General features: G+C 69.4%; 34 protein-coding genes (2 of these 34 only partly in view). 21 read left to right on the top strand and 13 right to left on the bottom strand.

Annotation, left to right across the window (positions count from 1 at the left end; genetic code table 11):
• The 3 genes from ACFXIV_RS10850 to ACFXIV_RS10840 all read left to right on the top strand — a co-directional run.
• Positions 1 to 7,735 carry the final stretch of a non-ribosomal peptide synthase/polyketide synthase gene (locus tag ACFXIV_RS10850; RefSeq protein ID WP_379399463.1) on the top strand. The gene continues 11,138 nt to the left of window position 1, outside the view, so the window shows 7,735 of its 18,873 coding nt (coding positions 11,139–18,873); its start codon lies off the left edge, out of view; it ends in the stop codon at positions 7,733 to 7,735.
• Between the two features lie 13 nt (positions 7,736 to 7,748).
• Complete coding sequence (locus tag ACFXIV_RS10845) at positions 7,749 to 7,967, top strand: MbtH family protein (protein ID WP_354836456.1); 219 nt, start codon at positions 7,749 to 7,751, stop codon at positions 7,965 to 7,967.
• Positions 7,968 to 8,087: 120 nt separating this feature from the next.
• Positions 8,088 to 8,234, top strand: a complete 147-nt coding sequence (locus ACFXIV_RS10840; RefSeq protein WP_157184737.1) for a hypothetical protein — start codon at positions 8,088 to 8,090, stop codon at positions 8,232 to 8,234.
• A 322-nt stretch (positions 8,235 to 8,556) separates the two neighbouring features.
• Here the strand turns inward: ACFXIV_RS10840 and ACFXIV_RS10835 are convergent, their stop codons facing one another.
• Positions 8,557 to 9,039 carry an ester cyclase gene (locus ACFXIV_RS10835; RefSeq protein ID WP_379399462.1) on the bottom strand — a complete coding sequence of 161 codons (483 nt, stop codon included), beginning with the start codon at positions 9,037 to 9,039 and terminating at the stop codon, positions 8,557 to 8,559.
• Between the two features lie 102 nt (positions 9,040 to 9,141).
• On the opposite strand from ACFXIV_RS10835, the gene ACFXIV_RS10830 reads away from it, so the two are divergent.
• Complete coding sequence (locus ACFXIV_RS10830) at positions 9,142 to 9,810, top strand: TetR/AcrR family transcriptional regulator C-terminal domain-containing protein (RefSeq protein WP_379399461.1); 669 nt, start codon at positions 9,142 to 9,144, stop codon at positions 9,808 to 9,810.
• Positions 9,811 to 9,835: 25 nt separating this feature from the next.
• Here the strand turns inward: ACFXIV_RS10830 and ACFXIV_RS10825 are convergent, their stop codons facing one another.
• Positions 9,836 to 10,711 carry an esterase/lipase family protein gene (locus tag ACFXIV_RS10825; RefSeq protein ID WP_379399460.1) on the bottom strand — a complete coding sequence of 292 codons (876 nt, stop codon included), beginning with the start codon at positions 10,709 to 10,711 and terminating at the stop codon, positions 9,836 to 9,838.
• A 195-nt stretch (positions 10,712 to 10,906) separates the two neighbouring features.
• On the opposite strand from ACFXIV_RS10825, the gene ACFXIV_RS10820 reads away from it, so the two are divergent.
• Together ACFXIV_RS10820 and ACFXIV_RS10815 are read left to right on the top strand one after the other, a co-directional pair.
• On the top strand, positions 10,907 to 12,100 hold the full coding sequence (locus ACFXIV_RS10820; protein WP_379399596.1) for a cytochrome P450: 1,194 nt from the start codon (positions 10,907 to 10,909) through the stop codon (positions 12,098 to 12,100).
• Positions 12,101 to 12,545: 445 nt separating this feature from the next.
• Complete coding sequence (locus ACFXIV_RS10815; protein WP_379399459.1) at positions 12,546 to 14,315, top strand: acyl-CoA dehydrogenase; 1,770 nt, start codon at positions 12,546 to 12,548, stop codon at positions 14,313 to 14,315.
• A 105-nt stretch (positions 14,316 to 14,420) separates the two neighbouring features.
• On the opposite strand, the gene ACFXIV_RS10810 is transcribed toward ACFXIV_RS10815, so the two are convergent.
• Positions 14,421 to 14,621 (bottom strand): hypothetical protein, encoded by a 201-nt coding sequence (locus tag ACFXIV_RS10810; RefSeq protein ID WP_379399458.1) that lies wholly within the window; start codon positions 14,619 to 14,621, stop codon positions 14,421 to 14,423.
• Between the two features lie 26 nt (positions 14,622 to 14,647).
• The gene (locus ACFXIV_RS10805) at positions 14,648 to 14,794 is read right to left on the bottom strand and encodes a hypothetical protein (RefSeq protein ID WP_379399457.1); all 147 of its coding nucleotides are present in this window, start codon (positions 14,792 to 14,794) and stop codon (positions 14,648 to 14,650) included.
• Positions 14,795 to 15,189: 395 nt separating this feature from the next.
• Between ACFXIV_RS10805 and ACFXIV_RS10800 the strand changes: the two genes are divergently transcribed.
• The gene (locus tag ACFXIV_RS10800) at positions 15,190 to 15,393 is read left to right on the top strand and encodes a hypothetical protein (protein ID WP_364614165.1); all 204 of its coding nucleotides are present in this window, start codon (positions 15,190 to 15,192) and stop codon (positions 15,391 to 15,393) included.
• A gap of 3 nt (positions 15,394 to 15,396) precedes the next feature.
• On the opposite strand, the gene ACFXIV_RS10795 is transcribed toward ACFXIV_RS10800, so the two are convergent.
• Positions 15,397 to 16,617: a TetR/AcrR family transcriptional regulator gene (locus tag ACFXIV_RS10795; RefSeq protein WP_379399595.1), complete on the bottom strand. Its 1,221-nt coding sequence runs from the start codon at positions 16,615 to 16,617 to the stop codon at positions 15,397 to 15,399.
• A 95-nt stretch (positions 16,618 to 16,712) separates the two neighbouring features.
• Between ACFXIV_RS10795 and ACFXIV_RS10790 the strand changes: the two genes are divergently transcribed.
• Both ACFXIV_RS10790 and ACFXIV_RS10785 read left to right on the top strand, forming a co-directional pair.
• Complete coding sequence (locus ACFXIV_RS10790) at positions 16,713 to 17,156, top strand: SRPBCC family protein (RefSeq protein ID WP_379399456.1); 444 nt, start codon at positions 16,713 to 16,715, stop codon at positions 17,154 to 17,156.
• A gap of 20 nt (positions 17,157 to 17,176) precedes the next feature.
• Positions 17,177 to 17,941 carry an enoyl-CoA hydratase gene (locus ACFXIV_RS10785; RefSeq protein ID WP_379399455.1) on the top strand — a complete coding sequence of 255 codons (765 nt, stop codon included), beginning with the start codon at positions 17,177 to 17,179 and terminating at the stop codon, positions 17,939 to 17,941.
• Positions 17,942 to 18,161: 220 nt separating this feature from the next.
• Here ACFXIV_RS10785 and ACFXIV_RS10780 read toward each other — a convergent pair whose 3' ends face one another.
• Positions 18,162 to 18,752 (bottom strand): TetR/AcrR family transcriptional regulator, encoded by a 591-nt coding sequence (locus ACFXIV_RS10780; RefSeq protein ID WP_379397197.1) that lies wholly within the window; start codon positions 18,750 to 18,752, stop codon positions 18,162 to 18,164.
• Positions 18,753 to 18,864: 112 nt separating this feature from the next.
• Here ACFXIV_RS10780 and ACFXIV_RS10775 point away from each other — a divergent pair, with 112 nt between their 5' ends.
• From ACFXIV_RS10775 to ACFXIV_RS10750, 6 genes are read left to right on the top strand one after another with little or no spacing between them, the layout of a single operon-like run.
• Positions 18,865 to 20,427, top strand: a complete 1,563-nt coding sequence (locus ACFXIV_RS10775; RefSeq protein WP_379397199.1) for a carboxyl transferase domain-containing protein — start codon at positions 18,865 to 18,867, stop codon at positions 20,425 to 20,427.
• Positions 20,428 to 20,435: 8 nt separating this feature from the next.
• Positions 20,436 to 22,463 (top strand): biotin carboxylase N-terminal domain-containing protein, encoded by a 2,028-nt coding sequence (locus ACFXIV_RS10770; RefSeq protein WP_379397201.1) that lies wholly within the window; start codon positions 20,436 to 20,438, stop codon positions 22,461 to 22,463.
• On the top strand, positions 22,460 to 23,620 hold the full coding sequence (locus ACFXIV_RS10765) for an acyl-CoA dehydrogenase family protein (protein ID WP_379397203.1): 1,161 nt from the start codon (positions 22,460 to 22,462) through the stop codon (positions 23,618 to 23,620). The genes ACFXIV_RS10770 and ACFXIV_RS10765 overlap by 4 nt, the downstream gene beginning before the upstream one ends.
• 11 nt (positions 23,621 to 23,631) lie before the next feature.
• Entirely contained in the window at positions 23,632 to 24,141 is a 510-nt protein-coding gene (locus tag ACFXIV_RS10760) for a MaoC family dehydratase (RefSeq protein WP_379397724.1), read from the top strand.
• Positions 24,138 to 24,971 carry an HpcH/HpaI aldolase/citrate lyase family protein gene (locus tag ACFXIV_RS10755; RefSeq protein WP_379397205.1) on the top strand — a complete coding sequence of 278 codons (834 nt, stop codon included), beginning with the start codon at positions 24,138 to 24,140 and terminating at the stop codon, positions 24,969 to 24,971. The genes ACFXIV_RS10760 and ACFXIV_RS10755 overlap by 4 nt, the downstream gene beginning before the upstream one ends.
• A gap of 11 nt (positions 24,972 to 24,982) precedes the next feature.
• Positions 24,983 to 26,917 carry an acetoacetate--CoA ligase gene (locus tag ACFXIV_RS10750; RefSeq protein ID WP_379397207.1) on the top strand — a complete coding sequence of 645 codons (1,935 nt, stop codon included), beginning with the start codon at positions 24,983 to 24,985 and terminating at the stop codon, positions 26,915 to 26,917.
• Positions 26,918 to 26,923: 6 nt separating this feature from the next.
• Here ACFXIV_RS10750 and ACFXIV_RS10745 read toward each other — a convergent pair whose 3' ends face one another.
• The 4 genes from ACFXIV_RS10745 to ACFXIV_RS10730 form a co-directional block, all read right to left on the bottom strand.
• The gene (locus ACFXIV_RS10745) at positions 26,924 to 27,349 is read right to left on the bottom strand and encodes a DUF4254 domain-containing protein (RefSeq protein ID WP_379397209.1); all 426 of its coding nucleotides are present in this window, start codon (positions 27,347 to 27,349) and stop codon (positions 26,924 to 26,926) included.
• Positions 27,350 to 27,485: 136 nt separating this feature from the next.
• Positions 27,486 to 28,247, bottom strand: coding sequence for an SDR family NAD(P)-dependent oxidoreductase (locus ACFXIV_RS10740; RefSeq protein ID WP_379397211.1), 762 nt, complete (start codon positions 28,245 to 28,247; stop codon positions 27,486 to 27,488).
• Positions 28,248 to 28,327: 80 nt separating this feature from the next.
• Positions 28,328 to 28,909 carry a TetR/AcrR family transcriptional regulator gene (locus ACFXIV_RS10735; RefSeq protein ID WP_379397213.1) on the bottom strand — a complete coding sequence of 194 codons (582 nt, stop codon included), beginning with the start codon at positions 28,907 to 28,909 and terminating at the stop codon, positions 28,328 to 28,330.
• A gap of 33 nt (positions 28,910 to 28,942) precedes the next feature.
• Entirely contained in the window at positions 28,943 to 30,097 is a 1,155-nt protein-coding gene (locus ACFXIV_RS10730) for an epoxide hydrolase family protein (RefSeq protein ID WP_379397215.1), read from the bottom strand.
• Positions 30,098 to 30,189: 92 nt separating this feature from the next.
• Between ACFXIV_RS10730 and ACFXIV_RS10725 the strand changes: the two genes are divergently transcribed.
• On the top strand, positions 30,190 to 31,158 hold the full coding sequence (locus ACFXIV_RS10725) for a helix-turn-helix transcriptional regulator (protein ID WP_379397217.1): 969 nt from the start codon (positions 30,190 to 30,192) through the stop codon (positions 31,156 to 31,158).
• Positions 31,159 to 31,305: 147 nt separating this feature from the next.
• Here ACFXIV_RS10725 and ACFXIV_RS10720 read toward each other — a convergent pair whose 3' ends face one another.
• The 3 genes from ACFXIV_RS10720 to ACFXIV_RS10710 form a co-directional block, all read right to left on the bottom strand.
• Complete coding sequence (locus tag ACFXIV_RS10720; RefSeq protein WP_379397218.1) at positions 31,306 to 32,937, bottom strand: DUF222 domain-containing protein; 1,632 nt, start codon at positions 32,935 to 32,937, stop codon at positions 31,306 to 31,308.
• Between the two features lie 63 nt (positions 32,938 to 33,000).
• Positions 33,001 to 33,726, bottom strand: a complete 726-nt coding sequence (locus ACFXIV_RS10715) for an ABC transporter ATP-binding protein (protein ID WP_379397220.1) — start codon at positions 33,724 to 33,726, stop codon at positions 33,001 to 33,003.
• A gap of 35 nt (positions 33,727 to 33,761) precedes the next feature.
• The gene (locus tag ACFXIV_RS10710) at positions 33,762 to 34,811 is read right to left on the bottom strand and encodes an ABC transporter permease (protein ID WP_379397222.1); all 1,050 of its coding nucleotides are present in this window, start codon (positions 34,809 to 34,811) and stop codon (positions 33,762 to 33,764) included.
• 130 nt (positions 34,812 to 34,941) lie between these two features.
• Here ACFXIV_RS10710 and ACFXIV_RS10705 point away from each other — a divergent pair, with 130 nt between their 5' ends.
• The 5 genes from ACFXIV_RS10705 to ACFXIV_RS10685 form a co-directional block, all read left to right on the top strand.
• Positions 34,942 to 36,120, top strand: coding sequence for a sensor histidine kinase (locus ACFXIV_RS10705; protein ID WP_379397224.1), 1,179 nt, complete (start codon positions 34,942 to 34,944; stop codon positions 36,118 to 36,120).
• Positions 36,117 to 36,752 (top strand): response regulator transcription factor, encoded by a 636-nt coding sequence (locus ACFXIV_RS10700; RefSeq protein WP_033090529.1) that lies wholly within the window; start codon positions 36,117 to 36,119, stop codon positions 36,750 to 36,752. The genes ACFXIV_RS10705 and ACFXIV_RS10700 overlap by 4 nt, the downstream gene beginning before the upstream one ends.
• 18 nt (positions 36,753 to 36,770) lie before the next feature.
• Positions 36,771 to 37,196 (top strand): PPOX class F420-dependent oxidoreductase, encoded by a 426-nt coding sequence (locus ACFXIV_RS10695; RefSeq protein ID WP_379397226.1) that lies wholly within the window; start codon positions 36,771 to 36,773, stop codon positions 37,194 to 37,196.
• Positions 37,197 to 37,253: 57 nt separating this feature from the next.
• The gene (cobM, locus tag ACFXIV_RS10690; RefSeq protein WP_379397228.1) at positions 37,254 to 38,012 is read left to right on the top strand and encodes a precorrin-4 C(11)-methyltransferase; all 759 of its coding nucleotides are present in this window, start codon (positions 37,254 to 37,256) and stop codon (positions 38,010 to 38,012) included.
• A gap of 303 nt (positions 38,013 to 38,315) precedes the next feature.
• Positions 38,316 to 57,671, top strand: the beginning of a protein-coding gene (locus tag ACFXIV_RS10685; RefSeq protein ID WP_379397230.1) for a non-ribosomal peptide synthase/polyketide synthase. 24,852 nt of this gene lie beyond the right edge of the window; only the first 19,356 of its 44,208 coding nucleotides appear in the window; its start codon is at positions 38,316 to 38,318; the stop codon falls past the right edge of the window.

Below are 57,671 nucleotides of genomic sequence, written 5' to 3'. Positions count from 1 at the left end.
CGACCCGTTCGGGGTGCCCGGCGCGCGCATGTACCGCACCGGCGATCTGGTGCGCTGGAACCGCACCGGCGACCTGGTGTACGTGGGCCGCAACGACTTCCAGGTGAAGCTGCGCGGCCAGCGCATCGAACTGGGCGAGATCGAGGCGGCCCTGCTGTCCGCGCCCGGCGTCGCGCACGCGGTGGTGCTGCTGGCCCGCGACACCGCCGGGACCGACTGCCTGGTCGGCTACGTGTCCGGCGCCGGAGTCGACGCCGAGACCGTGCTCGAGCACGCCCGCACCCAGCTGCCCGCCTACATGCTGCCCGCCCACCTGGCGGTGCTGGCGGAGATGCCGCTCACCAGCGTCGGCAAGCTGGACCGGAATGCCCTGCCCCCGGTCGAATTCACCGCCGCTACCGTCGCCTACCGCGCGCCCGCGCCGGGCACCGAGGCCACGCTGGCCGCCCTGATCGGGGATCTGCTCGGCGGCGTCACCATCGGCGCCGACGACGACTTCTTCGCGCGCGGCGGCAACTCCCTGCTGGCCATGCGCCTGGTGGCGCGTGCCAATGCCGCCCTGGGCGCGGAGCTGAGCGTGCGTCAGCTGTTCGAGGCGCCGACCGTCGCCGAGCTGGCGGCCCGGATTCGCGGCGGTGGGCAGCGCCTGCCGCTGCGGCGCATGCCGCGACCGGAGCGAATCCCGCTGTCGCTGGCCCAGACCCGGATGTGGCTGCTCAACCGCCTGGACCCGGAATCCGCGGCCTACAACGTGCCCGCGGCCGTCCGCGTCACCGGCGAGATCGACACCGGCGTGCTGAGCGCCGCCTTCGCCGACGTGATCGGCCGCCACGAGACGCTGCGCACCATCTACCCGGCCGACGCGGACGGGGTCGGCTACCAGCTGGTCCTGCCCGCCGACAGCGCGCTCCCGACCCTGGAGATGCGGACCGGCGCCGACGCGGCCGACCTCACCTGGATCGAGAGCTTCGTGGCGCGCGGCTTCGACGTCACCACCACGGTGCCGGTGCGCGCCGCGCTCATTCGCGAATCCGAGCACAGCCACGTGCTGGTGGTGGTGCTGCACCACATCGCCGGCGACGGCCAGTCGGAGGACCCGCTGCTGCGCGACACCATCACCGCCTACCTGTCCCGCGCCGCGGGCCAGGCGCCGGTGTGGACGGAACTGCCGGTGCAGTACGCCGATTACGCGCTCTGGCAGCGGGCTGTCCTGGAGCAGTTCGGCTCCCGCGAGCTGGCGTACTGGACCGAGGCGCTGGCGGATCTGCCCGAGGAGCTGCCGCTGCCGACCGACCGGCCCCGGCCGGCCGTGGCCTCCGGGCGCGGCGCCCGGGTGCAGGCGCGGCTGGACGGTGGCCTGGCCGCCGCGATCAAGCGAATCGCGGAGGCGCACAACGTCACTCCGTTCATGGTGTGGCACGCCGCGCTCGCGGTACTGCTGGCCCGGATGTCGGGATCGGCCGACATCACCATCGGCACCCCGCTCGAGGGCCGCGGCAATGCCGCCCTCGACGACCTGGTCGGCATGTTCGTCAACACCCTGGCGCTGCGCACCCGCCCGGAACCGGGCCTCGGCTTCGACGCGCTGCTGGCGCAGACCCGCGAGGTCGATCTGGCCGCCTTCGACCATGCGACGGTGCCGTTCGACCAGGTGGTCGAGGCCCTCGGCGTGCCCCGCACGCAGGCCCGCAACCCACTGTTCACCGTGGTCCTGAGCTACATGAACCTGGGTGCGCAGACCTACGCGGTGCCCGGCCTGGTGCTGGAGCCGGTCGACTTCGAACACCGGGTGGCCCGGTTCGATCTGCAGTTCACCGTCTCCGACGAACCCGATGTCGACGGCCACCTGGCCGTCGAATTGAACTACGCCACCGACCTTTTCGACGAGGCCACTGCGGCCGGTCTGCTGCGTCGCCTGGGCCGCGTGCTCGGTGCGATCGCCGTCGACGCCACCGTCCCGGTCGGCGAGATCGACCTGATGTCTCCGTCGGAACGCGCGGGACTGCTGGATCGCGGTGCCGTGCTACCGGTTCCGCCGCGCACTCTCGGCTCCTACTTCGCCGAGGCCGCCGCGGCCCACCCGGACGATATCGCGCTGCGCTACCGGGACCGGGAGCTCACCTACCGCGAGCTCGATGCCGAGTCCTCCCGGCTGGCCCGGGTGCTCATCGGCCGCGGCATCGGCGCGGAAGACTATGTCGCCCTGGCGGTTCCGCGTTCGGACCTGACCCTGCTGGCAGTGTGGGCCATCGCCAAGACGGGAGCGGCCTTCGTCCCGGTCGACCCGAACTACCCGGCCGACCGCATCGAGCACATGCTGACCGACTCCGGCGCCACCTTCGGCCTGACCGTCACCGGCAGCCGCGACCGGCTGCCCGGCGCGGCCACCTGGCTGGTGCTCGACGCACCCGAATTCGTCGCGGCCACGGCCGGTCTCGACGCGCAGCCGATCGCGGCGAGCGAGCTGCGCCGTCCGGTGCGGATCGCCAACCCGGCGTGGATGATCTACACCTCCGGTTCCACCGGCCTGCCCAAGGGCGTCGTCGTCTCGCACGGCGGCGTCGCGGGCATCGCGGTCACCCAGCGCGAGCGCTACCGCCTGGGCGCCGACGCCCGGGTGCTGCAGGTGTCCTCGCCGAGCTTCGACGCCTACCCGCTGGAGATCCTCATGGCCACGCCGGTCGGCGCGCGCCTGGTGATCGCCCCGGCCGAGGTGTACGGCGGCGCGGAACTCACCGGCCTGATGGCCGCCGAGGGTGTCACCCACGCCTTCATCACGCCCTCGGTACTGCAGACCCTGGACCCGGAACAGCTGCCGGAACTGCGCGAACTATCCATCGGCGGTGAGGGTTTCGGCCCCGACACCGTGGCCCGCTGGAGTACCGGACGGCGGGCCGCGCACAACGGCTACGGTCCGACCGAGACCACCATCACCTGCAATATCAGCGCGCCCCTGCTGCCCGGCGAGCCGGTCGAGCTGGGCGCCATGACCGCCGGCATGACCGCGGTCGTGCTCGACGCCCGGCTGCGGCCGGTGCCGGTCGGCGTCACCGGTGAGCTGTACGTGAACGGCCCGGGCGTGGCGCGCGGATACCATGCGCGGCCGGGCCTCTCGGCCGAGCGCTTCATGGCCGACCCGTACGGCGTGCCGGGCGAGCGGCTCTATCGCACCGGTGACCTGGTGCGCTGGACGGCCCGGGCAGACGGCCGCCGCGGGCTCGAATACGTCGGCCGCGCCGACCATCAGGTGAAGGTGCGCGGCCTGCGCATCGAGCTCGGCGAGATCGACGCGGCACTGACCGCCCACGAGACGGTCGAATTCGCCGTCACCCTCGGCCACACCGACGCCGCCGGCGCGGTCGCGCTGGTGTCGTACGTGGTGGCCGCGCCCGGACACGCCATCGACCTGGACGAGCTGGCCGCCCACGCGGGCCGCTCGCTGGCCGCGTACATGGTGCCCGCATCGATCATGGTGCTCGACGCCGTCCCGCTCACCCCGGTCGGCAAGCTGGATCGAAAGGCCCTGCCGGAGCCGGTCTTCCGCACTGTCGAATTCCGGGCCCCGCGCACCGACGCCGAGCGCACGGTCGCCGGGGTGGTCGCCGCGGTGCTCGGCACCGTGGAAGCGGAGCGGGTCGGCCTCGCCGACGACTTCTTCGCGCTCGGCGGAAATTCGCTCACCGCGACGCAGCTGGCCGCGCGCCTGAGCGCCGCGTTCGGCGTGCCGGTGCCGGTGCGGGCGGTGTTCGAGCACTCGACCGTGGAGGCGCTGGCCGCCGCGGTGCTCGCGATCGACTCGGACGCCCCCGCCCGCCCGCCGCTGCTGCCCCGGACGGTGACCGGCCCGGTCCCGGTTTCTCTTGCACAGCAGCGCATGTGGTTCCTGAACCGCCTGGATCCGGACTCCACCGCCTACAACATCCCGCTTCCCATCCGCCTGACCGGACCGCTGGACGTGGCGGCGCTGACCACCGCGATCACCGACGTGGTGGTCCGGCACGAGGTGCTGCGCACCGTCTACCCGGAAACCGAGTCGGGTCCGGTGCAGGTGGTGCTGCCCGCCACCGCGGCCACGGATCTGCCTGCGCTGGAGACGATTCCGGTGACCGAGGAAACGGTCATGGCGGCCGTCCTCGAGGTGATCGGCCAGGGCTTCGACGTCACCGCGACCGTGCCGCTGCGGGCGGCGCTGTTCCAGCTGGCCCCGGAGGACCACGTCTTCGTGGTCGTCATGCACCACATCGCGGGTGACGGCAGCTCGCTGGTGCCGCTGGCCCGCGATGTCATGACGGCCTACGCGGCGCGCAAGTCGGGCGTTGCTCCGGCCTGGACGCCGCTGCCGATCCAGTACGCGGATTACGCGGTCTGGCAACGCGAACTGCTCGGCTCCGAGGACGATCCCGCCTCGCTGGTCTCCCGGCAGCTGGGCTTCTGGACCGAGACGCTGGCCGGACTGCCCCCGCTGCTCACCCTCCCCGCCGACCGCCCCCGGCCGGTGGTGCTGGACACCGACGGCCGCCGCGTCGATTTCACCATCGACGCCGAAACCCACACGGCCCTCGCCGAATTGGGCCGATCCAGCGGTGCGACCCTGTTCATGACCGTGCACGCGGCCTTCGCGGCCCTGCTGTCCCGGCTGACCGGCTCGACCGATATCGCGGTGGGCACCCCGGTCGCCGGGCGCGGTGACGCGGCGCTGGACGATCTGGTCGGCATGTTCGTCAATACCCTGGTGCTGCGCACCGAGGTCGCCCCGGCCGCAGGCTTCACCGACCTGCTGCGGCGGGTCCGGGGCCGCGACGTCGCGGCCTTCGACCACGTGGACGTGCCCTTCGAGCGGCTGGTCGAGGTGCTCAACCCGGAGCGTTCGACCGCGCGTCACCCGCTGGTGCAGGTCGGTTTCTCCTTCCACAACCAGGACCGGGCGGCCTTCGATCTGGACGGGCTGCGGGTCGGCGCCATCGAATTCGATACCGACGTCTCGCAGTTCGACCTGCACCTGGTGGTCATGGACCGCTACGACGCCGACGGCGCCCCGGCCGGGATGACCGCGACCATGACCTACGCGACCGCACTGTTCGACGAGGTCACCGTCGCCGGATTCGCCGAACGCCTGGAGCGGCTGCTGGCGGGCGTGATCGCCGACCCGCACGGTCCGATCGGCGACGTGGACATCCTCGGCGAGAGGGAAAGTGAACGCCTGCTGCGGTCCTGGAACGCTGCCGAGAGCGGCTTCCCCGCGCGCGGGCTGCTCGACGAGTTCGACGCTCAGGTGCGACGCACGCCATTCGCCCTCGCGGTCGTCGAGGACGGGCGGGCACTGAGCTACCGCGACTTCGCCGAGCGGGTCGACCGGCTGGCCCGGGTGCTCATCGGCGCGGGCGTCGGCCCGGAAACGCTGGTGGCGCTGGCGCTTCCGCGCAGCATCGAACTGCTGATCGCCATGTACGCCGTGGTGCGGGCGGGCGGGGCCTATGTCCCGCTGGATCCCGCGCACCCGATCGAGCGCACCGCGATGGTCCTCGGGACGGCCGCGCCGGCCGTGGTGCTCACCAGCTCCACCCGGACCATGACGCTGCCGGACGACCTGCCGGACGCCACGACCGTGCTGGACGTCGCGATCGCCGACGATCGGACCCTGCCGGGCACCGCGATTCGCGACGAGGAGCGCCGCGCGCCGTCCTCGCCCGCCGATCCCGCCTACGTGATCTTCACGTCGGGTTCGACCGGCAAGCCCAAGGGCGTGGCCGTGCCGCACGCGGCGGTCGCGCACCAGCTGGACTGGATGCAGTCGGAATACGGTCTCGCCGAGGGCGATTCGGTGCTGTGGATGACCTCCGCGGCCTTCGACCTGTCGGTGTGGGAACTCTGGTGGGCGCTGCGCACCGGATCACGGATCGTGCTGGCTCCCGAAGGCGCACAGCACGACCCGGAGGGACTGCTCGATCAGATCCGCCGGGAGTCCGTCACCACCCTGACCCTGGTGCCCTCGCTGCTGGCCATGCTGGCCGATGTCGCCGGCGCGGACGGTCTGCCGGCGTCACTGCGCCGCCTGCTGGTCATCGGCGAGGCGCTGCCCGCCGAGACGCTCCGGCGCGCCAGGTCCGCGACCGCCGCGCGCATCGACAACCTGTACGGCCCGACCGAGGCGGCGGTGTCGGTCACCCGATTCCGCACCGACACCGACCTGCGCCAGGCCGTGGTGCCGATCGGCACCCCGGAGGCGGGCAACCGGGTGTACGTGCTCGACGACCGGCTGCGACCGGTGCCGGTCGGCGTCCCCGGCGAGCTGTACCTGGGCGGCGCACAGCTGGCCCGCGGTTACCACGACCGCCCGGAGCTGACGGCGGAGCGGTTCGTGGCCGATCCGTTCGGCCCGGCCGGTTCGCGCCTCTACCGCACCGGCGACCTGGTGCGCTGGGTGCGGTCCGCCGATGCCGGCGTGCTGGAATTCGTGGAGCGCCGCGACTTCCAGGTGAAGGTGCGCGGTTACCGCATCGAGCTCGCCGAGATCGAGCACGCCCTGCGTGCCCAGCCCGGCGTGACCGACGCGGTCGTCGTGGTCGACGGCACGGGCGACTCGGCGCGGCTGGTCGGATACTTCAGCCTCGACGCCGGCGCCGACCCCGCGCAGCTGCGCTCGCGGCTGGCCGGACTGCTGCCCAGCTACATGGTGCCCGAGGCGCTCGTGTGCCTGGACGCCGTGCCGCGCAACGCCAATGGCAAGGTCGATCGCGCCGCCCTGCCGGCGCCGGACTTCGCCCCGCGCGAATACCGCGCTCCCGCAACCGAAGTCGAGGCCGCCGTGTGTGCGGTGTTCGCGGAGGTCGTGGGCGTGGACCGGGTCGGCCTGGACGACAACTTCTTCGAACTGGGCGGCAATTCCCTGCTCGCGGTCCGGCTGGCCACGCGGCTCGGTGAGGCGCTGGGCCGGCAGGTTCCCGTCGTGCTGGTCTTCGCCGCGCCGACGCCCGCCGAGATCGCGGGGCCGCTGAGCGCTCCGGGCGGTGTCGACACCGAGGCCGCGTTCGCCGTCCTGCTGCCGCTGCGGCCGTCCGGTACGGGCGCACCGCTGTTCTGCGTGCACCCGGTCGGCGGCATCTCCTGGTCGTTCGCCGGTCTGGCGCCCTACCTGGCGGAGGACCGCCCGATCTACGGTCTGCAGTCGCCGACTCTCGCCGCCGATGTGCCGCTGCCGGATTCGATCGAGGAGTGGGCGGCGCGCTACGTGCGCGAGATCCGCGCCGTGCAGCCCGAAGGGCCGTACCACCTGCTCGGCTGGTCGCTCGGCGGTGTGCTCGCCCACGCCATGGCGGTGCAGCTCCAGGACGAGGGGCAGGAGGTCGCGGTCCTGGCCATGCTGGACAGCTCGCTCGAGAGCGACATCGATCCCGAATCCGCCGTCCCGGTGGCGGAACTGCTCGGCGAGGTGCCGGGACTGGTCGACGCCGAAGCGGAGGTCGGCGCGGACCGGATCGCCCGGATCGTGGACGGCGCGCTCGCGGCCTTCCCGCTCATCGGCGCCTACCGGCCCCGCCGCTTCAAGGGCGACCTGGTGTATTTCCATGCCGCCCTGGACGATCCGAGCGGCAGCTGGGGCATCTCCAGCTGGACCGACGCCATCGACGGCGTGCTGGAGAACCACGCCGTCCCGGCTACTCACTGGCGGATGACCTCACCCGACGCGCTCACCCACATCGCCCGCGTGCTGAACGCCCGCACTCCCCGGACTTAGGAAGGCAACCCGAATGAGCAATCCCTTCGATGACGAAAACGCGCAGTTCTACGTACTTGTCAACGAGGAGGCCCAGCATTCGCTGTGGCCGGTGTTCGCCGCCGTCCCCGGTGGCTGGACCGTGGCGCACGGTCCGGCCCGCCGGCAGAGCTGCCTGGACTATGTCGAAGCGCACTGGACCGATATGCGGCCGGCGTCGCTGGTCCAGGCGATGGCGGCCGATCCCGAATAGCCCTGCGGCACACCAGTTCCGCAGCCAAGACCCGGGGTCATATCGGCCCCGTGCGGCGGTCCCGAGAAGAAACCACAAATCGAGGGGGTCTGTCCGCGTCGTGAAAGAAAGGGAAACACCATGACCACCACTCCTCCCCCCACCGGTGGCGGAACCACCGTCGACATCGGCGCCCTGATGACCCAGGTGCTGCAGTTCCTCGGCGCTGGTTCCACCGCGAGCTACAACCCCAAGGGCCCGAAGGCCAAGCGCCGCAACGCGAAGTAATTCGCGTCGAACACTGAACACTCTGAAAGGATTTCCATGCCTCTCTACACCGGCAGCGGTTTCACCGACCTCCTCCTGGCCTTCGCCCACCTGGTGACCTCGGGCTCGTCGACCTCGGTCGTCCAGGGCTAGGAGGCGCAATGTTCAGCGGCAGTGCAGTGAACAGCCTCTTCGAGATGATGGCCAAGGCGCTGGGCACCGGTTCCTCGTACACCTTCCCGCCGCAGACCACGACTACTGCGTAGCGGTCGGCCAGGTATGAAGGCCGCCAGGACATTCCGGTCCTGGCGGCCCCGGGCCCGCGACGTCCGGCCGTCGGCGCTCAGTCGACGGCCGGCCAGTCCCAGCCCAGCTGAAGAAACATGCCCAGCCGGTCGCTGACCGCGCGGATCTCGCTGATGCGCGAGTCGGTCAGGGTGAAGATCCAGATCTGCTCGACGTCGCAGGTGCGTCCGGTCGGCTCCGGCATACGGGCATGCGTGCCGGTGTGGCGGCCGATCACCCGCAGCCGCGCCACGATCCGATCGTCCTCACCGATCAACTCCTGCACCAGGATTCCGCTCTCCTGCTCGTCGATGGCACTGCCTTGTGGCTTGTCGATGGCACTGAAGGCCGCGAGCTGCTGACGGAAGCCCTCGATGGCGGCGCCCGGTGCGTCCTCCTCCCCGAAGATCACCTTGTTGTGGTCGATCACCTGCGGGGACAGGTAACGGACCCACTCGGTCCCACCCTCGAGGCCGTGGTTGAGCGCGTCGATGAACGCGGTGATGACGGTCTTGTTGTCGGCGACGGTGGTGGTGGTCATGCGGTTTCTCCCTTTCCGATGACTCTTACGTCGTAAGAGATCGTTGCTGTGGACTATGATTCACTTACGACGTAAGAGTTGTCAACACCGGAAGGAAACCCGATGGCCGCCAAGCGCACCCGAGCCGAACGAGCAGGCATTTCCCGCGAGCAGGTGCTCGACGCGGCGCTCGCCTTCGCCGATCGGGACGGCCTGGCCGCGCTGTCCATGCGCAAGCTCGGCGCCGAGCTCGGCGTGGAAGCCATGACCCTGTACCACTACGTCCCGAACAAGGACGCGCTGCTCGACGGCATGGTCGAGCGCGTCATGTCCGAGGCCGACGCCGGATTCACCGACGGCCCTTGGCAATCGGTCCTCGTCGACTACGCCCGCGCCCTGCGGACCGCGCTGCTCGCGCATCCCGGCGCGCTGCCGCTGGTCGCGACCCGGCCCGCGGTCACCCCGAAGACCCTGCACACCGCCGAACGCGGCCTGAAACTATTGGTGGAGGCAGGTTTCGACCTCGGCCCCGCCCTCGACGCCCTGAACGCACTCACCCTGTTCGTGGTGGCCCACGCCAATTCCGAAGCCCGTACGGCCCCCGTCAACGAGGCGGGCGATCCCGGGTCGGTCGACTACCTGAAAACCCTCGAGCCCGAGGAATTCCCGCTGATCCTGCAGGCGGCACACACCGGCGCGGGCACCGATGACCGCACCCGTTTCGAGTTCGCCGTAGCGGCCCTCGTCCACGGCTTCGCCGCCGCGGGACTACCGGCGAATCACCAGGTGTGAGAGCGATACCCGGAATCGCGGCCGGTCAGCGTTGCAGTTGCTGCAGGACCCAGCCCGCGGTTTCGGTGCTGGACCGGATCAGCGAGTGATCCACCGGCTCCGCGCCCGGGAAGAGATCCTCGTACACCGCGTTCACCACACCCGGCTCGTCGAGGGTCGAGCAGGCGGGGGCGGGGGTGGCGAGCTGATCGTTGCGCGTCGCGATCACCGAGTAGGTGACGCCCGGCTGGGTGACCGCGGTGTCGAACAGCGCGCGGTACGTCGGTGAGTCCGGCATCATCTGCATGGCGGTGGCCATATCCGGCGAACTCGCGGCCAGCAGCGACTGCAGCCACGGCGCCGAGGTCAGCAGCTGCACCGGGGTGATCGGCGGATTCTTCAGGCCGAGGACACCCGCCCCATCGCACCCGCGCACCTCCGGCGTGAGGAAGACCGCGTGATTCACCGTCGGCGCGCCGCCGAGCAGCTTCAGGTAGTAGTTCGACACGATGGTCGCCGCCGAGTGCGCCACGATCTCGACCCGGTCGGCCCCGGTCGCCTGGCGCACCTTCGCGATGAAGTCCGCGACCTGCCGTGCCTCGCCGGGCATATCGCCGTTCCACCGCTTGTCGTTCACGATCCCGCCCTGGAACACCAGGGTGCAGTACCCCGCCCCGCGCAGCGCCCCGACCATGGTGTCCCATTGCGCGGCGGTTTGTTCCGGACTGCCGTCCCCGCCGGGCAGCACCACCACCGGATCCGGGTGCGCGGCCGTCGGCGCGCAATCGATGGCCGGCTCGATGGTGTCCCCGGCCGGGAGTGTCCGGCTTCCGGACCCGGTATCCGGCGCAGCCTGCGCCGTTCCCATCGACAGCACCGCAGCCCCCGCGACGACCGCGGCGAACTTCGCCATAATTCTCATGGACACAACGCCTTCCGGCCCGATTCGTGTAACCCGCCCGAAACCTCGTTAACCGGCAGTTTCCGACCTGCGGGCCCTTGGGGGCCGACGCTGCCTTGGGTACTATTCTGCCGCAACCGATTCCAAGGAGACTACGTGTATCCGCAGCACACGCAACAGGGTGCTACCGCCAGCTCGAAGTCGCCGGTCGAGGACATGGGTCCGCGAATCCCGATCTACAGCCAGGAATTCGCCGCCGATCCCCACGGGTACTACCGTCGGATGCGCAGCGACTATGGAGCGCTGGTGCCGGTCGAGATCTGGCCGGGAGTACCCGCGACCCTGGTCGTCAAATATGCGACCGCGGTGCGTATTCTCAACGACTCCACTCATTTTCCGGCCGATCCGAGTGCCTGGCAGCGGTCCGTGCCCGCCGATATCCCGATCATGCCGATGATCGAGTACCGGCCCAACGCGATTCGCACCAGCGGCCCGGTGCACACTCGCTACCGCAGGGCACTGAGCGACGCCCTGGCCGGGATCGACCTGAACTCGGTGCGATCCATGGTGGAGCGCACCGCGATCCCCGTGGTCAACACCTTCTGCGAGGACGGACGGGCCGATGTGCTGAGCCAGTACGCGCTCCCACTGGTCTTCTCGGTCTTCTGTCAGTCACTCGGCTGTCCACCGGAGATCGGTGAGCGCGTCGCGGCGGCCAGTGCCGCGATGTTCGACGGCGTGGATACGGAGACCGTGAACGCGAGCATGGGCGAGGCATTGCTCGATCTCACGGCGCTGAAGCGGGCTCAGCCCGGCGACGACGTCACCACCAGACTGGTCCAGCATCCCGCCGGGCTGTCCGACGAGGAGATGGTGCATCAGCTGGTCCTGCTGTTCGCGGCAGGTGTCGAACCGCCCCTGAATCTCATCGCCAACACCCTGTTGCTCATGATGACCGACAACCGCTTCACCAGTGCCGTACAAGGGATTCCGCTGCCGACGAGCACCGCGATCGGCGAGCGGCTCGCCACCGACCCGCCGATGGCGAACTACTGCATCACCTACCCGCGGCAGCCCACCCTGATCGAGAACGTGTGGCTGCCGGCCGATCAGCCGGTCATCATCAGCATGGCCGCCTGCAACACCGATCCGGAGTTGAACCCCGGCGAATCCCTCGGCAACGCATGGAACCTGGCGTTCAGCTCCGGCGATCACGCCTGCCCCGTACACGCCCAGTCGTACGGGCGTCTGCTCGCGCAGGAGGTCATCGATCAGCTCCTGGACTTCCTCCCGGAAATCCAATTGGCGGTCGCCGCAGACGATCTCGTGTGGCGGCCCGGCCCGTTCCACCGGGCGCTGACCGAGTTGCCCGTGGTGTTCCCGCCTACCAGGCCGTTTCCCGCTGTGTAGGTGTAGCTTCCGGCGCCTCGGACCCATGGTGGCCCCGGTCTGTGATTGTTCACCGTGAGCCGCGACACGATTTGTGTAACAATACAATCCATGACACGGTCGGTCGAAGGTGGTTCTGCGGCAACGGTGTTGCCGCAGTTCGACGCGGCCGCAATGTCGGCTCATCAGCGGGTATGCGCTGCTGCCCAACCGGTACGAACACACCTACCACCCCGGCGACAGGACCAGATCGGGAGACCGTCACCGCGGGGACTTCACGTGAAGGTGTGTGGTGCGTCGAACTTTTGACAGGTGATCGCCCGGCTCCATTCTTCCGGTCCCCGCGGTGTCCGCGTGAGCGTGCGTCAACGGTGGCCCCCGGTGCATCGAAGTTCGGCAGCGATCGTCTCGCATGCCCAGTGGTGGACGAATCGCCGCTGGGATCGTGAATGAGTAGGAGGCGGTTATGGATACGCACGGGCGCAAGGAAGGGACACCGCTGGCCGAGCTGCTTCGGCACGGTGACCTGGCATTCGACCAGCAGCTGCAGAAGGTGCTCAGCAACCCGGACTACTTCGTCACGGAGCAGCAGAGCCAGGCGGAGCGTCGGCAGAACGCCTACGACCAGCTGCGGTATCTGGTCCAGGAGATCGGTAGCACCAGCGATGTCGCTACCCGCCTCCCGCAGCTGTTCGCGGTGTTCGACTGGGCGGCAGTGCTGGCGACGGACCTGATTCCACTGATCTCGGGCCACTACAACCTGGCCTCGGGCAGCCTCGCCACCCTGACCGATTCCGATTCGGCCGCACCGTATCTGGAGGACCTGGACGACGCCTCCGCCATCGGCGTCATGCTGCTGACCGAGTACGGGTGCGGCTCCAACATCCAATTCATGCAGACCAGCGCGACCTGGGACGGCGACGGGTTCGTGATCAACACCCCGAACCCGCGGGCGCGCAAGTTCATGCCCAGCGTCGGCATCCCGGTGTCCCGGGTCTGCGTCGTGGGCGCCCGCTACATCGACTCGGCGGGCGTCGATCAGGGCGTGCATCTGTTCACGGCGCGCCTGCGCGGCGCCGACGGCGAACCGGCGCCCGGCGTGACGATCACCCAGCTCGATCACCAGCCGCTGGTCATCATGGACAACTCGGTGATCAGCTTCGACAATCTCCGGGTCGAGCGCACCGCCTGGCTGAGCAACGACCTGGCCAGCATCGACGACGACGGCGTGCTGACCTGGCGCGACGAGACCAGCCGGAAGCGGGCATTCGCCTCGGCGATCAGCCAGCTCACCGTGGGACGCTTGGCGCTCTCGTCCTGCCTGAACGCCTCCGCCCGCGCCGCGCTCTACATCGCGCTGCGCTACGCCTCCAAGCGGGTGGTGCCGCTGACACCGTTCGACAGTCCGCTCATGGCCGATATCCCGCACGTGCGCGACACCCTGCTCGCCGATCTGGCCGGCACCGTCGCCCGCACGATCTACGGGAACGCGATCAAGACATCGCTCGCGGGCAGCGATCTCACCAGTCGCGACACCGTCGTCTCGGTGATGCTGGCCAAGCACTACATCCAGCCGCACGCGTTGCAGACCGTGACCAACAGCCGCCTCAAGATGGCCGCCCAGGGCATGTTCAGCGCCAACCGGGTCGCCGACTATCTCGGTGTCTGTCACGCGGCCATCACCGGCGAGGGCGACTGCCATGTGCTCGGTTCCGTGGCCGGTCGCGTCCTGGCCAAGCACCTGGCCGGGAAGCCGGTCCCCGAAGTCCGCGTGCACGATGGCGCGGATCCCGGCGACCGCATGAGTCTGTTCAGCGCACGCACTCTGACGATCGTGGAGGAGGCGCAGCACTATCTGACGACGCCGGGGCTCGAAGCCCGGCTGGCGATCATTCCGGAGGCGCTGGAGCTGGCCGAGGCATACAGCGCCGAAGAGGCGCTGCAGCTGCTCCACCAGTATTCCGATCATCCCGAGATCATTGCTGTGCGTGACGTTTTCGCACTGAGCTATCTCGATCAGCACGCCACCTGGTACCTCACCCGCGGCCTGCTCGACATCGACGCTGTGAAGGCGATCAAGCAGCAGCTCCGCCTGGCCCTCGACAACCTGGCCGACAACCTACCGGCGCTGCTGGACGCTTTCGGCCTCGACGATGAAATTCTCGGCGCACCGGTCCTTTCCGACGATCTGCCGGCCGCGTGGGTCTCTCGCATCAACGATCGACGACGTCCCTGATCCTGCCCGGGCAGGTCCGGACAGGACGCTCGTCGGGGTGCCCTGCCCGGTAGGACCCGGCGGCGTGGTGGGCCGCGGCCCGCGAGGTCTCGCCCACCGCGCTGGTCACCGGCGCGGGGTCGATGCCGTATTCGGCGCCCGGATACCCGCGCGAGTGCCGCAGCGGGGCCGGCGCCTTGGCCCGTATTGCGCGGTCGCGAGCAACCGGGCGATTTCCTCGCGTGAGAGATGCGCGTCGAAGACGGTGCGCAGTTCGATGGTGACCTCGGTGAGCCGATTGAGTTCCAGTTCCACCGCCGCGCGCATTTCCGCCGCAGCGAGCCGGAGATCTGTTAGTCCCTCGTATAGCGAATGTGCACTTGCAGCATCGACAGGCCGGTTGGCGGCGGATTGCCTTCCCGCAGATCGTCGATGAGCCGATCGGTGCTGGTGGCGCGGCCGCCGGCAGCGGCGAGGCGGGCCGGCGAAGTCCGTAACACGATGGCTCCCAAACCAACCGACTGGTCTTCTATGCTGAGTTGGATCGGCCGAGTACGTGAATCGGTTCGACCATAGGACAGCAATTATTCCGCCGCGCCGCGGCCGCAAACGGCGGAAACCGGTGAGTGAATTCGACTCGCGCGTGCAGCTTCAACCATCGGCGAATGTTTGGCAAATATATTTGCTCAGAAGAGAAGCCCTAATCACCACGAAAGAGTCTCGGGAGCGTGGCGGCGAATACTTTTCGGCATGACCGCTACACCGGGATTGCCAATGGTGACCGCAATGAGCAGGAGCGAGGACGACGTGGCCGTGCCTGGCGGCGATTATGCGCGCCGCAGCCTGGCTGCCCGGGGTCCCGCAATCGCTGACGGGTAGCTATGAGAGGAAGACCATGAGCCGGAGTGACACGGTCGAACCGAACACCATCGGCCTCTACTGGGACCGCGACGGCGACATCTGGCAGCGGGAGGACGCCGGCTGGCGGCTCATCCTGCAGAGCGGCGTCGCCGTCGATCCGATCTCGCTGTGGGACTGGGACAAAGGGCACGTGTGCGACTACGCGCCGTTCACCCCGCTGAAAACCCTGGCCGGCTAGCCCTCAGGACTCCGGCGTCCCGGCTCCGAAGAGGGTGACCTCCATGAGCCGGATCACCCTGGGCTGCGGGCAGATCGCCGGATACCCGCCGAACTCCCGGCCCAGGTCCACCACCAGACCGAAGGCGGCCTGCACCAGGATGCGCGCCTCGCCCTCGGACAGTTCCGGGCGCACCGCCACCAGCAGCCGCACCCACTCGGTCACGATGAGCCGCTGCACATTGCGCAGCATGGTGCGCTCCTCGGCGGCGACGTGCCCGAACTCGGCGTAGTACACGAAGGTCAGCTCGCGTTCGGCGAACGACCCCGCGACGTACAGGTCGACCAGCTTGCTCATCGCCTCGGCCGGACTCGACGAGGACGCCACCGCCGGCCCGATCGCCCCCGACACCCGATCCGCCGCCCGGCGGAACGCGGCGGCCAGCAGATCGCCCTTGCTGCGGTAGTAGCGGTACACCGCCGAGGCCGCCGACAGATCCGCCGCCGCCGCGATGTCCTCCACGCTCACGTTCGGATAGCCGCGCGCGTGGAACAGCTCGACGGCCTTCTTGAGCAGCAGCTCGTGCTTGAAGCTCTGCGGAATCTCGACCGCCCGGGGCGGCTCGGCGACGGTGCCCTCGGGCGGCAGCTCGGTCGCGATGATGGCGTCGCAGGCCGAATGTAGCAGGGCCGTCAGCGATTTCGCGGGCAGCGAGGCGTGATGGTCGCCAATGCTGGAGATGACGCTGAGTATCGACACCGCCCGCACCGCGCGACTGTGCCCGTCCAGTTCGGGCCGCACATCCGCGATGAGCCCGCGCAGGGTGGTCAGCGCCGCGGTGAACTGCTCCTCGAGGGTCTGCCGGTCGGTGTCGTCGAGGTAGCGGCGCTCCCAGCGCACCAGGGTGACCGTGGCGCGATTGGCGATGGTCTCGGCGATCAACCGGTCCAGCACCCGGTCCAGCCGTTCGCGCGGGGACAGGCCCTCGGACTCGTCGGGCGGGGTGGCGGCCTCCGTGGTCAGCCGCGCCAGCCGCAGCAACTCCTCGCGGAAGAGCGCGTATTTGCTCGGATAGTGGCGATACAGTGCGGCCGAGGAAATGCCGAGCCGCGCGGCGATGTCCTCCATGCTGACGCCGTGATAGCCCAGCGAACCGAAGGCGGCGGCCGAGGTGGCGGCGATCTGGGCGCGCCGGTTCTTCGGGCGGCGGCGGATCACGCGCTGCGGCTGCTCCTCGACGGTCATATTCGCAATCGTAGTCACCAGGCATTTCCGTCGACGCGACGCCGCCGATCTCGTAGGCTGCCCACAGGATCCGCGTCCATCAGAACGGAGCCGGCATGCGCACGGTTGATGTCGAACGCACCATCGCGGCAGCACCGCCCGACGTCTTCGACTGGCTCACCGATGTCGCCAATTACCAACGGGTCCCGATGGTCCGCCGCGTCACCCTGGTGCGTCCCGGCGATACCGCGGGCAACGGTGCGGGCGCGGTGCGCCTGGTGGTGACCCCGCTGCTGCGCCTCACCGAGGAGATCGTGGAATACGATCCGCCCCGCCTCATGCGTTACCGATTGCTGAATTCCGTTCCGCCCCTGCGGCATCAGGAGGGTTCCATCACCTGCGCGCCGGTCGCGTCCGGCACCCGGGTGCGCTGGTCGTCCACCTTCGAGATCGCCGCGCCCGTGCTCGCGCCGCTGTGGACGCAGATCTTCCTGCCGGTGGTGCGCGGCGGCTTCGTCATGGTGCTGCGAACCGCGGAGCGCGAGTTGGGCGGGCGGTAACGCGGGTTACCATCTGGGCCATGGCGGAGATCAAGGTGGAGCGCCTGAACTCAGTGGCGCTCGTAACGGTGCACGACCCCGACAAGCGGAATGCGTTGACGCTGGACCTGTCCGCCGATCTCGCGGACGCGGTGGCGGACGCGGAGGCCGACGACTCGGTACACGCGCTGGTGGTCACCGGCACGCCCCCGGCCTTCTGCGCGGGCGCGAACCTGACCGCCCTGGGTGAGGCGAAAGAGGAGGGCCTGCGGGGCATCTACGAGGGCTTCCTGGCGGTGGCGCGCTGCAAGCTGCCCACCGTCGCGGCGGTCGGCGGCGCGGCGGTCGGCGCGGGCCTGAACCTGGCCCTGGCCGCGGACGTGCGATTCTCGAATCCCAAGGCGCGCTTCGACGCTCGCTTCCTGCGCCTGGGCATCCACCCGGGCGGCGGCATGACCTGGATGCTGCAGCGCGCGGTCGGCCCACAGCAGGCCACGGCCATGACGCTGTTCGGCGAGGTGCTCGACGCGCAGGCCGCCGCGCAGGCCGGTCTGGTGCACCGCGTCGTCGACGGCGATCATGCCGCGCTGGTGGCCGCCGCCGTCGAATTCGCCTCCGCCACCGCGGAAGTCCCGCGCGAACTGCTCATCACCACCAAGCGCACCATGCGCGCCACCCGCGCCCTGGCCGCCCACGCCGAGGCGGTGAACACCGAGGTGGTGCCGCAGCTGGCCTCCCTGGAATCCCCGGAGTTCGCCGCCCGCCTGGCCGCGGCCCAGACCCGGATCACGGGTTCGAAGAACTGAGAAACACAGTGGCGCGGGCGGATTCACAGCCGCCCGCGCCACCATCCCCGACCGCGCTCGGGGAGATTCGGCCCGCCACCGCTAGCGCCCCGCGCCATGGCGTGGTCGCTGGCCCGTCGGGCTGCGGGGCCACCTCGCCCGACCCCGCTCCGCGCGGGCGGATCATCTCCGCCCGCGCCACATCCATACCGCGCCAGGGGAATTCAGCCCAGTGCCGACCTCACCCCAGAGCCGCGAGCGCCATCTTCCGCAGCACCGGCCGTGCGCGGGTCGCGCTGGCCGGCGCGCTGTGCGGCGTGGAGTTGATCAGTCCGAAAGTCGCGTGCGCCTGCACGCGCGCCGCCTGCTCGAGTAGCTCCGGCCGCAGTTCACGCAGCACCGCCACCCAGACCTCCACGTACTGCCGCTGGGTGCGCCGCACCTGACGGCGCGCGGACTCCGGCAGGTTCTCCAGGTCGCGATCCTGGATCCGGATGAGTTCGGGCTCGCCGAGGGCGAAGTCGAGGTGGAAGTCCACCAGCCCGCTCAGCGCCTCCTGCGGCGACGCCGCCTGTTCGGCCACGGCCTGGCCGCCGTCGAGCAGCCGCTGACTGATGCCGACCAGCAGCTCGACCAGCAGCGCCTCCTTGTTGGGGAAGTGCCGATACACCGCGGGCCCGCTGATCCCGGCTGCTGCGCCCAAGTCGTCGAGCCGCATGCCCAGGAATCCGCGATCGGCGATGAGCCGCGCCCCCGCCTCCAGCAGCTGCTGCCTACGCTGGGCTTTGAGCTGCTCACGACGGGTGAGCGTGACGGTTTCCGCAGTGTTCACCGTGGCTCCCTCTCGCCGGTGCTGGACAACTCAGTTAGTGAAGATTATCTTATTTTCCAGTTATTGGTGACTAACCGAGCGGCCGGATAGGCCGAACGGGGAGGCGGAGCGGATGACGCTGACCGAAGGCACACGGACCGGGAACCGGGCCGCGCATCTGGCGCTGGTCGACGAGCTGCGGGAGCGGCTGGCCGTCAGCGCGCTGGGCGGACCGGAGCGGGCCCGGGAACGGCACCTGGCGCGCGGCAAGCTGCTGCCGCGCCAGCGGGTGGACCAGCTGCTGGACACCGGCAGCCCGTTCCTGGAGCTGTCGCCGCTGGCGGCCAACGGCATGTACGACGACGAGTCACCCGGCGCGGGGGTCATCGGCGGTATCGGCCGCGTCTCCGGGCGCGAGTGCGTGATCATCGCCAATGACGCGACGGTCAAGGGCGGCACCTACTACCCGATGACGGTCAAGAAGCACCTGCGCGCCCAGGAGGTGGCGCTGCAGAACAACCTGCCGTGCATCTACCTGGTCGACTCCGGCGGCGCCTACCTGCCCCGTCAGGACGAGGTGTTCCCCGATCGCGAGCACTTCGGCCGCATCTTCTACAACCAGGCGAACATGAGCGCCAAGGGCATCGCACAGATCTCCGCGGTGCTCGGCTCCTGCACCGCCGGTGGCGCGTACGTGCCCGCCATGAGCGACGAGACCGTCATCGTGCGCAATCAGGGCACCATCTTCCTGGGCGGCCCGCCGCTGGTGAAGGCGGCCACCGGTGAGGTGGTCACCGCCGAGGAGCTGGGCGGCGGCGATCTGCACTCGCGCACCTCGGGTGTCACCGACCACCTCGCCGAGAGCGATCAGGACGCGCTGCGCATCGTGCGCAATATCGTGGCCACCCTCGGCCCGAAGACCCCGACCCCGTGGGATGTCGCGCCGACCGTGGATCCCATTGCGCCGCAGGACGAGCTGTACGACGTGGTCCCGGTGGACCTGCGCACCCCCTACGACGTCCGCGAGGTCATCACCCGCATGGTGGACGGCGGCGAATTCCAGGAGTTCAAGGCCGAATACGGCAAGACGCTGGTCACCGGCTTCGCCCGCATCCACGGCCACCCGGTCGGCATCGTCGCCAACAATGGTGTGCTGTTCAGCGAATCCGCCATGAAGGGCGCGCATTTCATCGAACTGTGCGACAAGCGCCAGATCCCGCTGCTGTTCCTGCAGAACATCACCGGCTTCATGGTCGGGCGCGACTACGAGGCGGGCGGCATCGCCAAGCACGGCGCCAAGATGGTGACCGCGGTGGCGTGCGCCCGCGTGCCCAAGCTGACCGTGGTCATCGGCGGCTCCTACGGCGCGGGCAACTACTCCATGTGCGGGCGCGCGTATTCGCCGCGCTTCCTGTGGATGTGGCCCAATGCCCGCATCTCGGTCATGGGCGGCGAGCAGGCGGCGTCCGTGCTGGCCACCGTGCGCGGTGACCAGTCCGAGGCGGACCTCGAGGCGTTCAAGGCCCCGATCCGGGAGCAGTACGAACACCAGGGCAACCCGTACTACTCCACGGCCCGCCTCTGGGACGATGGCGTCATCGACCCCGCCGACACCAGAACCGTTGTCGGCCTGGCCCTCTCGGTCTGCGCGCAGGCCCCGCTCGAGCCCGTCTCCTACGGCGTCTTCCGGATGTGATGACCTTGATGAACACGATGTCCTCCTTCGTCTCCGACAAGGCGCAACCCGTCGCCTTCGACACCGTGCTGGTCGCGAATCGCGGCGAGATCGCGGTGCGGGTCATTCGCACCCTGCGCGCCATGGGAATTCGATCGGTCGCGGTCTACAGCGACGCCGACGCCGACGCCCGCCATGTGCGCGAGGCCGATACCGCGGTCCGCCTCGGCCCGGCCCCCGCGCGCGAGTCCTACCTGAGCATCGACAAGGTGGTCGCGGCCGCCGTGCGCTCCGGCGCGCAGGCCGTGCACCCGGGATACGGCTTCCTGTCGGAGAATTCGGCCTTCGCGGCCGCACTCGAGGCGGCGGGCATCGCCTTCCTGGGCCCTTCTGCCCGCGCCATCGAGGTGATGGGCGACAAGATCACCGCCAAGAACGCGGTGGCCGAATACGGCGTGCCGGTGGTGCCCGGCATCGCCAAACCCGGCCTCACCGACGCCGAATTGATCGACGCCGCAACGGAGATCGGCTACCCGGTGCTCGTCAAGCCGTCCGCCGGTGGCGGCGGCAAGGGCATGCGCCGGGTCGACGATCCGGCCGACCTGCCCGCCGCCCTGGTCAGCGCCCGCCGCGAGGCCGGCGCGGCCTTCGGCGACGACACCCTGTTCCTGGAGCGCTTCGTCACCCGCCCCCGGCACATCGAGGTGCAGATCCTGGCCGATCAGTTCGGCCACGTGCTGCACCTGGGCGAGCGCGAGTGCAGCCTGCAGCGCCGCCACCAGAAGGTGATCGAGGAGGCGCCCTCGCCGCTGCTGGATCCGCAGACCCGCGCCCGGATCGGCGCGGCCGCCTGCAATACCGCGCGCAGTGTCGACTATGTCGGCGCGGGCACGGTCGAGTTCATCGTCTCCGCCGACCAGCCGGACGAGTTCTTCTTCATGGAGATGAACACCCGCCTGCAGGTCGAACACCCGGTGACCGAGCTGGTCACCGGCGTCGACCTGGTGGAATGCCAGGTGCGCATCGCGGCCGGGCAGAAGCTGGCGGCCGCGCAGGACGACATCCGCCTCACCGGCCACGCCATCGAGGCGCGCGTCTACGCCGAGGACCCGGGCCGCGACTTTCTGCCCACCGGCGGCACCGTGCTCGCACTGTCGGAGCCGGAAGGCCCCGGCGTACGGGTGGATTCGGGCCTGCGCGCCGGCACCGTGGTCGGCAGCGACTACGACCCGATGCTGTCCAAGGTCATCGCCCACGCCGCCGACCGCACCGCCGCCATCGCCAAACTCGATGCGGCCCTGCGGGACACGCAGATCCTCGGCGTGCGCACCAATACCGATTTCAGTCGCTTCCTGCTCGCCGACCCGGATGTCCGAGCGGGACAGCTGGATACCGGTCTGCTGGACCGCCGCGCCGTGGACTTCACGCCCGAACCGGTCAGCGACGAGCAGTTCATCGCCGCCGCGGCCGAACTCTGGCTGCGCCGCTGGCCGGCCGCCCCGGTCGATCCGTGGCAGCAGCCCACCGGCTGGCGGGTCGGCGCGCACGCACCCGTCGGCATCCGCCTCATCGGCGGCGACCGCACCGCCCACGTGTACCTGTCCGGGACCCCGGAGCAGGCGACGGCCTGGGTCGAGGGCAGCGAAAAGCACGTCCTGACAGTGGAATCCGACGGTGACTCGCTGATGCTGGCCCTCGACGGCCTGCGCACCCGCTTCCGCGTCGCCACCGGGTCCGGTCAGATCTGGGTCGCCGACCGCACCAGCACCGCGTTGCTGCGCGAGGTCGCCGAGGCCGATGTCCGCGGCGGCGACGCCCATGTCGGCGATGCCGAGATCCAGAGCCCCATGCCGGGTTCGGTCATCGCCACCCCCGCCGCGGACGGCGAGCTCGTCGCCGCGGGCACGCCCATCGTGGTCGTGGAGGCCATGAAGATGGAACACACCCTCACCGCACCCATTGCCGGCCGCGTCGAACTGCTGGTCGAGCCCGGCGCGCAGGTGAAACTCGAACAGCCGCTGGCTCGCATCATCGCCGAGGAGAACACCCAGTCATGACCGATTTCCTGTCCACCGGAACCCTGCCGGACGAGTACCGCGAACTCGCCCTCACCGTCCGCGATTTCGCCAACCAGGTGGTGGCCCCGGTCGCCGCCAAGCACGACGCCGAGCACAGCTTCCCCTACGAGGTGGTCTCGGGCATGGCCGACATGGGCCTGTTCGGTCTGCCGTTCCCGGAGGAGTTCGGCGGCATGGGCGGCGACTACTTCGCGCTGTGCCTGGCCCTCGAGGAGCTCGGCAAGGTCGACCAGAGCGTGGCCATCACCCTGGAGGCCGGTGTCTCCCTGGGCGCCATGCCGATCTACCGCTTCGGCAACGACAAGCAGAAGGCGGAGTGGCTGCCACTGCTGGCCAGCGGGCGCGCGCTGGGCGCGTTCGGCCTCACCGAGCCCGGCGCGGGCAGTGACGCGGGCGGCACTCGCACCACCGCGCGGCTGGACGGCGACACCTGGATCATCAACGGCTCCAAGCAGTTCATCACCAACTCGGGCACCGACATCACCCGGCTGGTGACGGTCACCGCGGTCACCGGGGGCGTGGACGGCAAGAAGGAGATCTCGACGATCATCGTCCCGGCCGACACTCCCGGCTTCACCGCCGAACCCGCCTACAACAAGGTCGGCTGGAACGCCTCCGACACCCACCCGCTCAGCTTCGACGACGTCCGGGTGCCCGCGGAGAACCTGCTCGGTGAGCGCGGCCGCGGCTACGCCAACTTCCTGCGCATCCTCGACGAGGGCCGGATCGCCATCGCGGCGCTGTCGGTCGGCGCGGCGCAGGGCTGCGTGGACGAGAGCGTGCGCTACGCCAAGGAGCGCGAGGCCTTCGGTCGCGCCATCGGCAGCAACCAGGCCATCGCCTTCAAGATCGCCCGCATGGAGGCGCGCGCCCACATGGCCCGCACCGCCTACTACGACGCGGCCGCGCTCATGCTGTCCGGCAAGCCTTTCAAGAAGCAGGCCGCCATCGCCAAGCTGGTCGCCAGCGAGGCCGCCATGGACAATGCCCGCGACGCCACGCAGATCTTCGGCGGTTACGGCTTCATGAACGAATATGCTGTGGCCCGGCACTATCGCGACAGCAAGATCCTGGAAATCGGTGAGGGCACCACGGAGGTGCAGTTGATGCTGATCGGTCGGGAGCTCGGCCTGTGAGCGAGCGACAAATGGGCACCGCCGAGGTGAAGCGGGTCGTCCAGCGCGGCTTGTGGTTCGACGAGTTCGAGATCGGCGTCGTGTACGAGCACCGGCCCGGCCGTACCATCACCGAGGCCGACAATGTGCTGTTCACGACGCTGACCATGAACACCCAGGCCCTGCACCTGGACGCGGCGTTCTCCGACGCGCTGCCGCCGTTCCACCAGCGGCTGGTGAACTCCATGTTCACGCTGTCCACGCTGGTGGGCCTGTCGGTGGCGCAGCTGACCCAGGGCACCATCGTGGCCAACCTCGGCTTCTCCGAGATCGCCTTCCCCAAGCCGCTCTTCCACGGCGACACCCTGTACGCCGAGACCGTGGTGACCGACCTGCGGGAATCCAAGAGCCGCCCGGGCGAGGGCATCGTGACCTTCGCGCACACCGGGCGCAATCAGCACGGCGACATCGTGGCCACCGCCGCCCGGAAAACTCTGGTGCGACGGAGCCCGACATCCAGCCCGCTGGAGGAACCCGCATGAGTTGGGAAATGCCCGGCCCCGCTTGGCTTTTCTGCCCCGCGGACCGGCCCGAGCGCTACGGCAAGGCCCTCGCCGCGGCCGACGTGGTCATCCTCGACCTCGAGGACGGCGTCGCCGAGGCCGACAAGGCGGCGGCCCGCGAGGCGCTCATCGCCACCCCGCTGGACCCCGAACGCACCGTCGTCCGCGTCAATGCCGCGGGCACCTTCGAGCACATGCTCGACCTGGACGCCCTGGTGCGCACCGAGTACCGGCGCATCATGCTGCCCAAATGCGAATCGGCCGAACAGATCACGCGGCTGACCGACTACGAGGTGATCGCGCTCATCGAATCCCCGCTGGGCGCGCTCGCGGTCGGGCGGGCGGTCATGGTGCGCAATGCCATCGGCGTCATGTGGGGCGCGGAGGATCTGGTCGCCGCGCTCGGCGGCAACTCCAGCCGGCACGCCGACGGCGGCTACCGGGATGTGGCGCGGCACGTGCGCTCCCAATCCCTGCTGGCCGCCAAGGCGTACGGCAAGTTCGCGCTGGACTCGGTGTATCTGGATATTCCGGATCTGACCGGGCTGGCGGCCGAATCGGAGGACGCGGTCGCCATCGGCTTCGACGCCAAGGTGGCCATCCACCCCAGCCAGGTGCCGGTCATCCGGACCGCCTATGCGCCGACGCCCGGCGAAGTCGACTGGGCGCGCAGACTATTGGCGGAAGCGCCGAACCATCGGGGTGTCTTCACCTTCGAGGGGCGCATGGTGGACATGCCGGTCATCCGGCATGCCGAGCGAATCGTGCAGCGGGCCGCCACGGCCGGCAGCGCGGGATTCGCGTCGTAGGAGGTATTGCGGTGGAACCACAGTGGGTGCCGAGCGATCAGGACATCGCCGAGGCACAGGTGACCAGCTTCGCGCTGTTCGTCGAGAAGCGCACCGGGCTGTCCCTGCCGGACTATCGAGCCCTGTGGCAGTGGTCGGTGGACGACCTGCCCGGCTTCTGGGGCGCGATCTGGGACTACTTCGATCTCGGCGAGCGGTCCGACGAGGTGCTCGGGAGCACGGAAATGCCCGGCGCACAGTGGTTCCCGGGCACCACGCTGAACTACGTCGAGCAGGTGATGCGGCAGGTCCGCGACGACCGGCCCGCCATCCTGTCCGTCGACGAGACCGGCGAGATCACCGAGATCTCCTGGGCCGCACTGATCGCCACCGCCGCCGCCTTCGCCCACACCCTGCGCGCGCAGGGCGTCGGACCCGGCGATCGGGTCGCCGGGTACCTGCCGAACATCCCCGAGGCCGTCATCGCCTTCCTGGCCACCGCCAGCATCGGGGCCGTCTGGAGCGCCTGCGGTCAGGACTATTCCGCCCAGGCCGCGCTCGACCGGCTCGGGCAGCTGGAACCGAAGGTGCTGGTCACCGCCGACGGCTACCGGTTCGGCGGGAAGGCGCACGACAAGACCGCCGATATCGCCGCCCTGCGCGCCGGACTGCCCTCGCTGGCGGTGACCGTGCTGGTGCCGCGCCTCGGCCTCGAGGTGCCCGACACCCTGGCCTGGGAGAGCGTCGATCCCGGTGACGAGTTCGTCGTGCTCCCGATCGAGGAGGTGGATTTCGCGCACCCGCTGTGGGTGCTGTACTCCTCCGGCACCACCGGCAAGCCCAAGGGCATCGTGCACGGGCACGGCGGCGTGCTGCTCGAGCACCTCAAAGCCGTTGCCGTACAATCGGATATCGGTCCGGACGACACGTTCTTCTGGTACACCAGCCCGAGCTGGATGATGTGGAACTTCCAGGTCGCCGGACTGCTGGTGGGCGCGACCATCGTCTGCTACGACGGCAGCCCCGGCGCGCCGACGCCGGATGCGCTGTGGCAGTTGGCCTCCCGTACCGGCGCGACGGTCCTCGGCACCAGCCCCGGCTATGTCCTGGCCTGCGCCAAGGCCGGATCCGTGCCGCGCACCGACCACGATCTGTCCGCCCTCCGGCTGGTCGGCATCACCGGCTCCTCGCTGCCCCCGTCGTCCTCGCTGTGGCTGCGCGACAATGTCGGCGAGCAGGTGCCGGTGGCCTCGATCAGCGGTGGCACCGATGTGGTGTCCGCCTTCATCGGCGGCGTCCGCACCGTGCCCGTCTGGCCCGGCGAGCTGTCCGCCCCGTACCTCGGTGTGGCCCTGGACGCCTGGGACGAGCAGGGCAATCCGGTGCGCGACGAGGTCGGCGAACTGGTCATCACCAAGCCGATGCCGTCCATGCCGGTGTCGTTCTGGAACGATCCCGACGGCTCCCGCTATCGCGAGGCCTATTTCGAGATGTTCCCCGGCGTATGGCGGCACGGCGACTGGATCACCATTACCGAACACGGCAGCATCGTGGTGCACGGCCGCTCCGATTCCACTCTGAATCGGCAGGGCATCCGGATGGGCAGCGCCGATATCTATCAGGCGGTGGAACGCATACCGCAAATCGCCGAGGCACTGGTGATCGGCGCCGAACAACCGGACGGCGGCTACTGGATGCCGTTGTTCGTGGTGCTGACCCCCGGGACCGAATTGACCGACGAGCTGCGGTCCCGCATCAATGCGACCATTCGTGCCGAAGTGTCCCCGCGACACGTGCCGGACGAAATCATCGCGGCACCCGGCATTCCGCATACTCGCACCGGCAAGAAACTGGAAGTGCCGATCAAGAAACTGTTCCAGGGCGCCGAGGTGTCCACGGTGGTGGCCCCCACGGCCGTCGACGTCCCCGAACTCCTGGACTGGTACGCCGCGCGCAAGCCGAAGTGAGGCGGGTCAGTGTGCACCGGGTAGGCGACGACGCCCGGTGCACACTTCCGATGCCAAGTCCTCATAGCCGACCGCCAATTCGGCCAGGTGCTCCCAGGCAATGGTGAGTTCCCGTCCGGATTCGCGTGCCAGCGCCGCATAGGCGGTGGCGGTGAACCGGGCCAGCCGATCGATGACCGCACCCAGGGTTTCGGTGTGCACCCGGGCCGCGCCATGTGACGGCGGCAATTGCGCGGTCACCCAGCAGTCGATCTGATGCACCAGATCCGTCCGGATGGTGTCGAGTTCGATCAGCTGGGCCGGTTCGGCACTGAGCAGGCGCTCGTGCAGCGCGGTCAGATCCTGCGCCGCGCGTAGTAGTGGATGACCGGGCTGACCAGAACCTCGACAAGCCTCAAGGACCTGGTTCTTGGATGGCAGTGTATCCCTCATCGCGACTCCTATAACGCGACCTGCGAATTCCCAGCACGTTAGTCAGCGCAGATGACAGGGACGTGTCTGCCGGTTCAACACCCCACTTCAATTCCGCTATTGGAAGCTCGCCGTACCCGTTGGGCAAACGGTGAGATCAAGCCGTAGCGCCGCCGTCGATCACCAGATCGTGGCCGATGACGAAAGCGGATTCCGGGGACGCCAGCCACACCACGGCCGCCGCGATCTCCGCCGGATCCCCGACCCGGCCCAGCGGAATTGCCGATGCCACGCGCGCATCGCGATCCGCGCGAGTTTCGCCCGGTCGGAAGGACATTCGCGTATCGGTCGCACCCGGGCTGACCGCATTGATGCGAATGCCGTCACCGATATGGTCACGCGCGGCGGTCTGTGTCAGCACACTGACTGCCGCTTTCGATGCCGCGTAGGCCGCCAGACCTGGACGGCGGCCGTGCGTGCCGATATTCGAGGCCATATTCACGATGACGCCGCCGCCATTGCCGCGCATATGGGCGATCTCGTGTTTCATCGAGAGGAAGACACCGGTCAGGTTGACATCCAGCACCCGGTGCCAGTCGGCATCCTCCAGCTCGCCGACCGGGGCGGGCGTGCCCAGAATTCCGGCATTGTTGAAGGCCACGTGCAGGCCGCCGTGCCGGCGCACGACCTCCTCGATCATGGCCGCGACCTGGTAGCCGTCGGTGACGTCGGCGACTACCCAGTCCACCGTGCCGCCCGCCGGCCGAACTCGTCCGGCCGCGTCGGCCAGCTGCTGCGCATCACGGCCCGCCAGCACCACCGTGGCGCCGAGATCGGCGAAGGCCTGGGCGGTCGCGCCCGCGATCGTGCCCGCGCCGCCGGTGATCAGCACAGTTTTGTCATCGAATCGAGTGCTCATGACGGTTCGTAACTCCTTTTCGGAATGATCGATCTCGAATGTGGGCAGTGGGGAAAGCTGTGGATGAATGGGAAACCTGTTCAGCCGAGCACGGATACGGCCACGCGAGCCGCATCCTGCAGGCGTGCAGCCGAATCCGGCGTGCGCTCGATGACGCGGACTCCTTGGAAGAAGACGAGAAGGAATCGGGCGAGTGCGCGCGGGTCCGCGTCCGCGGCCAGTTCGCCCTGTGCGCGGGCGCGCAGCAGCGCGGAAGTCAACGTCGTTTCGAGGTGTGCCCAGCTGGACTCCACGAGCCGCGCCACCGCCTCGTCGCAGTGCGCCAACTCGACCGCGCTGTTCACGACCATGCAGCCCAGAGATGAATCGGGACTGGACGCTTCGCGCACGAACCGCTGCAGGAGTCCGCGCACCGCGGGCAGGACCGGACCCGGCTGCGACAACTCGTCCATGATCACCGGATCGGTGGTCTCGAGGTAGCGCTGCAGGGCCTTCAGGTAGAGGTCGCGCTTGCCGCCGAAGGTCGAGTAGATGCTCGCCCTCGCAATCCCAAGATGCTCAACCAGATCCGACATGGACGTCGCCTCATAGCCGCGCTCCCAGAACAATTCGAGAGCGCGGCGGAGCATGGTGTCCGGGTCGAACTCCTTGGTCCTCGCCATGGCGAGGACATTACGACTTTCAAGACCAATCGGTCAAATATGGCGGGCTCGGTGGATCTTGCCGAAGTAGGCCTGAATATCGGCCACATGCGCCCGGGGGACGTCCATGGCCAGGAAGTGGTTGCCCGTGTTGCCCTCGGGCCAGTGCACGATCGTGTTGTCGCGATCGGCGAGCCGGCGCATGAGCGGCGAGCCCCCGGCGTACACGCCCACCGGGACCAGCTTCTGGCCGGACGGCCACGCGAAACCATGGTCGCCCAGTCCGTTGTACATGGGCCAGGACGAGGTGGCGGCGGTATCGGAGAACCAGTAGACGCTGACATTGGTCAGCAGCTGGTCGCGGTCCACGGCGTCCTCCAGCCGGTCGGCCAGCGGGGAGAACTCGTCGAACTTGTGGACCAGCCACGCGAGCAGGCCGATGGGGGAGTCGGTCCAGGCGTGCGCGAAGGTCTGCGGCGCCTGGCGGAGCAGGACATGGTGATTCACGCCGGACTGCCACTTCTGCATGAGATCCCATTCGGCGCGTTCCCCGGCCGTCATGGTCGGGACGTCCGCCTCGGTGGGCAGGCCGATGCCGCCGTCGATGTGCACGCCGACCAGGTGGCCGGGGGCCGCGATCGCCATCTCCTGCACCACGTACGCACCCAGATCCCCGCCTTGCGCGCCGTAGCTTTCGTAACCCAGGCGGGCCATGAGCTCGACCCACATGCGAGCCACGTGCCGCGGCCGCATGCCCGGTTCGCGCGGCGCCGCCGAGAATCCGAAACCCGGCACCGAAGGGATCACCACATGGAACGCTTGTGCCGACTCCATGCCGTGCGCTCGCGGATTCGTCAGCAGGGGAATGGTTTTCGTGAACTCCACGAAGCTGTTCGGCCAGCCGTGGGTGAGGATGAGCGGCAGCGCGTCCGGGTCGTCCGAGCGCACATGCAGGAAGTGCACGTCCAGCCCGTCGATCTCGGTCAGGAACTGCGGGAATTCATTGAGCGCCGCTTCCTGTGCGCGCCAGTCGAATTCGGTGCGCCAGTATTCGGCCAGCTCGCGCAGATAGGCCACCGGGACACCGCGCTCCCAGCTCTGTCCCGGGAGTTGCCGGGTCCAGCGGGCTCGCGCCAGCCGGTCGAGGAGGTCATCGAGATCGGACTGCGGGATGGCGATGCGGAACGGGCGGATATCGGTGCTGGTCATCGTGACTCCTGACGTCGGGCGGACGATCCGCGGACGACGGTAGGAGTCATATAGGACTATTCTCGTCCTACTTCGAGCGGAGGATGGCGGGTATGAGCGACACGTCGGCACGACTGCTGCGGCTGCTGTCCCTGCTGCAGACGCCGCGCGAATGGCCCGGCAGCGAACTCGCCGAACGCCTCGGCGTTACCGATCGCACCGTGCGCCGCGACATCGACCGCCTCCGCGATCTCGGCTACCCCGTCGCGGCCACCATGGGCGCCACCGGCGGCTACCGCCTGGTCGCCGGGGCCGCCATGCCGCCACTGCTGGTCGACGACGAGGAGGCCGTCGCCATCGCGGTCGGCCTCCGGGCGGCCGCGGGGTCCGCCATCGCCGGCATCGAGGAAGCGTCCGTCCGGGCGCTCACCAAGATCGAGCAGGTACTGCCCGCCAAACTGCGCCGCCGGGTGCGAGTCTTGGGAGCCGCCACCGTCCCGCCCCGCTCCGGCGCAACCCCCGTCGACCCGGAGCTCCTCACCGCCCTGGCCGCAGCCGTGACCAACAGGGAGCGAATCCGCTTCGCCTACGAAGCAGCCAACGGCACCGAAACCCGCCGCAACACCGAGCCTGTCGGCTTGGTCCCCCACCGGCACCGCTGGTACCTCGTCGCCTTCGACCTCGACCGCAACGACTGGCGCGTCTTCCGCGCCGACCGAATCCACCGCCTCCACCCCACCGGCGCCCGCTTCACCCCACGCGACCTCCCCGCCGCCAACCCCGCCGCCTACGTAACCGGCGAGCGAACCGACTGGGGCACCCCAACCCTGCACTTCCAGGTCGACATCGCGGCTCCCGCCGAAGCCGTAATCGGCCGGCTGGGCGAAGGCCCCGGCGACATCATCCCGCACGGACCAAACACCTGCGCCCTGAACATGTCCCGAGACGACCTCCCCGAATGGGTAGCACACCGCCTCCTGGAGCTGGGCGTCGAATTCGAAGTGCACAGCCCCCAACAACTCACCGACGAGCTGCGAAAAATCCGCGATCGCGCCGCCCGCGCAATAGAAGCCAAAAGCTAAAGAACCAAAACCCAAAAGATCAAAAGATTAAAAGACAAGAGATGCCTGGAGAAGGGAGAGGGCCGGGCTCACCTCCGCGCCTGCACCTTCCAGCCCCCTCACCTTTGAAGCCGCATGTGGGGTTACTGCAGGAGGTATTCCCTCGGATCACGGGGTTGGGGTCGCCGCACGATGGCTTGCGCCCGTTGGGGACACTGCGGATCGGTAGTGAAGCCGGGGATCGACCTTCCGGCGGGCGGCAGTGTGGTGAGGACAGGGAGCCGACGGGCTGGGTTGATTCGTGCTGCCCGGGATGGGGTCACCAGCCTCGTGGGTTCGTGCGTTGGCGGGAATGCGGGAATCACGCGGCCCGTGAACCCACCTCTGGCAACTGGATTCGATGGCAGTGGCGACCTGCTGCCCCACGTGATGTCTGTCGTTCAGGCGAGGAATGCCGGTGGGGTCAAGACGTTTCGGAGCAATCCAACCAGTACGCCCCCGATAGGGGGAATCCTTGCCCACCACAACGGTTTTCCAACCGTCGGCACTGTCATTGACCAGCGCATGGCAGTGATCGCACACCAAGGTCAGATTGGTCAGATCCGTGGGTCCACCCTTGGCCCAGTCGGTGATGTGGTGCACCGCGCACATAGACGCGGGCGCATCGCATCCCGGTCGGGTGCAGCCCTTGTCGCGGGCGATCAACGCCAGGCGCTGTGCCGGGGTGGCCAGTCGCTCGCAGCGGCCCAGGTACAGCGGCAGCCCGTCGGCATCGAGGACCGCCAGCACCGGCCGGGTGCCCTCGGCCATCTTCAACGCCTCGTTGATGCTCACGTGGCCGCCCGAGGCGGTGGTCGCGACCCCGGCCCCGCGCTCCAGGTCGGCGAGGTTCATGGTGAGGACAGCTTGCACCGGCAGGCCGCGGTGTGAGCCGAGCTTGGCCGGGTCGACGCCGGGCTGCAGCAGCGCGAACAGCGCGTCGTGGGTGCGCTGACCGGCGTCGCGGCGGTCGCGGCGGGCGGCGGCCTCGAGGGCCTTCGAATCGATGACACCGGCGGTGGCGGTGGGGCTTTCGGGGTCTTCGAGGTTGCACATGCCCGGGCGCGCGAACTTCGCGAAGACGGCATCGAGCAGGGTACGCAGTTCGGGGGTGATCCAGCCTTCGATCCAGGACATGCCATCGATGCCGGGGCGGCACAGCAGGATTCCGCGCTTGCGGCGGCGGTCGGTGTCGGAGACGACCTTGCCGTCGGGGTCGACGCGGGCGAGTATGTCGCGGCCGATCTTGGGCAGGTCGTCGGGCCAGCCGATACGGGAGTGGTCGACGAGGATGTGCTCGGCTTCCGCGCGGGATTCGGCGGGTATGTCGGCGGGCAGGTGGTTCATCACGTCGATGATGTTGCGGACGTGGTCGCGTGAGATGTCGCCTGCTTCATAGGCTTCGGCGGTCTCGGCGAGGGTGGGCGGGCGCAGGTGGCCGGTGGGTTCGAAGAATTCTCCGCACTGCCGGGTGATCTTCACTCGCACCGACGCGTCGTACTTCGACAACCCCAACGTCTGGCGCAGGAACGGCACCAGGTCCCCTGCCCCGCTGGTTTCGTGCAGGGATCGATCCGCGGCCTCGATGATCAGGCGTGAATCCAGCGCGGACAGTTGGCGTTTGCAGGTTTCCAGGCGCTGCATCAACTCCACGACATCGGCGTCGGAGAATTGCTTCAGGCTGGTGTTCGAAAGGGTCTGGACTGCGGTCGCCAATTCGGCGATACCGCAGCTCTCCAGCACTTCCCCCTTCGAATTCATGCCTCTATTCTATCGCTGCCGCAATAGCCTAGGAACCCGAATTGTCGGGTATCCCTGCATATTTCAAGAAGCCAATGCCGTATTATGTTGTGTAAGAACGCCATCCACCATTCGATACACGCTGTCCATCTGATCCAAATGCGACAGATCGTGCGTCACCAGCAAGGTCGACGCTCCATGCTCCCGCACGATCCCGACGATCAGATCGATGATGGCCGCCCCGCGCTCCTGATCCAACGCACTGGTCGGCTCGTCGATGACCAGCAGTGACGGGTCGTTCATCAGGGCGCGCGCGATGTTCACCCGCTGCCGCTGTCCGCCCGACAGCTGAGCCGGCCGCTTGTTCTCGTGCCCCGAGAGCCCCACGGCCGCCAGCAGATCCCGTGCGCGCGACCGAGCTGCGCGCCGCTTGGCGGGTGAGACGAACCAGCTCTGCCCCAGGTGCACCATGGCCTCGAGCTGCTCGACGGCGGTCAGCGCCGGGACCAGATTGGACTGCTGGAACACGATGCCGATCGAGCTGCGACGCAGGGTCGCGGCGTCGCGCCGGCTCAGCGAGGCGAGATCGATGGTGCCCGTGGCGGTTTCGAGCTCGACCCGCCCCGAATCCGGGCGCAGCAGGGTGGAGACGGTGGCCAGCAGGGTCGATTTGCCGGAGCCGGACGGCCCGGTGATGGCCGCGATCTCGCCGCCGCCCACGCGCAGGTTCACGTGGTCGAGGGCGGTGATGCGGTCCGTGCCGTCCGGGAAGGTGAGGGTCAGATCCAAAACGGTCAGTGCGTTGGTCATCGCAATGCTCCTGGGAGGCAAGGGGAGTGTGGTCATCAGCGGGCCTGGTTGAGGGCGGTGAGGGGATCGGTGGTGACGAGGAATCGCAATGCGAAGGCCGCGCCGAGCAGACCGAGCGCGATCAGCGCCGCGGCCGGGAACAGCGTGGTGCTCGCACTGAGCACGAAAGGCACTGCGCCGCCCATGAATACGCCCGCCACGGCGGTCAGGCCGACACCGACGCCGACACCGAGCAGCAGCACGATCAGCGCCTGGCTCAGGGCATCCCGGATCAGGGAGCCGGTGGTCGCGCCCAGCGCCTTCAGCGTCGCGATGTCCGGCTGCCGCTGCACGGTCCACACCGTGAAGAACGCGCCGATCACCAGCGCCGAGATGGCGAACAGCATGACGGTCATCAGGGTCAGCGACCCGTTCTCGGCCTGGTACGACGACATCGCGGACAGCGAGTCCTTGCTGCTGGTCGTGGTGGTGTGCGCGGTCGCGTTCACCGCGGACTGATCGCTCACGCCGGACACCGCGAGGATGGTGGCCGCGCCCGCGTGGGGGTTGAGGGACTGCCAGTCCGCCAACGTCATCCACACCACGGGGGTGTGCGCGTACCAGTCGTCATCGGTCACGCCCTGCACGGTGTAGGAGGCCGAGCCCAGATCGACGGTGTCGCCGGTCTTGGCGTCGAGGTCCTTGGCGGCGGCCTTGGACAGGATCACCGAGCCCGGATCGGTTGCCACACGCTTGCCGAAAGGCGTGCCCTGGACGCCGAACAGTGCCACCTGGGTGGGCGACGCGCCGTCGAGGGTGGCGCGGGTGCGGCTGATGCCGATCGGATCGACGGTGCCGCCCGCCGCCTGCCACGTCTGCACCTGCTCGGTGCTCAAGGTGGACGCGTCGAAGGAAGGGGAGGACCCGGTGTCGGAGAAGACGACCGTGTCGGTGTTGAGGGACTGGATGGCGGAGATGTTCTGGTGCGCCAATCCGGCCGTCAGGCCGCTGAGAAAGCTCACCAGCAGCGCGACCAGCGTGACCACCAGGGAAATGAGGAGGAAGCGGCCGCGGGCGGCCCGCAGATCTCTGAGTGCGACGAACATGATTCCACTGTGTCGTCGCGGACCTCGAAAACCATCGTCGAGCAGGACGGTTCCCGGACCAGCCAAGGGTGGGGCGGCGTTTCCTACTTTCGATGGATGCCGCGGCAATAGCCGGGCATAAGCTGGTCGCGTGCACCGCTCGCCACTCACCCCGGTCTTCTCCGCCCTGCAGGCGGGACTGCATGTCATGGTGGTGGCGCTCACCATCGTGGTGGCGGTGCAGGAGTTCCTGACGGGTTCGCATCGCGTGCCGGTCGTGGTGCTCGCGAGCGTCTTTCTCGGCGTCTACTTCGCCGGCGGCCGGTTCCGTCGCGATCTTCCTGCGGCCCGGGTGTGGCTGGGCCTGTTGACGCTGCTGTGGCTGGGCCTGGTGATCGTGGCTCCGCTGGCGGTGTACCTGGTGTTCGGACTGTTCTTCCTGTATCTCCATCTGCTGCCGCGCAATTGGGGGCTGCTCGCGGTGACCGCGGCCACGGTGGTGTCGGTGGTCGGGTTCGCCGCACACCGCGGCTGGACGGTGGCGGGTGTGATCGGCCCGCTGCTCGGCGCCCTGGTCGCAGTGGCCATCGGGCTCGGCTACCAGGCGCTGTTCCGGGAGGCCGCCGAACGGCAGCGCCTCATCGACGAATTGCTCGCCACCAGAAACACTCTCGCCGAACAGGAACGCACCGCGGGCAAGATGGCCGAGCGGGAACGCCTGGCCCAGGAGATCCACGACACGGTTGCCCAGGGCCTCAGCAGTATTCAACTGCTGCTGCACGCCGTCGAGCGCGCCGCTCCGGAGCATCCGGCGCTGGAGAAGATCCGGCTGGCCCGCGAGACCGCCGCCGACAGCCTGGTCGAAACCCGCCAGCTCATCGCGGAACTCACGCCCGCCGCACTCGAAGGCCAGTCCCTCGCCGGTGCGCTGCACCGCATTGCCGAGCGGGCCGCCGCGCCCGGCCTGGATGCTCAGGTGCTGGTCGAGGGGGAGCCGCAGGCGCTGCCCATGTCCATGGAGGCCGCCCTGGTCCGCATCACCCAGGGCGCGGTCTCGAATGTGGTGCGGCACGCCCACGCTCAGCGCATGCGGGTCACCCTCACCTACGCCGATGACGCCGTGCACCTGGACGTGGTCGATGACGGCGTCGGCATCGATCCCGCGGTGCTGGCCGAATCCCCTTCCGGCAGCTTCGGTCTCAATGCCATGCGCAGCCGCGTGGAGCAGCAGGGCGGCACCATGGATGTCGAATCCGAACCCGGCCACACCGCGGTCACCGTCTCCTTCCCCCTGGAGGAGCAGCCCACCTTCCCCTCGGAGCAGAAATGATCCGCATCCTCCTCGCCGACGACCACGCCATCGTCCGCGCGGGCCTGCGCGCGCTGCTGGACTCCAGCGTCGCCGAAACCGATTGCGACGATATCGAAGTCGTGGGCGAGGTGGCGACCGCCGAAGAGTCCGTGGCCTTCTGCTCGACCACCCCCGTCGACCTGGTCCTGATGGATCTGCGCTTCGGCCCCGGCAAGTCCGGCGCGGACGCCACCGCGGCCCTGCGCGATCTCCCGAATCCGCCGAATGTCCTGGTGGTCACCAACTACGACACCGACGCCGACATCCTCGGCGCGATCGAAGCGGGCGCGGTCGGCTACATCCTCAAGGACACCCCGCCCGCCGAACTGCTGGCCGCCGTCCGCTCGGCCGCCGAGGGGGAGAGCGTCCTGTCGCCCTCGGTCGCCTCGCGTCTCATGACGCGAGTCCGCAAGCCCGACACCACCTTGAGTCCCCGCGAGATCGAGGTCCTCCGCCTGGTGGCCGACGGCCATTCCAACCGGGAGATCGGCAAGCGCCTGTTCCTCTCCGAGACCACCGTGAAATCCCACCTGGTCCACATCTATTCGAAGCTCGGCGTCAAATCCCGAACCTCCGCCGTGGCCCGGGCTCGCGAGCGCGGGGCCATCTGAGGTCGTACGGTGTCGCCCATGGCCTCACTGTCCGATCAGCGTGTACGCGACTTCCTGACCGAGGGCACCCGGACCGGCAAGCTCGCCTTCGTGGCGAGCGACGGCCGCCCCCTGGTGGCGCCCGTCTGGTTCATCCTCGAAGGCGACGAGATCGTCTTCAACACCGGCAAGGACACGGCCAAGGGCCGCTCGATCCAGCGCGACGGCCGCCTGAGCCTCTGCGTGGACGTCTCCGCACCCCCGTACTCCTTCGTTCAGGTCCAGGGTGTGGCCGAAGTCTCCGAGGACCCGGACGAACTGCTCCGCACCGCTACCGACATCGCCGCCCGCTACATGGGCCCCGGCCGCGCCGACGAATTCGGCAAGCGCAATGCCGTCCCCGGCGAACTCGTGGTCCGCCTCCGCCCCACCAAGATCGTCACCAACTTCTCGGTCAGCGGCTGATCGCGGAGCTGGTGGCGGCCGGGCGGTTCGCCTGAGCGGGTGTGCGAGACTCGGCCGATGACAGTGCACTTCATCGGGGCCGGGCCGGGGGCGGCGGATCTGCTGACCGTACGGGCGGTCGAGCTGCTGCGGCGGTCGCCGGTGTGCCTGTACGCGGGGACCTATCTGGATCCCGAGGTGCTGGGGCACTGCGCGCCGGATGCCGAGCTGATCGATACCCAGCGGCTGGATCTGGACGAGATCGTCGCGCACTGTGCGCGGGCACACGCCGAGGGCAAGGACGTCGCGCGCTTGTGCTCGGGCGATCCCTCCTTGTATTCAGCGCTCACCGAGCAGAAGCGCAGGCTGGACGACCTGGGAATCCCCTGGGACGTGACGCCCGGGGTGCCGGCGTACGCGGCCGCCGCGGCGCTGCTGGGTGCGGAGCTCACCGTGCCGGAGCAGGTGCAGTCGGTTGTGTTGACCCGCACGCAGGCGCGGTCGACCGCGATGCCGGAATCGGAGGCGCTGGCAAATTTCGCGCGCACCCGGGCGACCCTGATCCTGCATCTCGCCATCACCCGGATCCGGACCCTCGCGCAGGAGCTGGTTCCCGACTACGGCGCGGACTGCCCGGTGGCGGTGGTCTACCGTGCGACCCAGCCTGAACAGCAGGTTCTCCGCGGCACCCTGGCCGATATCGCCGATCGCGTGGAGGCGGCCGGACTGCGGCAGGCGGCTGTGATTCTCGTCGGTCCCGCGTTGGCCGAAACCCTGAACTGTGCCCAGTCGCATCTGTACGATCCTGCTCGCGATAGGTCGCACATCACTGGCTGAAGGTACGAAATGCGATGATAGTTAAGGGCTATGGCCCTTTCTTATTGTCGCTTGCGCGCTGACGGTAGATTGGACCGAGTGTCCGTCACCAAGTTTGCGACTGTGGCTGCCCTGCAGCGGCCGACGGGTGTGGTCGCGCCCATGTAACAAGATCGGCCAGCTGGGGGGATACCCCAGGGAGTCTCAATTTACGGTGAAGTGAGCCCCGAACACCGGACGCCACGCTGAAGCAGGCGTGGCGTCCTGTTCGGGTTTTCGGCGGGGAGCGCTGCGTGTCGTGGTGTTCCGGAAGCGAGGTTTGGGTTGGACCGGCTGGATTTCGGCGGCATCGGCGAAGCTGGCAGCGAAATCGCACCGGGATCGGGCGAACTTTTCCCGCTGTCGCCGGCGCAGCTCGGCATCTGGTATGCCCAGCACCTGGACCCGCAGGTCCCGATCAATATCGCCCAGTACGTGGAACTGCGCGGCGAACTCGACATCGAGTTGCTGGAACGCGCCATGGTCCACGGCTCGGAGGAGTTCGGGTCGGGCTTCCTGCGCATCGTCGAGCGTGACGGCGAGCCCATGCAGATGGTGGACCACTCGCTGGACCGCACCATCTACCACGTCGATCTGACCGATGAGGCCGATCCGGCCGCCGCGGCCCGGGTCTGGATGCGCGCCGACTACAGCGCCCCGCTGGACCTCACCCGGGACCGCCTCATCCGCACGGCCATGCTGAAACTGGCCGACGGCCATTACTACTGGTACGCGCGCATCCACCACATCGTGCTGGACGGCTTCGGCGCGGTGACCTACATGACCCGCGTCGCCGAGCTGTACACCGCGTACGTCCGTGGCGTCGAGCCCGCGCCGCACAAGCTGACCGACCTGCCCACCCTGGTCGAGCAGGAATTCGCCTACCGCGAGAGCAGCCGATTCAAGTCGGACAAGGAGTACTGGGCAGAGCGGGTCGCTGGGCTCGAGGACGGCACCAGCCTGGTCGGTCGCTCCGCGCCGCCGGCCGCCATCAACCGGATTGCCACGGGCGCGCTCAGCGAGGACCAGAGCTCGCTGCTCGACGACGCCGTGGCACGCCACGAGTCGTCGCCCGCGGGTCTGCTCATCGCCGGTTTCGCCGCCTATCTCGCGCAGTGGACCGGCAGTGAGGACGTCATCCTCAGCCTCCCGGTGACCGCGCGCACCACCGCGATCATGCGCCGCTCCGGCGGCGCCGCCTCCAACATCGTGCCGCTGCGCCTGCGCGTCGGCCACGGCGTGACCGTGACCGATCTGCTCAAGCAGGTGCAGGTCGAGGTGTCGGGTGCGCTGCGTCACCAGCGCTACCGCGCCGAGGACATTCGCCGGGACACGGCGAGCCGTGCATCAGGCACCGCCACGGGTGAATTCACCGGCGGCGAGGTGGGCTCGCAGTTCTTCGGCCCGTGGGTCAACATCATGTTGTTCCACAACGAGGTCGTGCTCGGTGACATCACCGGTGAATACAGCGTGCTGTCCACCGGTTCCATCGAGGATCTGGGCGTCAACTTCTACCAGTCGGTGAAGGGCACCCGGAATCACATCGATTTCGAGACCAACCCCAACCTGTACTCCGAGGACGAGACCGAGCGTCACCACGCGCGGTTCCTGGAGTTCTTCGACCGCTTCCTGGCGGCGGGGGAGGAGCAGCCCGTCTGGGGCCTGCCCATCACTACCGCGGCCGAGCGCACCCGCACCCTGGTGGAGTGGAACTCCGCCGCGCACGAGGTGCCGGTCACCACGCTGCCGGCGTTGCTGGACAAGCAGATTCCGCTGACTCCGGACAATGTCGCCGTCGAGTTCGAGGGCGAGCAGCTCACGTACGCCGAGTTCGGTGCGCGCGTCAATCGCCTGGCCCGCTTCCTCATCGAGGACGGCGTCGGCCCGGAATCGCTGGTCGCCCTGGGCATGCGCCGCTCGCTCGACCTGGTCGTCGGCATGCACGCGGTGCTGCGCGCCGGTGGCGCCTACGTGCCGATCGACCCGGACCACCCGGCCGACCGCACCGCCTACATCCTCGAGTCCGCGGCACCGGTCTGTGTGCTGACCACCGCTCGCGATGAGCTCGAGCTGCCGGAATCAGTGCGCCGCTTGGAGATCGACACGCTCGACGTCTCCGGCTTCTCCGCGGAGCCGGTGGCCGATGCGGATCGCCTGGCCCCGCTGCGCCCGGACAACACCGCCTACGTCATCTACACCTCGGGTTCGACCGGCCGCCCCAAGGGCGTCGCCGTCACCCACCACGCCATCGTCAATCAAGAGCTGTGGATGCTCGACGAGTATCCGCTCACCGAAGACGATGTCTACCTGCAGAAGACCGCCACCACCTTCGACGTGTCGCTGTGGGGCTACTTCATGCCGCTGCTGGTGGGCGCGAAGCTCATCGTGGCGACCCCGGACGGCCACCGCGATCCGCTGTACGTGGCGGAGATGATCGAGCGCCACGGCGTCACGGTCACCGACTTCGTGCCGTCCATGCTGACGGTCTTCGTCGCGCACGCCACCCGGGCCCAGTGTGCCTCGCTGAAGTACGTTTTCGTGATCGGCGAGGCGCTGCCGCCGGAGACCGGCGCGGGCTTCCGCGAGATCACCTCGGCCGGCCTGCACAACCTGTACGGCCCCACCGAGGCCGCGGTCTCGGTCACCTACTGGGAGAACACCGCCGCCGACACCGTCACGGTGCCGATCGGTCTGCCCGAGTGGAATGTCGAAGTCTACGTTCTGGATTCGCGGCTGCGGCCCGCCGCCATCGGCGCCGCGGGTGAGCTCTACCTCGCGGGCCGTCAGCTGGCCCGCGGGTACAAGGGCCGTCCGGATCTGACCTCGGATCGCTTCGTCGCGAACCCGTTGTCGCCCAACGGCGAACGCATGTACCGCACCGGTGACCTCGTCCGCTGGAACGATGCGGGCGCACTGGAGTACATCGGCCGCACCGACTTCCAGGTGAAGTTCCGCGGTCAGCGCATCGAGCTCGGTGAGATCGAGACCGACCTGCTGGCCCACCCGGCCGTCAGCCAGGCCGCCGTCCTGGTCATGGACACCGCCACCGGTCAGCAGCTGGTCGCCTATGTGGTCCCGGTCCCCGGCCAGTCCATCGATCCGGCGGAGCTGACCCGTTTCGCCGCCGAGAAGCTGCCGTCCTACATGGTTCCGGCGTCGATCATGGTGCTGGACGCCTTCCCGCTCAACACCTCCGGCAAGTTGGACCGCAAGGCCCTGCCGGAGCCGGTGTTCAGCGCGGATGCCGCCGGCTACCGCGCGCCGCGCACCGCCGCCGAGGAGATCGTGGCGGGCGTGTTCGCCGATGTGCTCGGCCACGACCGGGTCGGCATCGACGACAACTTCTTCGATCTGGGCGGCAACTCGCTGGTCGCCACCCAGGTGGTGGCCCGCATCTCGGCCGCGTTCAGTACCCGCCTGGGTGTGCGCGCGCTGTTCGAGACCCCCACCGTGGCGGGCCTCGCCGCGCGGGTGGAAGCCGCTGGGCCGTCCGATGTTTCGCGTACTCCGCTGGTGGCGCAGGAGCGCCCCGATCGGGTGCCGCTGTCGCTGGCGCAGCAGCGCATGTGGTTCCTGAACCAGTTCGACCCGAATGTCCCCACCTACAACCTGCCGTTCGTGGTGCGGTTGCGCGGGCAGGTCGATATCGAGGCCCTGCAGCTGGCGCTGGCCGATGTGGTCGCGCGCCAGGAATCCCTGCGCACCATCTTCCCCGAGTCCGGCGACGGCGGCTTCCAGCAGGTGCTGCCGATGTCCGAGGTGGAGCTGGGCATCGAGGTCATCGATCTCGCCGAGGCCGAATTGCCGTCCGCGCTGGCGGAATTCGCCTCCGCCGGTTTCGATGTCTCGACCCAGCTGCCGATTCGCGTGCGCGTGTTCCGGGTCGCCGGTGCGGCGGCGCTCGATGCCGACGAGGTCGATCTCGCGGTCGCCTTCGTGGTGCATCACATCGCGGCGGACGGCTTCTCGTTCGGGCCGCTCTCACGTGACATGACCGCCGCCTACCTGGCGCGCGTTGCCGGCCAGGAGCCCGCATGGGCGCCGCTGCCGGTGCAGTACCAGGACTTCAGCATCTGGCAGCGCGAGGTGCTCGGTTCGGAATCCGATGCCGAGTCCATGGCCGCCCGCCAGATCGCCTACTGGCGTGGGGCGCTGGCCGGGCTGCCGGATCAGCTGGACCTCCCGGCCGACCGTCAGCGTCCGCCGGTGCAGAGCTTCCACGGCTCCCGCGTCACCTTCGACATCCCGGCCGAGCTGCACACCCGGCTGGCGGGTTTGGCGCGCGCCCAGGGTGTTTCGCTGTTCATGGTCATGCACAGCGCGCTGGCCGTGCTGCTGTCCCGGCTCTCGGGCACCAGCGACATCGCCATCGGCACCCCGGTCGCCGGTCGTGGTGAGCAGGCGCTCGACGACCTGATCGGCATGTTCGTCAACACCCTGGTGCTGCGTTCGGAGGTGGATGGGGCCCAGCGCTTCACCGACTTCCTGGCCCGCACCCGGGAGACCGACCTGGCGGCCTTCGCCAATACCGATGTCCCGTTCGAGCGGCTGGTCGAGGTGCTCAACCCGACCCGTTCGCAGGCCCGGCACCCGCTGTTCCAGGTCATGCTGTCGTTCCAGGAGATGTCGCACGGCTCCATGGAGCTGCCCGGCCTCACCGTCTCCGCGGACGAGCTCGAGGTCGACATCGCCAAGTTCGACCTGCAGTGGACGCTGACCGAGCAGCGCGGCCTGGCCGGTGAGCCGGCCGGGCTGGCGGTGGTGCTGTCCTACGCCACCGATCTGTTCGACGCCTCGACCGTGGCCGAGTTCGGGCAGCGCTACCTGCGCGTGCTCGAAACCGCCGTCGCCGCACCGGACACCGTGGTGCGCGACATCGACGTCCTCGACGCCGGTGAGCGCGAGACCGTGCTGCACGCGTGGAATCACACCGCGCGTGAACTCCCCTCCGCCGCAACCGTTCTCGACCTGTTCGAGCGGCAGGTGCGGATCCGGCCGGACGCCACCGCGCTGATCTTCGATCCGGGCGAGCGCAGCGGCAGCATGTTCGGCCCCGCCGAGGAGCTGAGCTACGCGGAGTTCTCCGCGCGCGTGAATCGCCTGGCGCGCAGGCTGATCGACGCCGGCGTGGGCCCGGAGTCCCTGGTCGCGGTGGGCATCCGCCGCTCGGTGGACATGCTGGTCGCCATCTACGCCACCCTCACCGCGGGCGGCGGCTACGTGCCGATCGACCCGGACCACCCGGCCGAGCGCACCGACTACGTGCTGCGCACCGCCGAGCCGGTGGTGCTGCTCACCACCGCCGACGATGCGGTGGAAACCTCGGATTGCCCGGTGCTGCACCTGGATTCGCTGGATCTGGGCGACTACAGCGCCGCCCCGGTCACCGACGCGGACCGGCTGGCGCCGCTGCGGCCGACCAATGCCGCCTACGTGCTGTTCACCTCCGGCTCGACCGGCCGCCCCAAGGGCGTGGCCATCCCGCATGCCGCGGTGCTCAACCAGATCGCCTGGATCACCCGCGAATACGACATCGACGACACCGATGTGATCCTGCAGAAGACGCCGGTCACCTTCGACGTCTCGGTGTGGGAGCTGTTCGGCTCGCTGGCCGTGGGCGCACAGCAGGTCATCGCCGCGCCGGACGGCCACCGCGATCCGATGTACCTGTCGGAGGTCATCGGCCGGCACCGGGTCACCATGACCTCGTTCGTGCCGTCCATGCTGAGCGTGTTCGCCTCCAGCGCCTCGTCGGCCGAATGCCTGTCGCTGCGTGCGGTGCTGGTCGCCGGTGAGGCGCTGCCGCCGGCCACCGTGACCGCCTTCCGCCGCTTCTCCACCGCGGCCGTGCACAACCTGTACGGTCCGACCGAGTTCACCGTGCACGCCACCTACGCGCCCATCGACGCGCCCGTGGTCACCTCGGTGCCCATCGGCCGCCCGGTGTGGAACGCGCAGACCTATGTGCTGGACGAGGGCCTGCGCCCGGTGCCCGCGGGTGTCCCGGGTGAGCTCTACCTGGGCGGTGTCCAGGTGGCGCGCGGCTACTTCGGCCGCCCGGACCTGAGCGCCGAGCGCTTCGTCGCCAACCCCTACGGCGAGCCGGGTTCGCGCCTGTACCGCACCGGTGACCTGGTGCGCTGGAACCACAACGACCCGGGCGTCATCGACTACATCGGCCGCACCGACTTCCAGGTGAAGTTCCGCGGCCAGCGCATCGAGCTCGGCGAGATCGAGACCGCGCTGCTGGACCACCCCAAGGTGCAGCAGGCCGTGGTGCTGGTCATCGACACCGTGGCCGGCGATCAGCTGGTCGCCTACATCGTGGCCGGCGGCCCGGTGGATCTGGACGGCGTCAAGACCTCGCTGCAGCGCACCCTGCCCGCCTACATGGTGCCGGGTTCGATCATGGTGCTGGACGCGTTCCCGGTGAACGCCTCCGGCAAGCTGGACCGCCGCGCGCTGCCCGCGCCGCGCTTCGAGGTGCGCGAATTCCGTGCTCCCACAACGCCGATCGAGGAGATCGTCGCCCAGATCTTCGGCGAGGTGCTGGGCATCGCCCGGGTCGGCGTCGACGACGACTTCTTCGAACTGGGCGGCAACTCGCTGATCGCCACCCAGGTGGCTACCCGACTGGGCACGGCCCTCGACACCCGCGTGCCGGTGCGCATGCTGTTCGAGGCCGCCACCGTGGAAGCCCTGGCGGCCCGGGTGGAATCGCACGTCGGCGACGGCGGCCGCAAGGCCCTGGTGGCCCGCGAGCGGCCCAGCGAGGTCCCGCTTTCGCTGGCGCAGCAGCGCATGTGGTTCCTCAACCGCTTCGACACCGCCTCGGCGGTGAACAACATCCCGGTCGCCATCCGGCTCTCCGGTGAGCTCGATATCGCGGCCCTGCAGGTCGCGGTCATCGACGTCATCGACCGGCACGAGTCGCTGCGCACCGTCTTCCCGGAGACCGCGCACGGCCCGGTGCAGCGGGTGCTGGACGCCGCGCAGATCGTGCCCGACCTGACGCCGGTGCCGGTCACCGAGTCGAATCTGATCGACCACCTGGTCGAGCTGGCCACCATGGCCTTCGACGTCACCGGCGAAGTGCCTTTGCACGCCGCGCTTTTCGAGATCAGCGAGACCGAGTACATCCTCGGCATGGTGGTCCACCACATCAGCGCCGACGGCTGGTCCATGGGCCCGCTGGCCCGCGACGTCATGGTCGCCTACGCCGCCCGCACCTCGTGGGAGGCCCCGGCCTGGGCGGAACTGCCGGTGCAGTACGCCGACTACGCGCTCTGGCAGCGCGAGGTGCTCGGTTCCGAGGACGACCCGGATTCGCTGATCGCCAAGCAGATCCGCTACTGGACCGACGCGCTCGCCGATCTGCCGGACGAGCTGGTGCTGCCCGCCGACCGGCAGCGTCCGGCCGTGGCCAGCTACCAGGGTGGCACCTACCCGTTCGCCATCTCCGCCGAAACCCAGCAGGCGCTGGTGGATCTGGGCCGCCGGCACAATGCCTCGCTGTTCATGGTCATGCACAGTGCGCTCGCGGTGCTGCTGGCCCGCCTGTCCGGGACCGGCGACATCGCCATCGGCACCCCGGTGCACGGCCGCGGTGAGGCCGCGCTCGACGACCTCATCGGCATGTTCGTCAACACCCTGGTGCTGCGCACCGAGGTGGACGGCAGCGAGACCTTCGCCGATCTGCTGGCCCGCTCCCGCGACACCGACCTGCACGCCTTCGCGCACGCGGACGTGCCGTTCGAGCGGCTGGTCGAGGTGCTCAACCCGGCCCGCTCGCAGGCTCGCCACCCGCTGTTCCAGGTCATGCTGACCTTCCAGAACACCCGGCAGGCCAGCCTGGAACTGCCCGGGCTCTCGGTCAACGGCATCGACTACGACGCCCGCCTGGCCAAGTTCGACCTGCAGCTGACCCTGCAGGAGGCGCAGGACGACCACGGCGAGAACGCCGGCATGTCCGCCGAGATCTCCTATGCGCTGGACCTTTTCGACGAGTCCACCATCGCGGCCTTCGCGCACCGCCTGGACCTGATCCTGGCAGCCGTTGTCGCGGACCCGGACCGGCCGCTCGGCGATATCGACCTGTTGGTCGCCGACGAGCGCGAGCGGGTGCTCGACGACTGGAACGACACCGCGTTCAACCTGGCGCGGGTGCTGCCCGCGTTGCCGGAGGGCGAGGCCGCGACGCTGGTGTCGCTGTTCGAAGCACAGGCTCTGACCAGCCCCGATGCGCCTGCCGTGGAATTCGAGGGGACAGGTCTGTCCTACGCCGAGTTCGCGGCGCGGGTGCACCGGCTGGCCCGCAAGCTCATCGCCCAGGGCGTGGGCGCGGAATCGCATGTGGCGCTGGCCATCCGGCGCTCGCTGGATCTGGTCGTCGCCATGCACGCGGTGCTGGAGGCCGGTGGCGCGTACGTGCCGCTGGATCCGGATCAGCCGGACGAGCGCATCGACCACGTGCTCGACACCGCCCGCCCGGTCGCGATCCTCACCACCAGCCGCGACGATTTCGTCACCGGCCGCAATGTGCCGGTGCTCGAGGTCGACACCCTGAACCTGGAGGCCTACTCCGACGCGCCGATCACGGATGCCGAACGGGGACAGGCGATCCGGCCGGAGCACACGGCCTACGTCATTTTCACCTCCGGTTCGACCGGCCGCCCGAAGGGTGTCGCGGTCGAGCACGGTGCGATCGTGAACCGCCTGCTGTGGATGCAGCACGAGTACCCGATCGACGCGAACGACGCTGTCCTGCAGAAGACTCCGGCCACCTTCGACGTGTCGGTCTGGGAGTTCTTCTGGCCCCTGCAGACCGGCGCCCGCCTGGTGGTCGCCAGGCCGGACGGCCACCGCGACCCGGTGTACCTGGCCCAGGTCATCGCCGAGACCGGCATCACCACCGCCCACTTCGTGCCGTCGATGCTGTCGGTGTTCGTCGCCACCCTCGGCAACGAGAACGGCGACTCCTCGGTCCCCGCACCGCGTTTGCGGCAGGTCTTCGCCTCGGGTGAGGCGCTGCCCGCGCCGACCGCGCAGAAGCTGCGCGAGCTCACCGGTGCGCGTCTGCACAACCTGTACGGCCCGACCGAAGCGGCCGTCGACGTCACCTACCACGAGGTCGTGGACACCGACACCGTGTTCGTGCCGATCGGCCGCCCGGTCTGGAACACCGAGACCTACGTGCTCGACGCCCGCCTGCACCCGGTCGCGCCGGGTGTCGCGGGTGAGCTCTATCTGGCGGGCGATCAGCTGGCGCGCGGCTACCTCGGCCGTCCCGACCTGTCCGCCGATCGCTTCGTCGCCAACCCGTTCGTCTCCGGCGACCGCATGTACCGCACCGGCGACCTGGTCTCCTGGACCGCCGACGGCGAACTGAACTACCTGGGCCGCACCGACTTCCAGGTCAAGCTGCGCGGTCTGCGCATCGAGCTCGGCGAGATCGAGGCCGCGCTGCTGGCGCAGCCGGCCATCGCCCAGTCGGTCGTGGTGGTGCGCACCGATGCGCACGCCGGTGATCAGCTGGTCGGCTATGTGGTGCGTGAGGCCGACGCGGTCGTGGACGTCGACGCGGTCAAGGCCGCGCTGAGCGGCTCGCTGCCCGCCTACATGGTCCCGGCCGCGCTCGTGGTGCTGGACGCCTTCCCGGTCAACGCCTCCGGCAAGCTGGACCGCCGGGCACTGCCCGCGCCGGTCTTCGAGGCCAAGCGCTTCCGCGCCCCCTCGACCCCGATCGAGGAGATCATCGCGCAGATCTTCGCCGATCTGCTCGGCGTCGAGCGCGTCGGCGTGGACGACGACTTCTTCGAGCTGGGCGGCAACTCGCTGGTCGCCACCCAGGTGGTGGCCCGCCTGGCCGCCGCGCTGAACGCCGAGATCGGCGTGCGCGTGCTGTTCGAGGCCCCGACCGTGGCCGCGCTGGCCGCCCGCGTCGAGTCGCACGCGGGAACCGGTGTGCGCCAGGCCCTCACGGTTCGGTCCCGGCCGGAGTACCCGCCGCTATCGCTGGCGCAGCAGCGCATGTGGTTCCTCAACCGGTTCGATCCGGACTCGGCCGCCAACAACATCCCGGCGGCCGTAAGGCTCACCGGCGCACTGGATCTCGACGCCATGCGCGGGGCCATCGCCGACGTGGTGGCGCGGCACGAGTCGCTGCGCACCCTCTACCCGTCGCACGAGGGCGTCGCCTACCAGAAGGTGCTGCCCACCGGCCGCGCCATCCCCGAGCTGGATGTGCTGGACGTGACCGAGGGCGAATTGTTCGCCGCGGTCTACGACTTCGCCGCCCGCGGCTTCGACGTCACCACCGAGACCGCTGTCCGCCTGCGCGCCTATCGCCTCGCGGCCGACGACCACGTGCTGGTGCTGGTGGCCCACCACATCGCCGCCGACGGCTTCTCGATGAACCCGCTGGTGCGCGACCTCATGACCGCCTACATCGCGCGCAGCAACGGCGAGACCCCGGGCTGGACCGAACTGCCGGTGCAGTACGCGGACTACGCGCTGTGGCAGCGGGAAACGCTGGGCTCGGAAGAGGATCCGCGCTCGCTCATCGCCGAGCAGCTCGACTACTGGCGCGGCACCCTGTCCGGCCTGCCGGACGAGCTGCGCCTGTCGGCCAAGCCGCGCCCGGCCGTCGCGTCCTACGACGCCGGCACCCACCGGTTCCAGGTGCCGGGCGAGCTCATCGCCGGCCTGAACCGGGTGGCGCAGAGCAATGGCACCACCCTGTTCATGGTGGTGCACAGTGCTTTCGCCGCACTGCTGGCGCGCCTGAGCGGCACCGAGGACATCGCGGTCGGTATTCCGGTGGCGGGCCGTGGCGAGCAGGCCCTCGACGATCTCGTCGGCATGTTCGTCAACACCCTGGTGCTGCGGTCGCCGGTCGACGCCGGCACCAGCTTCACCGACCTGCTGAAGACCGTGCGCGAACGCGATCTGCAGGCCTTCGCCCACGCGGACGTGCCGTTCGAGCGGCTGGTCGAGGTGCTCAACCCGGCCCGCTCGCAGGCCCGGCACCCGCTGTTCCAGGTCATGCTGTCGTTCCAGAATCTGGGCCGCGCCTCGCTGGAGCTACCAGGTCTGAGCGTGTCCGAGCTGGCCATCGACCAGCAGTCGGCCAAGTTCGATCTGCAGCTGACGCTGAGCGAGGTCATCGACGGTGCCGCGGCGGGCCGCGAATTGGACACCGCGGCCATGGACGCCGAACTCGTCTATGCGACAGACCTTTTCGACGCGCAGTATGCCGATATCTTCGCGCAGCGCTTCGTGGCCATGCTCACCGCCGTGGCCGCGGACCCGACCCAGCTGGTCGGCGATGTCGAGCTGCTGAGCGAGGCCGAACGTCGCCAGCTGCTGGTCGGCTGGAACGAGACCGCGTTCGAGCTGGACACCGCACTGCCGGAGATCTCCGAAGGCGCTGCGGCGACGCTGGTTTCGCTGTTCGAGGCGCAGGTCGCGCTGACTCCCGAAGCGACTGCTGTCACCTTCGAGGGGACGCCCGGGCGGAGCCCGGAAAATAAGACACAGCTGTCCTACGCCGAGTTCGCGGCTCGGGTCCGCAAGCTCGCGCGCTGGCTCATCGCCGAGGGCGTCGGCCCGGAATCCTTTGTGGCGCTGGGTATGCGCCGCTCCATCGACCTGGTCGCGGGCATGTACGCGGTCACCGTCGCCGGTGGCGCGTACGTGCCGCTGGATCCGGATCACCCGGCCGAGCGCACCCAGTACATCCTCGAGACCGCGCAGCCGGTCTGTGTGCTGACCTCCGGCGACGACCTGGAAGGCGTTGACGCGCGCCAGGTCCGGATCGACGAGCTGGACCTGTCCGGCTTCGCCGACACCCCGGTCGCCGATGCCGAGCGCCGCTCGCCGCTGCGCCCGCAGAACACCGCGTACGTGATCTTCACGTCCGGCTCCACCGGCCGCCCCAAGGGTGTGGCCGTGAGCCACGCCGCGATCGTGAACCGTCTGGTGTGGATGCACGCCCAGTACGGGCTGGCCGCCTACGACGTGGTGCTGCAGAAGACCCCCGCCACCTTCGACGTCTCGGTGTGGGAGTTCTTCTGGCCCTTGCAGGTCGGCGCGCGCCTGGTGGTCGCCAAGCCGGACGGCCACCGCGATCCGGCCTACCTGGCCGAGATCATCGTCCGCGAGGGCGTCACGGTCACCCACTTCGTGCCGTCCATGCTCGCGGTCTTCGTGGCCGAGCCGGCCGCGGCCGACTGCGTCAGCCTGACCAATGTCTTCGCCTCCGGTGAGGGCCTGCCCGCGCCGACCGCGCAGAAGCTGCGCGAACTGACCGGCGCTCGCCTGCACAACCTGTACGGCCCCACCGAGGCCGCGGTCGACGTGACCTTCCACGAGGTCACCGACGCCGACCTGGCCTCGGTGCCGATCGGCGCGCCGGTCTTCAACACCCAGGTGTACGTGCTGGATTCGCGTCTGAAACCGGTTCCGGTGGGTGTCGCGGGTGAGCTGTACCTGGCGGGCGATCAGCTGGCCACCGGCTATGTGGCGCGCCCCGACCTGACCGCGGATCGTTTCGTGGCCAACCCCTTCGGCGCCGGCGCCCGCATGTACCGCACCGGTGACCTGGTCACCTGGACGGGCAATGGCGAGCTGGAGTACCTGGGCCGCACCGACTTCCAGGTGAAGCTGCGCGGCCTGCGCATCGAGCTCGGCGAGATCGAGTCGGCGCTCACCGCGCTGCCGTCGATCGCCCAGTCCGTGGTGGTGGTCCGCACCGACGAGCGCACCGGCGATCAGCTGGTCGCCTACCTGATCGCCGCCGACGGTCACCTCGACCTCGACGCGGTCAAGGACGAACTGTCCGAGCAGCTTCCGGCCTACATGGTCCCGGCCGCCTTCATGGTGCTGGACGCCTTCCCGCTCAATGCCTCCGGCAAGCTGGACCGCAAGCAGCTGCCCGTGCCCACCTTCGCCGCCAAGACCTACCGCGCCCCGGTCACGCCGGTGCAGCAGACGGTCGCCGGCACCATCGCCGACGTGCTCGGCCTGGACCGGGTCGGCCTGGACGACGACTTCTTCGAGCTCGGCGGCAACTCGCTCATCGCCACCCAGGTGATCGCGCGCCTGTCGGCCGCCCTGGACGCCGACATCCCGCTGCGCACGCTGTTCGAGGCCACCACCGTGGCTTCCCTTGCCGCGCAACTGGAATCGCGCGTCGGCACCGGCGCCCGCGCGGCGCTGGCCGCCCAGGAGCGCCCGGAGCTGGTGCCGCTGTCGCTCGCACAGCAGCGCATGTGGTTCCTGAACCGCTTCGACAACCGCACCGCGGTCAACAACATCCCGGTGGCGCTGAAGCTCACCGGCGCGATCGACCCGGTCGCCTTCACCGCCGCCATCGGCGACGTACTGGCCCGCCACGAGTCGCTGCGCACCATCTATCCCGAGGTCGAGGGGGACGGCTACCAGCGCATTCTGCCGCTGTCCGAGGTCGACTTCGAGGTGCGGAGCGAGACCGTCACCGCGGCCGACCTGACCGCCCGCGTCACCCAGCTCGCGAGCGTGTTCTTCGACGTCACCCGCGAACTGCCGTTCCGCGCCACCGTGCTCAGCCTCAGCGAAAACGAGCACGTGGTCGTGCTGGTGCTGCACCACATCAGCGCGGACGGCGTCTCGCTGCGCCCGCTGCTGCGGGATGTGGTGGCCGCCTACCTGTCCCGCAGCACCGGCGAGGCCCCGGCCTGGGCGCCGCTGCCGGTGCAGTACGCCGACTACACACTGTGGCAGCGCGAGATCCTCGGCGCGGAAACCGATTCCGAGTCCCTGGCGGCCCAGCAGATCGCCTACTGGACCGACCGGCTGGCCGACCTGCCCGAGCAGATCGAGCTGCCCGCCGACCGCCCGCGGCCGGAGATCGCCACCAATGCCGGTGGCACCTACGACTTCTCGATCGACGCCGAGCTGCACCGCGCCCTGACCGGCGTGGCCCGCGAGCACGACGTCACCCTGTTCATGCTGGTGCACGCCGCCCTCGCCACCTGGGCCGCGCGCCTGTCCCGGGCCACCGACATCGCCATCGGCACCCCCATCGCGGGCCGCGGCGAACGCGCGCTGGACGACCTGGTCGGCATGTTCGTCAACACCCTGGTGCTGCGCAGCGAGGTGCGGCCGGACGCCGCCTTCCGCGACCTGCTGGCCCAGGTGCGCCGCACCGACCTGGCCGCCTTCGCGCACGCCGACGTGCCGTTCGAGCGTCTCGTCGACGTGCTCAGCCCGGTCCGCTCGCAGGCGCACCACCCGCTGTTCCAGGTGGCGCTGACCTTCGAGGCCGCCGGGGCCAAGGACGCCGCGGCGGTCGCGCTGCCGGACCTGGAACTCGAGGTCGTCGAATTCGACCCGGGCACCGCCAAGTTCGACGTGCAGCTCACCGTGAGCGAGCGCGCCGACGGCTCGCTGGGCCTGTCCTGGAACTACGCCGCCGACCTGTTCGACGCCGAGACCGTCATCTCCTTCGCCGAGCGCCTGGTCCGGATCCTGCGCGCGGTCGCCGAGGATCCGGCCGCGCTCATCGGCGATATCGACCTGCTGGGCGAGGGCGAGCGCCACAATGTGGCCGAGCACTGGGTCTCCGCGGGCGAGGACATCGTCGCGCTGGCGCAGACCGCGCGGGCCGCGGTCGCCGAGGCCGAGCGCGCTGTCGCCGAGGGCACCTCGGGCATCGCGCCCGAGGCCGCCGCCCTGCTCGCGCTGGGCGCGTCCGCCGAGCGCCTGGCCAACCCGCTGGCCGCCCTGGCCAGTCCGTTCGTGGCGGCCGACGCCACCCTGTCGAGCCTGTTCGACCTGGCGGTGGCCGCGAATCCGGAGCGCGTCGCGGTGCGTTTCGGCGACGAGGAACTCACCTACTTCGACCTGGACCGCCGCGCGAATGTGCTGGCGCGCCGCCTGATCGGTGAGGGCGCGGGACCGGAATCGCTGGTCGCGGTGCTGCTGCCGCGTTCGGCTGATCTGGTGGTGGCGCTGCTGGCCGTGATCAAGACCGGTGCGGGCTACGTGCCGATCGATCCCACCTACCCGGCCGACCGCATCGCCTACGTGCTCTCGGACGCGCGGCCGACCAGCGTGATCACCGACTCGACCGTGCAGGTCGAGCTCCCGGCCGAGCTGAACACCGTCCTGCTGGACGGGTTCTCGCTGGAGGCGGGCAATATCGTGGACGCGGCCGACGGGCCGGTCACCGATGCCGACCGCCGGGCCGCGCTGCGCCCGGATCACGTCGCCTACGTCATCTACACCTCCGGCTCCACCGGCCGCCCCAAGGGCGTGGCCGTGGCGCACCGGAATGTGGTGCGGCTCATGGCGAACACCGATCGCGAGTTCGGCTTCGGCTCCGACGACGTGTGGACCCTGTTCCACTCCTACGCCTTCGACTTCTCGGTGTGGGAGCTGTGGGGCCCGCTGCTCTACGGCGGCAAGCTCGTCGTGGTCGACTACTACGTCTCCCGCTCGCCCGAGCAGTTCCTGGAACTGCTGCGCCGCGAACAGGTCACGGTGCTCAACCAGACCCCGTCGGCCTTCTACCAGCTGGCCGAGGCGGACCGGATCGCGACCTCGGCGAGCCGGGAATCGGATACCGCCGCCGGTGACCAGCAGTCGCTGGCGCTGCGCTACGTCGTCTTCGGCGGTGAGGCGCTCGAGCTGCGCCGCCTGTCGGATTGGGTTGCCCGCCACGGTGACTCCACGCCGTACCTGGTGAACATGTACGGCATCACCGAGACCACCGTGCACGTGTCCGTGCGCGTGCTCGATGCCGACACCATCGCCGCCGCCACCGGTTCGGTGGTCGGCCGGGCCATCGCGGGCCTGCGCGTCTACGTCCTCGACGACCGCCTGCACCCGGTGCCGGTCGGTGTCGCGGGCGAAATGTACGTCGCCGGACCGCAATTGGCGCGTGGCTACCTGGGCCGCCCCGACCTGTCCGCGGCCCGCTTCGTGGCCAGCCCGTTCGGCGTGCTGGGGGAGCGGCTGTACCGCTCCGGCGACGTGGCGCGCTGGAACCGCTTCGGTGAGCTGGAATACCTGGGCCGCGCCGATGACCAGGTCAAGGTGCGCGGCTTCCGCATCGAGCTCGGTGAGATCGAGTCCGCCGTGCTGGCCCAGCCGGGCGTGGCCCAGGCCGCGGTCATCGTGCGCGAGGACCAGCCGGGCGATCAGCGCATCGTGGCCTACGTGGTGCCGGAGAACGGCATCGCGCCGGCCGTGGACGCCGTCCGCGACGGCGCGGCCGAGCTGCTGCCGTCCTACATGGTCCCGTCCGCCATCGTGGTGCTGGACCGAATCCCGTTGACCGTCAACGGCAAGCTGGACCGCCGGGCGCTCCCGGCTCCGGCCGCGCAGGCGCGGGCCTTCCGCGCCCCGGAGACCCCGGTGCAGGAGACGGTCGCCGCCGTCTTCGCCGAGGTCCTGGATCTACCGCGGGTGGGCCTGGACGACGACTTCTTCGATCTGGGCGGCAACTCGCTCATCGCCACCCGGGTGGTGTCGCGCATCGGCGCGGCCCTGGACACCACGGTCGCGGTGCGCACCCTGTTCGAGGCCACCACGGTCGAGGCCCTGGCCGCCCGCATCGAATCGCATGCCGACGGTGCGTCCCGCGCCAAGCTCATGGCCCGCACCCGCACTCCCGGTGAGCTGGTGCCGCTGTCGTTCGCGCAGCAGCGCATGTGGTTCCTGAACCAGTACGACACCTCCTCGGCGGCCTACAACCTGCCGCTGGCCATCCGCCTGACCGGTGAACTCGACACCGCCGCACTGGAACTCGCGGTCGCGGACGTGGTCCGCCGGCACGAGTCGCTGCGCACCCGGTACCCGGAGCACGGCGGCACCCCGATGCAGGTGGTCGTCCCGGCCGAGGAGATCGCCCTCGACCTGCGGCCGGTCACCGTCGCGGCCGACGACGTGACCGCCACTGTGACCGCCTTCGCCACGCTGGGCTTCGATGTGGCCGAACAGGTTCCGCTGCGCGCCCGCCTGTTCCGCGTCGGCGGCGAGGACGCCACCGAACATGTGCTCGTGGTGGTCGTGCACCACATCGCGGGTGACGGCTTCTCGATGTCCCCGCTGGCCCGCGACGTCATGGTCGCCTACACCGCGCGCAACCAGGGCGCGGTTCCGGGCTGGGCCCCGCTGGCCGTCCAGTACGCCGACTTCGCCGTCTGGCAGCGCGAAGTGCTGGGCTCCGAAGAGGACTCGTCCTCGATCATGGCCCGCCAGGTGGCCTACTGGCAGCGCGTGCTCGGCGGCGTGCCCGACGAGCTGGCCCTGCCCACCGACCGCCCGCGCCCGGCCATCGCCTCGCACCGCGGCGCCACGCTGCAGCGCACGCTGTCGCCGGAGCTCATCGCGGCGCTGGAAGACGTTGCCCGCCGCCGGGGTTCGTCGCTGTTCATGGTCATGCACAGCGCCCTCGCGGTGCTGCTGGCCCGGCTGTCCGGCGGCGACGACATCGCGGTCGGTACCCCGGTCGCCGGTCGCGGTGAGGCCGCGCTGGACGACCTGGTCGGCATGTTCGTCAACACCCTGGTGCTGCGCACCGGCATCGACCCGGCCGAGTCGTTCACCGACCTGCTGGACCGCGTGCGGCACGCCGACCTCGACGCCTTCGGCAATGCCGACGTGCCGTTCGAGCGGCTGGTGGAACTGCTCGCGCCCGAGCGCTCGCAGGCCCGCAACCCGCTGTTCCAGGTCATGCTGGCGTTCCAGAACCTGGATCGCACCAGCATCGAGCTGCCGGGGCTGACCGTCTCCACGCTCGACCTCGACGAGAACATCTCCCGCTTCGACCTGCAGTTCACGCTGTCGGAGCAGGACTCCGGGATGGCGCTGGCGCTGACCTATGCCACCGACCTGTTCGACGAGGCCACCGCGGCCGGATTCGCGCAGCGCTGGGTGCGGGTGCTCGAGGCCGTCGCGGGCGACCCGGAGCTCGGCGTCGGCGCGATCGACATCCTGGACCAGGACGAACGCGCCGAGCTGGTGGCCCGTTTCGGCCTGCCCGCCGTCCCGGCGCGCACGCTGCCCGAGCTCATCGCCGACGCCGTCGCCATCGATCCGGCCGCGACCGCGGTCGTGTTCCAGGGGCGGAGTCTGTCCTACGGCGAGCTGGATGCGCGCTCGAACCGCCTGGCGCGCTTGCTCATCGAGCGCGGCATCGGCGCCGAGGATCTGGTCGCCGTGGCCGTGCCGCGGTCGGACGACTCCTACTTCGCCGAATGGGCGGTGTCCAAGACCGGTGCGGCCTTCGTGCCGGTGGACCCCAACTACCCGGCCGACCGCATCGCCCACATGGTCACCGACTCCGGTTCGCCGGTCGGCCTCACCGTGGCGTCGGTGCGCGCGGACATGCCGGACTCGGTCGAGTGGCTGGTACTGGACGAGTTGGAGCTGGGTGCGTTCGCGGACAGCGCGATCGCCGACACGGAGCGGGTGCGCCCGCTGCGTCCGGAGCACCCGGCCTACGTCATCTACACCTCCGGTTCCACCGGTGTGCCCAAGGGCGTCGTGGTCACCCACGCGGGTCTGGCCAACTTCAGCGTCGAGCAGGCCGAGCGGTACGCGCTCGATTCCTCCTCGCGTGCACTGCATTTCGCGTCGCCGTCGTTCGACGCGTCCATGCTGGAGTTCCTGCTCGCCATCGGCAAGGGCGGCACCCTCGTGGTGGTCCCGCCGGGCACCTACGGCGGTGAGGAGCTCGCCGAGCTGATCCGCCGCGAGCAGGCCACCCACGCCTTCATCACCCCGGCCGCGCTGTCCACCTTCGGACCGGCGGGCCTGGACTCGCTGCGTGTGCTGGTCGCCGGTGGTGAAGCCGTCCCCGCCGATCTGGTGGAGAAGTGGGCGGTTCCGCTGGCGGACGGCACCATTCGTGCGTTCCACAACGGGTACGGCCCCACCGAGACCACCATCATGACCAACATCAGCGATGCGCTGGTGCCGGGTGACCTGGTCACCATCGGCGGTCCCATCCGGGGCATGCAGTCGCTGATCCTCGACAACCGTCTGCGCCCCGTTCCGGTGGGTGTCGCGGGTGAGCTGTACCTGTCGGGCATTCAGCTGGCGCGCGGCTACCACGCACGACCGGGCCTGACCGCCGACCGGTTCGTCGCCAACCCGTATGTGGCGGGCGAGCGCATGTACCGCACCGGTGACGTGGTGCGCTGGACCCCGGACGGCTTGGTCGAGTACGTCGGCCGTTCCGACTTCCAGGTCAAGGTGCGTGGTTTCCGCATCGAGCTGGGCGAGATCGATGCCGCGCTGGCCTCGCACGAGTCCGTCGACTTCGCGGTCACCGTGGGCCACAAGAACGCCGCGGGCGCGACGTCGCTGGTGTCGTACGTGGTGGCCACGCCGGGGCATTCGATCGATGTGGCGGCCGTGACCGCGCACGTCGAGGCGCGTCTCCCCGCGTACATGGTGCCGTCGGCGGTCATGGTCATCGACCGGGTGCCGCTGACGCCGGTCGGCAAGCTGGACCGCCGGGCGCTGCCCGAGCCGGTCTTCGCCACCGAGGTGGTCTTCCGCGCGCCGCGCAATGCCCTCGAGCACACCATCGCCGAGGTCTTCGCCGAGGTGCTGGGCCTGGAGCGGGTCGGCATCGACGACTCGTTCTTC

The organism is Nocardia sp. NPDC059236 (assembly GCF_042754085.1).
Classification (GTDB): domain Bacteria; phylum Actinomycetota; class Actinomycetes; order Mycobacteriales; family Mycobacteriaceae; genus Nocardia.
The sequence above is the reverse complement of the archived record's forward strand: the minus strand, read 5'-3'. Positions and strand labels throughout refer to the sequence as shown.

Bases quoted from the DNA above. Each gene is read 5' to 3' on its own strand.
- ACFXIV_RS10840 (WP_157184737.1), top strand. From the start codon at position 8,088: ATGACCACCACTCCTCCCCCCACCGGTGGCGGAACCACCGTCGACATC.
- ACFXIV_RS10735 (WP_379397213.1), bottom strand. From the start codon at position 28,909: ATGGCGAGGACCAAGGAGTTCGACCCGGACACCATGCTCCGCCGCGCT.
- ACFXIV_RS10775 (WP_379397199.1), top strand. From the start codon at position 18,865: ATGACGCTGACCGAAGGCACACGGACCGGGAACCGGGCCGCGCATCTG.
- ACFXIV_RS10810 (WP_379399458.1), bottom strand. From the start codon at position 14,621: ATGCGCGCGGCGGTGGAACTGGAACTCAATCGGCTCACCGAGGTCACC.
- ACFXIV_RS10845 (WP_354836456.1), top strand. From the start codon at position 7,749: ATGAGCAATCCCTTCGATGACGAAAACGCGCAGTTCTACGTACTTGTC.
- ACFXIV_RS10815 (WP_379399459.1), top strand. From the start codon at position 12,546: ATGGATACGCACGGGCGCAAGGAAGGGACACCGCTGGCCGAGCTGCTT.
- ACFXIV_RS10765 (WP_379397203.1), top strand. From the start codon at position 22,460: ATGACCGATTTCCTGTCCACCGGAACCCTGCCGGACGAGTACCGCGAA.
- ACFXIV_RS10800 (WP_364614165.1), top strand. From the start codon at position 15,190: ATGAGCCGGAGTGACACGGTCGAACCGAACACCATCGGCCTCTACTGG.
- ACFXIV_RS10785 (WP_379399455.1), top strand. From the start codon at position 17,177: ATGGCGGAGATCAAGGTGGAGCGCCTGAACTCAGTGGCGCTCGTAACG.
- ACFXIV_RS10795 (WP_379399595.1), bottom strand. From the start codon at position 16,617: ATGACCGTCGAGGAGCAGCCGCAGCGCGTGATCCGCCGCCGCCCGAAG.
- ACFXIV_RS10820 (WP_379399596.1), top strand. From the start codon at position 10,907: ATGGGTCCGCGAATCCCGATCTACAGCCAGGAATTCGCCGCCGATCCC.
- ACFXIV_RS10730 (WP_379397215.1), bottom strand. From the start codon at position 30,097: ATGACCAGCACCGATATCCGCCCGTTCCGCATCGCCATCCCGCAGTCC.
- ACFXIV_RS10790 (WP_379399456.1), top strand. From the start codon at position 16,713: ATGCGCACGGTTGATGTCGAACGCACCATCGCGGCAGCACCGCCCGAC.
- ACFXIV_RS10720 (WP_379397218.1), bottom strand. From the start codon at position 32,937: ATGAATTCGAAGGGGGAAGTGCTGGAGAGCTGCGGTATCGCCGAATTG.
- ACFXIV_RS10825 (WP_379399460.1), bottom strand. From the start codon at position 10,711: ATGAGAATTATGGCGAAGTTCGCCGCGGTCGTCGCGGGGGCTGCGGTG.
- ACFXIV_RS10700 (WP_033090529.1), top strand. From the start codon at position 36,117: ATGATCCGCATCCTCCTCGCCGACGACCACGCCATCGTCCGCGCGGGC.
- cobM (WP_379397228.1), top strand. From the start codon at position 37,254: ATGACAGTGCACTTCATCGGGGCCGGGCCGGGGGCGGCGGATCTGCTG.
- ACFXIV_RS10755 (WP_379397205.1), top strand. From the start codon at position 24,138: ATGAGTTGGGAAATGCCCGGCCCCGCTTGGCTTTTCTGCCCCGCGGAC.
- ACFXIV_RS10740 (WP_379397211.1), bottom strand. From the start codon at position 28,247: ATGAGCACTCGATTCGATGACAAAACTGTGCTGATCACCGGCGGCGCG.
- ACFXIV_RS10830 (WP_379399461.1), top strand. From the start codon at position 9,142: ATGGCCGCCAAGCGCACCCGAGCCGAACGAGCAGGCATTTCCCGCGAG.
- ACFXIV_RS10770 (WP_379397201.1), top strand. From the start codon at position 20,436: ATGAACACGATGTCCTCCTTCGTCTCCGACAAGGCGCAACCCGTCGCC.
- ACFXIV_RS10835 (WP_379399462.1), bottom strand. From the start codon at position 9,039: ATGACCACCACCACCGTCGCCGACAACAAGACCGTCATCACCGCGTTC.
- ACFXIV_RS10760 (WP_379397724.1), top strand. From the start codon at position 23,632: ATGGGCACCGCCGAGGTGAAGCGGGTCGTCCAGCGCGGCTTGTGGTTC.
- ACFXIV_RS10695 (WP_379397226.1), top strand. From the start codon at position 36,771: ATGGCCTCACTGTCCGATCAGCGTGTACGCGACTTCCTGACCGAGGGC.
- ACFXIV_RS10710 (WP_379397222.1), bottom strand. From the start codon at position 34,811: ATGTTCGTCGCACTCAGAGATCTGCGGGCCGCCCGCGGCCGCTTCCTC.
- ACFXIV_RS10725 (WP_379397217.1), top strand. From the start codon at position 30,190: ATGAGCGACACGTCGGCACGACTGCTGCGGCTGCTGTCCCTGCTGCAG.
- ACFXIV_RS10715 (WP_379397220.1), bottom strand. From the start codon at position 33,726: ATGACCAACGCACTGACCGTTTTGGATCTGACCCTCACCTTCCCGGAC.
- ACFXIV_RS10745 (WP_379397209.1), bottom strand. From the start codon at position 27,349: ATGAGGGATACACTGCCATCCAAGAACCAGGTCCTTGAGGCTTGTCGA.